Raw genomic sequence first — 55993 nt, 5'->3', positions numbered from 1 at the left:
GCTGGGCGCGCGCCCGGGGCGGCACAATGTTTCACGTGAATCATCAGCCGGGTGCCGAGATCCACCACACCGACCCGTTCGCCGTGCCCGCCGGGCAGAAGTCCCCGGCCCGTCGGCTGCGGGGCCGCCTCGCGGCTCCGGTGACGCTCTGGACCGCGCCCGGGCCGGCCGGCCTGACCGTGTCGTCCACGCTGGTCGCCGAGGGCGAGCCGGACCGGCTGCTCGGCCTGGTCGACCCGGAGTCGGACCTGTGGGCGGCGGTCGAGGAGGCGGGACGGTTCGCGGTCACGCCGCTGGGCCCGGCGCACCGGCAGCTGGCCGACCGGTTCGCCGGCCTGTTCCCGTCGCCGGGCGGCCTCTTCGCCACCGGCGGGTGGACCGACACGGAGTACGGCCCGGTCCCCGCCGACGCCGGCGGCTGGACCGGCTGCCGGCTCGACACCGCCCGCGAGTACGGCTGGGCGCTGCTGGTCGAGGCCACCATCGAGGCCGTCACCCTGGCCGAGGAGACCACCCCCCTCCTGCACTACCGGGGCCGGTACCACGAGCTGACCTGAGCGGTTGGACCAGGTCGGCGACGCGGGCGGGGGAGGCCGCCACCTCGCCGACGTGGGGACTCTCACCGGCCGCCGGTCACCGGAGTGACGTGGGTCACTCGGCGCAGACAGGCGACCGTTCGGCGCAGTGGTCGACCGCGGTCGATCCACGCCTTCCCGGCTGAGGGGCGCGGTTCCTACCGTGCGCGAAACTCCCCACGCCTGTGAAGGTGGTGATCCACAGATGTCCACGGACACACCCGCGCCGGAGACGGCGTCCGCTGCTCACCGGTACCTCGCCGTGCAGCGGTCGGACGAGTTCGCCGGCCTGCGTCGCGCGCTGCGCGGCTTCGTCTTCCCGATGACCGTCGCGTTCTTCCTCTGGTACGCGCTCTACGTGATCCTCTCCGCGTACGCGCGGGACTTCATGGGCACGCGGCTGTTCGGCAGCCACATCAACGTCGCCCTGGTCTTCGGCCTGCTCCAGTTCGTCTCCACGTTCCTCATCGCCTGGCTCTACTCCCGGTTCGCCGACCGGAAGATCGATCCGGTCGCCGACCGGATCCGCGCCGAGATCGGGGAGGTGCACCGTGAACACGGTCCTCGCGGCTGAGGCGGGCGGCGGCACCGCCCGCAACCTGACCATCACCCTGTTCCTGGTCTTCGTGGCGATCACCCTGGCCATCACCGTGTGGGCCAGCCGGCAGACCAAGACCGCCACCGACTTCTACGCGGGCGGCCGGTCCTTCTCCGGCTTCCAGAACGGCATGGCGATCGGCGGCGACTACATGTCGGCGGCGTCCTTCCTCGGCATCGCCGGCATCATCGCCCTCTACGGCTACGACGGCTTCCTCTACTCCATCGGCTTCCTGGTCGCCTGGCTGGTGGCGCTGCTGCTCGTCGCCGAACTGCTGCGCAACTCCGGCCGGTACACGATGGCGGACGTGCTGGCGTTCCGGATGCGCCAGCGCCCGGTCCGGACGGCGGCGGCGGTCTCCACCATCACCGTGTCGATCTTCTACCTGCTGGCCCAGATGGTCGGCGCGGGCGCGCTGGTGGCGCTGCTGCTCGGCATCCGGCCGGGCACGACGTTCCTCGGCATGGACGCCGACACCGCCAAGGTCGCCACGATCATCATGGTCGGCGCGCTGATGATCATCTACGTCACCGTGGGCGGCATGAAGGGCACCACGTACGTCCAGATCGTCAAGGCGTTCCTGCTGATGACCGGCGCGCTGGTGATGACGCTGCTGGTGCTGGCGAAGTACAAGTTCAACCTGTCGTCGCTGCTCGGCGACGCCGCCGCCTCCTCCGGCAAGGGCAGCGCCTTCCTGGAACCGGGCCTGCGGTACGGCGTCGAGGTGGCCGGCGACGCGACGCAGACGTTCTACAACAAGGTCGACCTGCTCTCGCTCGGCATCGCGCTGGTGCTCGGCACGGCCGGCCTGCCGCACATCCTGATCCGCTTCTACACCGTGCCGACGGCCAAGGCGGCCCGCAAGAGCGTGCTCTGGGCGATCGGCATCATCGGCGCGTTCTACCTGCTCACCCTGGCCCTGGGCTTCGGCGCGGCGGCGCTGGTCGGCGGCAAGGACATCGTCGCCCAGGACAAGGCCGGCAACACGGCCGCGCCACAGCTAGCCGAGGCCCTCGGCAGGGACTTCTTCGGCGGCGACCTCGGCGGCGCGACCCTGCTGGCGATCATCGCGGCGGTCGCCTTCGCCACCATCCTGGCGGTGGTCGCCGGACTGACCCTGGCCTCCTCGTCCAGCCTGGCGCACGACTTCTACGCCAACGTGATCAAGAAGGGGCAGGCGTCGGAACGCCAGGAGGTCCGGGTCGCCCGGCTCTCGGCCCTGGTCATCGGCGCGGTGTCGATCGCGCTGTCGATCTACGCGCAGAGCCTGAACGTGGCCTTCCTGGTGGCGCTCGCGTTCGCGGTGGCCGCCTCGGGCAACCTGCCGGCGATTCTCTACAGCCTGTTCTGGAGGCGGTTCAACACCTCCGGCGCGGTCTGGTCGATCTACGGCGGCCTGCTCGCCGCGGTGGTCCTGGTGTTCTTCTCGCCGGTGGTCTCCGGGGCACCGAACTCGATGTTCCCGGACCACGACTGGCAGTGGTTCCCGCTGTCCAACCCGGGCATCCTCTCCATCCCGTTCGGCTTCCTGTGCGGGTGGATCGGCACCATGATCTCGAATGAGCACGACGAGAAGAAGTACGCGGAACTGGAGGTGCGCGCGCTCACCGGCGCCGGCGCGCACTGAGTCGGACCCGCTCGGCACCGCACCGGCCGAGCTGTCGAGGGGCCCCCTGCCACGCCGAGGCGTTGGCAGGGGGCCCCTCCTCACCTCTGTAGGCTGGCCGCATGAAGGTCGCTCCGCGCTTCGGCTCCGGTCACCGTGTCCTCGTCACCGGCGGTGCCGGCTTCGTGCCGTCGCACCTGGTGGACTCCCTCGTCGCCCGCGGCTGCACGGTGGTGGTGCTGGACAACTTCGTCACCGGCTCCAAGGACAACGTCGCCCACCTGCTGGAGAAGCCGACCTTCACGCTGGTCGAGGCGGACATCTCCGACGGGCTGCCGACCCACCACCCGGCGCTGGCCGAGCGGTTCGACGCGATCCTGCACATGGCCTCGCCGGCCAGCCCCACGGACTTCGCCACCCTGCCGGTGGAGATCCTCCGGGTCGGCTCGGTGGGCACCCTGCACCTGCTGGACCGCGCGGTCGCCGACGGGGCCCGGTTCCTGATGGCCTCCACCTCCGAGGCGTACGGGGACCCGAAGGAGCACCCGCAGCGCGAGACGTACTGGGGCAACGTCAACCCGATCGGCGTGCGCAGCGTCTACGACGAGGCGAAGCGGTTCTCCGAGGCGGCCACGATGGCGTACCACCGGTACCGGGGGCTGGACGCCGCGATCGTGCGGATCTTCAACACGTACGGCCCGCGGATGCGGCCGGACGACGGCCGGGCCATCCCGACGTTCATCTCGCAGGCGCTGCGCGGCGAGCCGATCACGGTGCACGGCACGGGCAACCAGACCCGGTCGATCTGCTACGTCGAGGACCTGGTGCGCGGCATCCTGCTGCTGCTCGACTCGACCGAGACCGGCCCGGTCAACTGCGGCACCGAGCACGAGCTGACCATGCGGCAACTTGCCGAGTTGGTCGTGTCACTCTCCGGAAGCACCTCACAGGTGACGTACGTCACCCGGGCCGCCGACGACCCGGAGATGCGCCGACCGGACCTCACCCTCGCCCGTGAACTGCTCGGCTACGAGCCGTCGGTGGCGCCCGAAGACGGCCTCCGGCGCACCATCGAGTACTTCCGCGAGCGGCTAGGGTAGCCGCCCGGCGAAGGTCGCCCCGCCGGGCGACCTGCACTTCGCGGCGGCGCTCGACGGAGCTACGTACCCTCGGGTACATGTCAGCGACCACTCCCGCCGGCGTCCCGCTCCCGCACCTGCTTCGCAGCGCCGGACGCGCCTCGGTCCCCGGCCCCGGCCAGGGCTCCCCGGGACGCGCCCGCGTGCCCGACGCCCAGCGGTACCCCTCGCCCGGCGACCGGTCGCCGGGCGGTGGCTTCGGCGGGCCGGGCGGCCCCGGCGGCCCCACCGGTCCCCGCGGGCCGGGGCGGCCGGGCGGGCGCGGGCCGCGCCCGCAGTGGCGCCGGATCGGCCTGGTGGCCGGCGTGGCGGTGCTGGTGCTCGCGCTGCTCGGCGGGGCGGGCGCCTGGCTCTACACCCGCAACCTGAACAACGACCTGGCCCGCACCGACCCGTTCTCGGAGTTGACGGGCGGTCGCCCGGCCAAGGCGGTGGACGGCGCGCTGAACATCCTGCTGGTCGGCAGCGACTCGCGGGACCCGGACGCCCCGGTGGACCAGCAGAGCCAGTGGCGGGCGGACACGATCATCGTCATGCACATCCCGGCCGACCACAAGTCCGCCTACCTGGTCTCCATCCCCCGCGACCTGTACGTGCCGATCCCCGAGAACGCCCAGTCGGAGTGCGCCTCGGGCCAGCGGGCGAAGATCAATGCGGCGTTCGCGTTCGGTGGCCTGCCGCTGGCCGTGAAGACGGTGGAGTGCTTCACCGACGTGCGGATCGACCACGTGCTGGCGATCGACTTCGCCGGGTTCAAGCAGGTCACCGACGCCCTCGGCGGGGTCGACCTGAAGGTGGAGCGGTCGGTCACGTCGATCCACAAGCCGTTCCGGAAGTTCACCAAGGGCACCATGCACATGAACGGCGCCGAGGCGCTGGACTGGATCCGGCAGCGCAAGCAGTTCCCCGACGGCGACTTCGCGCGGATGCGCCACCAGCAGGAATTCCTGAAGGCGCTGATGGACAAGGCGGCCAGCACGGGGACGCTGACCAAACCGAAGAAGCTGAACGCCTTCCTCCAGTCGGTGACCGACGCGGTCACGGTGGACCAGGGATTCTCGCTGGTCGACATGGCATTGCAGTTCCGCAGCCTGCGCGGGGAGAACCTGATCTTCGTCACCAGCCCGAACTCGGGCAGCGAGACGATCAATGGGGAGTCGGTGGTGGTCTCCGACCGGGAGAAGGCCCTGACCATGTACCAGGCCATGTCGGCGGACACGATGGCCGACTGGGTGAAGGCCAACCAGCCGGCCGACGGCACGGGTAACGGGAACTGACACAGACACCCGTTACTTCGACGGACGTCATCGCCGGTCGGCGGTCGAACCCCCTTCACCGGGGGCCAAACCGCCGACCGGTTGCATCGACCTGGACGTTCGGGCAATTCCCACAAGAGACGGCCGGGAGAACGACAAATAACCGCGTGACGAACTCGCCATGACGGGAAGCGGTACGTACAGTGGTCCCGCCCCCGCCCCCCGAAAACGCGAGCTGGAGCACGCATGCCGGTTCAAGCCAGCCGTCGCCCCCCGTCGCTGGAGCCCGTCGGCGCAGCCGCACGGATCCCGTCGGTCGTCCCCTCGCAGCCCCGCCGCGGCGGCAAGCGCCCCGGTGGCGGCCCCGCGAAGAAGCGGACCCGCCGCAAGGATCCCCTGTGGGCGCGCCTCACCGTGGCCTTCGGCGCGGTGCTGATGATGACCAGCGGCATCGCCATCGTGGGCAGCAAGGCGCTCATCGGCCAGGCCACCGGCAACATCGCCCAGCGCAACCTGCTCGGCGACGCCGGCAAGTCCGACGCCGAGGGCGGCGCGAACCTGGAGGGCCCGATCGACATGCTGCTGCTCGGCGTGGACGCCCGGGAGCGCTGGGCCGCCGACGACGTCCGGGCGGACACCATCATCGTGCTGCACATCCCCGCCTCGCACGACCAGGCGTACCTGATCTCGATCCCACGCGACACCGAGGCGGAGATCCCGGGGCACGGCCTGGACAAGATCAACTCTGCGTTCCAGTTCGGCGCCCAGAACGGGGGCGGCTGGGAGGGTGGCGCGCAGCTCATGGCGAAGACGATCAAGAAGATGACCGGCATCAGCTTCGACGGTGCGTCGATCATCAACTTCGGCGGATTCAAGGGCGTCATCGACGCCCTGGGCACCGTACGGATCTGCGTGAGCCACGAGGTCAAGTCGCACCACATGTCGTACGTCGACGGCAAGCCGATGTGGAACGCCGACGCCAAGAAGACCGGCAGGACGATGACCCCGGTGGTGCACAAGAAGGGCTGCCGGGAGATGAAGGGCTGGGCCGCCCTCGACTACGCCCGGCAGCGCTACGGCCTGCCGAACAGCGACTACGATCGGCAGCAGAACCAGCAGCAGCTCATCAAGGCGATGGCGAAGAAGGCGACCGAGAACGGCACCCTGACCAACCCGGTGAAGCTCAACGGGCTGATCAAGGCGGCCGGCAAGGCGTTCGTCCTGGACACCGGCGGGGTACCCGTCATCGACCTCATCTACACGATGCGCGGTGTCACCGGCAACGACCTGACCATGCTGCGGACCAACGGCGGCACCTTCCACGCCAACGCTTCGGGCACCAAGGAGTCGCTGAGCCCGCAGACCATGGAGATGTTCCAGGCGATCAAGGAAGACAAGCTCGCCGAGTTCGTGTACGCCAACCCGGGCGTGCTGTCGACCCGCAAGTAGCCGTCCGACCTGAGCGAAAGTCACCCGCCGGCCAAGCCGCCCCCCGTAGCCTGATGTGAGCAAGTTTCACGTACGGCGACGGGGGGCGTCACGGTCAGGTCAGGGCGAACCGGACAGGGGCGGCGCGGGCCGACCCGCCGGGGCGTACCCCGGTGGAGCCGGGCCCTGCTCGGGGCCGGCCTGGCCCTGGCCCTGCTGGCCGCCGCCGCGGTGGCCGGGATCAAGATCCTGAGCCACCGGTACGAGCGCACGGTGACCCGGGAGCAGCTGCTCGACCCGACTGCCCGGCGGGACCGGACCCACCTCGACGACGCGCTGAACTACCTGCTGGTCGGCTCGGACCAGCGGCCCGGCGCCACCGGGGACGACCAGCGGTCGGACACCGTCCTCGTGGTGCACGTGCCGGCCGGCACGAAACGGGCGTACCTGATCTCCATTCCGCGCGACCTGCTGGTGGCCATCCCGCCCGCGCCGAACGGCTGGGCCGGCGGCAGCGACAAGATCAATTCCGCATACGAGCACGGGGGCGGCGGCGAGGCCGGGGTCCGGCTGCTCTCGGCCACCCTCGCCCGGCTCACCGGCCTGCGCTTCGACGGGGCCGCCCTGATCGACTTCGCCGGGCTGCGGCAGGTCGTCGACCTGCTCGGCGGGATCCGGATGTGCGTCGACACCGAGGTCCGCTCGATCCACACCAGGACCCTGTTCCCCGTCGGCTGCCAGCAGATGGACGGCGCCCGGGCGCTGGACTACGTCCGCCAGCGGTACGACCTGCCCGGCGGCGACTACGACCGGCAGCGCCACCAGCAGCAACTCCTGCGGGCGATGCTGGACCGGGCCGGCGAGACGAACCTGCGACGCGACCCGGTGCGGCTGGACCGGCTGATCCGGGCGGTCGGCGCGTCGCTGACCATCGACACCAACGGGGTGCCCCTGGAGGAGTTGGCGCTCGCCCTGCGCGACCTGCCCCCGGACGCGCTGACCGGCGTCCAGGTCCCCTCCCACCCGGAGACCATCGACGAGGTCTCCTACGTGGTGCTCGACGGCGGGGGGAACGACCTGTTCGACGCCGCCCGGCGGGAGCGGATGCCCGACTGGGCCCAGGCCAACCCCCGGTGGATCACCCGGCTCTGACCGCGCCACGGGCCGGGTCGCACGGCGCGCCGACCTCTTCCGCACGTCGCCCGCCGCTCCGGTCCGGTGAGGATCTAGGCTTGGTGACCGTGTTCGGACCCCAGGTTCCCACCGTGCCCGTGACCGAGATCACCGACGACACCTACCTGCTCGACGTCCGGGAGGACGACGAGTGGACCGCCGGGCACGCGCCCGGCGCCCACCACCTGCCGATGATGGAGCTGCCGGCCCGGCTGGCCGAGGTCCCGACCGATCGCGAGGTGGCGGTGATCTGCCGCTCCGGCGGCCGTTCGGCGCAGGTGGTGGCCTACCTGATGAACAACGGCTGGGACCAGGTGCGCAACGCCGACGGCGGAATGCGCCAGTGGGCCGCCGTCGGGCGACCTGTGGTCGATACGGGCGGGCGGCCGGGCCAGGTCATCTGAGAGCGACGGGCATGGGTCCCCTCGTCTTCGCCCACCGCGGCTCCTCGGCCGACCTGCCGGAGCACACCCTCGCCGCGTACCTGCGGGCCCTCGACGAGGGCGCCGACGGGCTGGAGTGCGATGTCCGGCTGACCCGGGACGGTCACCTGGTCTGCGTGCACGACCGGCGGCTGGACCGGACCAGCAACGGCACCGGCCTGGTCAGCGCCCGCACGCTCGCCGAGCTGGAGGCGCTGGACTTCGGCTCCTGGCACCCGGGCTGCGCCCCTCCGGACGGCGACGAGCCGCCCGACGAGTCGCACACCCGGCTGCTCACCCTGGAACGGCTGCTGGACGCCGTGCTGGCCGCCGGCCGGCCGGTCCGGCTGCTGGTCGAGACGAAGCACCCCTCCCGGTACGGCCGGGACGTCGAGCGCCGCCTGGTGGCCCTGCTGCGCCGGTACGGCCTGGCGGAGCCGGGGGCGGGCAGCCCGGTCGGGGTCACCGTGATGTCCTTCTCCCCGCTCGCCGTGCGCCGCGTCCACGACCTGGCGCCCGGCCTGCCCACGGTGCTGCTGCTGGACGTGCTGCCGCGCTGGCTGCCACCCGGGCGGCTGCCGCCCGGCACCCGGATCGCCGGGCCGGGGATCGGGCTGGTGCGGGCCCGACCGCGGCTGGTGCCCGCGCTACGCGCCGCCGGCAACCAGGTGTACGTCTGGACCGTCAACGAACCCGCCGACCTGGAGCTGGTGCTCGACGCCGGGGTCGACGGGATCATCACCGACCGGCCGGCCCACGCGCTGGCCCGGCTGGGCCGATGAGTCCCCGGGGCGGAATGACCCGCTGGCTCGGCGGCCCGGCCCGGGTGACCGAGCAGCCAGGGGTGTCGATGTACGGGTCAGCACGGCACACTCGGGACATGCCGGAGCGCACCGACCTCGCCGCTCTCATCGCCGGCCATGGCAGGGTGATCGAGATGATCAACTCTGGCGAGGCCGGGCTGCCGGTCCTGAACCGGCTGCTCCAGGTGGTGCAGCCGACCGTCGGGGCGGTCAGCACGGCGTTCGTGGAGTTCGCGCCCGCGGGCGGCCGGGTGATCGCCGCGACCGGGGGCGCCGAGTGGGCCGTCGGCCGCCCGGTGTCGCCCACCGACCCCGCCACCGTCTGCCTGCTCTCCGGTGCCCGCGTCCGCGACATCCGAGTGGACCGGATCCCCGGCCCGATCGGCGAGGAGCTGACCGACCGGGGGCTGCGTCGGATGGTGGTCGCGCGGGCCGAGATCGGCGGGCTCACCGTCGGCAGCCTGCACGCCTTCTACCTCGACCACGACGACTCGACGGCCGACCGGCAGCACGAGGTGATGGCGTACATCGCCGCCTGCATCGCGCACATGTACGGCGACCAGAGCGGCCTGCCAGTGCACGGCGACGGTCCGGTGGTGGCGGCGCTGGCCGACGGGCTGGCCGTGGTCGACCGGGGCGGCCACGTCCGGCTGTGGAACCCGGCCGCCGCCGAGGTGACCGGCCTCTCGGTCGCCGAGGCGCTGAACCGTCCGCTGCCGTTCCCGCTCCCCCCGTCCGGTCAGGTCCTCGATCACCGGCTGCCGGACGGCCGCTGGCTGAAGATCACCTCGGGTGAGCTGCCCGGCCCCGGCGCGCTGCGGGTGGTCACCTTCCGGGACATCACCGACCAGCAGCTACGCGACCAGGACCGGGACCTCTTCGTCGCGGTCACCAGCCACGAGCTGCGCACGCCGGTAACCGTCATCAAGGGGTACGCGGACACCCTCACCGACCACTGGGACTCGCTGACCGATGTCGACCGGCGGCAGGCCGCCCAGGTCATCGGGCAGCGGGCCAACGAGCTGGCCCGGCTGGTCGACCGGCTGCTCGCCTCCGCCACCGAGGGACGCCCCGGTGAGCCGCCGGCCCAGTTCGACCTCGGCGACGCGCTCCGGTCGGCGGTGGCGGACCTGCCCGCCGACCTGCGCCGCCGGATCGTGCTGAACGTGCCGGCCGGCCTGCCGAAGGCGGTCGGCGACCGGCAGAGCCTGACCACGGTGCTGACCGAGCTGGGCACCAACGCCGACAAGTACTCCCCGCCCGACTCCCCGATCGAGATCGCCGCCACCGGCAACGACCAGACCGTGTCGTTCCGGGTCAGCGACCGGGGCATCGGCATCCGGCCGGAGCACGTGGAGCGGGCCTTCGACCGGTTCTGGCAGGGCGAGTCCGGCGACCGCCGGGGCTACCCGGGTGCCGGGCTCGGCCTGTACCTGGTCCGCCGGATCGTCGAGCAGCAGAATGGATGGGTATCCCTCCGGCCGAGGGCAGGTGGCGGTACGGTCGCGGAGGTGCGGCTGCCGCGCGCGTGAGCGCGGCCGGGCCGCCACCCGGAAGGCGTGAAGGAGCGCGGTGACTTCAGGGCCGGTCGAGCGGTCGTGGTGCGTGGTGGTGCCGCACCACCCCACCGGCGCGCGCCTGGCCCGGCACCGGCTCGCCGACGAGCTGACCGGTCTCGTCCCCACGGTGCTCCTGGCCGACCTGGTAGCCGTCCTGGCCGAGCTGGTCGGCAACGCGATCCGGCACGCCGACCCGCTCCCCGGCAGGGTGGTGCGGGTGGCCTGGCGGCTGAGCCCGGTCCCCGGCGACGGGCACCTCGTCCAGCTCCGGGTCACCGACGGCGGGGCGGGCACCGGGCCCCGGATGCGGGCCGCCAGCCCGGACGCCGTCGACGGCCGGGGCCTGCACATCGTCTCCGGCCTGGCCACCCGGTGGGGCGTCGACCGGGACGGCCTCGGGCAGAGCGTCTGGGCCGAGTTCGACCCCGCCGGCACCCCCCGCCCGGACCTCGTCGCCGCCGGCTGACCCGGTCCCGCCCCGAGCGGGTCGGGGCGTTCCGCGAGGTGGGCCGGGTCCGCCGCCTCCGGCGGGGCCTCTAGGCTGGTTCGCCGTGAGCAAGCGTCGAAAGAGCCAGCGGCCCGCCGAAGCCACCCCCAAGCGGGAGAAGGTGCGGGACATCTTCGTCCCCCGACCGTTCGAGGGGCTGACCGACGAGCCGGAGTGGATCGCGCTGCGCGAGCTGGTCCCGGCCGCGTCCGCGCCGCTGCGGCTCGCCCCCGAGCTGGTCGAGGAGCACGGCGACCGGCCGGTCACCCTGGCCACCGTGCTGCCCATGGCGGCCCCGGCGATCGCTAAGTCCGACGGCCGGGTCCTCGTCGGTCTCCAGCGTCACCAGCAGTCCGGTGACGTCTCCCGGGACCTGGCCGAGGCGCTGCTCTGCGCGCTGCGCGCCGAGCCCGGCAAGCCGGTCGCGGTGCCGCCGCTGCCGGGACCCGGACCCCGGCTCCAGGACATCCTGGTCGACGGGCCGCTGGACGTCACCATGCACGAGGGCTTCGAGTTCTGGCTCGACCCGGGGGCGGCCGACGACCCCACCGTCCAGGCCTCGCTGGAGCGGGCCAACGCCGCGATCTACCCGACCGTGCGGCTCGCCGCGGCCCGGGCCGCGTACTGGTGCCAGGTGCCGGAGAAGGCGCACGTGCGCTGGGTGCTCCCCGACGACGAGGACGCCGCCCTGGACGCGCTGGCCCGGCTGAGCGCGGCGGGCACGCTGCCCCTCGGCGGGAACACGAAGTTCGCCGGCATGTTCCGCGCGCACGGCCGCCTCGTGCCCGTCTGGGACCTGCCCGAGGACGTCCCGGTCGCCGAGTGGGAGGAGCCGGTGACCGAGTTCGCCAAGCGCTACGCCGAGGCGCTGGAGACCGGGGAGCCGCTGGACGCGGCGGGCCGCCGGGCCCGGCACGGCCTGCTCGGCCGTCAGCTCACCCTCCGCTGAGCCGCCCGTCCCGGGCCGGCGGGCCCCTGCCGACGCCTGGCGTCGGCAGGGGCTTCCTCCCCCCTACCGGTTCAGGGGCTCGCGGACCAGGGGGCAGGACATGCACCTCGGGCCGCCCCGGCCGGAGCCCAGCTCGGAGCCGGCGATCGGGATGACCTCGATGCCGGCCCGTTCGAGCTGGGCGTTGGTGCCGGTGTTGCGTTCGTAGCCGACGCACAGCCGGGGGGCCAGGGCGAGGGTGTTGTTGCCGTCGTCCCACTGTTCCCGCTCGGCGGTGACCGGGTCGAGGCCGGTGTCGATGACCCGGAGCTGGTCGAGGTCCATCGCGTCGGCGGCGGCGCGCAGGAACGGCGCGGGCCCGTCCACCCGCAGCTCGCCGTCCGGCCCGGCCACCACCGTGTACGCGGCCAGGGTGCTCGCCACGTTCGCGTACATCAGCACGGCGTCGGCGTCGACCATCGTGCAGATCGTGTCCAGGTGCATGGTGGCCCGTTCCTGGGCGATCGGGACGACCAGGATGGTGTGCGCCAGCCCGGCGGCGAAGACCTGCCGGCCGAGCCGCTCCGCCCCGGCGGGCGTGGTCCGCTCGCCCACCCCGACCGCCAGCACCCCGGGGGCCAGCAGCAGCACGTCGCCGCCCTCCAGGTGCTCCAGCCCGGGGTGGTAGACGAACTCCGTGCCGACGAAGCGCGGGTGGTGCCGGTAGATCGCGTCGGTGATGGTGGTCTCCCGGCGCCGGGCCGGCATGGCCAGGCTGGTCACGCCGACCCGGTCCCCGATCCACAGTGAGGAGTCCCGGGTGAACAGCAGGTTGGGCAGCGGGTCGATGACGAAGTCGTGCCGGTCCATCAGGGCGTAGACCAGCCCGCCCGGCCGCTCCTGGCTGATCCGCAGCTCCTCGTGGGCGAGCCCGGCGATGAGCACGTCGGCGAGGGCGGCCGGGTCGAGGTATGCGAGGTGGTCGGCGACCCGGCGGCGCAGGGTGTCGCCGAGCCGGGGCGAGCTGAGCACCTGCTCGGTCAGCTCGGCGCGGGCCTCGCCGACGGCCAGCGTCTCGGCCAGTAGGCTGGCGAGGTGGAGCACCTCCACCCCGCGCTCGCGCAGCGCGGCGGCGAACCCGTCGTGCTCCTCCTGCGCCCTTCCCACCCATGGGATAGCGTCGAAGAGGAGCGAGTCGTTGTTGCGCGGGGTGAGTCGGGCCAGTTCCGGGCCGGGTCGGTGCAGCAGCACCGTGCCGAGGCGGCCGACTTCGCTGTCCACGTAGTGGGTCACTCGGCCTAGGGTAGGGCAGGGTTTGGCGGCATCCGGTAAAACGTCTGTGGATGAATATGGCATTCATCCACACTCACTCCGGCGCTCCGACTTGCCGGGTACCCGGTACGACGACGTAGGGTAGTGAGGACATAACTTCGAGGGACCTTTTGCCGGAGGTCGCGATGACTGTCTTTCCCGCACGTCGAGCCGCACCCACCTCGCGGGCACTGCCGCCCGTCTCGGTGCCGCACCCCCGCGCCGAGGCGTCGGGGGCGCTCGAGCCGGTCCGTCCGAGCCCCCTGGAGTGGGCTCGCCGCCGGCGCGCCGAGCGCGGCGCCCGCCGGTTGGAGGCGGCCGGGGCACGCGCCCTCGGCCGGCTCGACCACCTCGGGCCGGCCTGGCACGTCATCGAGTGGCCCCGCACGGACACATCGGACCTCCTCCTCGACCAGGGGCAGGACGACCGGGCCGGCTTCCTCGCGATCGGCCCGAGCGGCCTGTTCGCGGTGACCATCGCCGACCACGGCCGGGCCCGGGTGCTGGTGGCGGGGGATGTCGTCCAGATCAACGGCAAGCGTCCGCCCTACGTGGCCGAGACCCGTCGGGACGCCAAGCGGGCGAGCAAGGCGCTCTCCGAGGCGGTGGGGCTGCCGATCCCGGTGACGCCGGTGCTGACCTTCGTCGGTTCCGGCGTCATCAGCGTGTACGGCCTGCCGAAGGACTGCCTGATGGCCACCCACCGCGAGCTGGACCGCCTGCTCGTGGCCGGGGGCAACCGGATCAGCCCCGCCACCGCCGACAAGCTGGCCCGGGTCGCGCAGCACCCCGGCACCTGGATGAACGGCACGTACCGTCCCGCCGCCGACTACCGGTGGTATGACGACGGCCGAACGGCGGCTGACAAGCCGGCCAACCGCCGGTAACGTCTCCGGCGACGCCACGCGGTCCGGTCACCACCCGGAGCACCGGCCGCGCCGTCGTCGGCCGCCCGAGTCGGAACAACTGATCACCAGCGGCCCGGTGGCTAAAGCGCGGTCGGCGGTCCCGCGACGACCGGTTAGCGTGGACAGACCGTCGGTGTACATAGGAGGCGCGGTGGCCCACGTCGAACTCTCGCTCTCGGAAGCGTTTGTGCCCGTCGCCGGGACGCCGCTGGAGCAGGAGTCCGACAATTTCGGCCAGTGGTCCGCCACCGTGTCCCACGCCTCCGAGCCCTGCCTGCTGATCGATGCCGACACCCGCGTCGTCGCGGTCTCCACGGCCGGCTGCGAGTTGCTCTGCCTGGGCCGCCCCGAGGATGTGATCGGCCTCCCGCTGCTCGACGGGTGCCTGCGCCTGCTCGACTTCACCGCCAACCGGGGCGAGCTGACCGAGCAGGAGACCGACAAGATCCCACCGCTGCTCGCCGTGCACTCCGGGCGCCTCGCCCGGGGGCTGCTCCGGGTCCAGGCCTCGGCGGCGGGCCGGTCGGACGCCACGGTGGACGCCATCTCCACGCCGGTGCTGACCCACGGCAAGGTGGCCGGCTCTCTCACGTTCTTCTCCGAGATCTGATCCGCCCATCTCCGGCCTGAACTGCGCGAATGTGGCGCTCGCCGCACCCTTTGGCGCTGGGTCGGGCCCGCCTCCAGGCCGTAGGGTGCCCTCATGCTCGATGTCGTTCTGCTGCCGGGGGAGTACGCAGTGTGCCGGCTGGCCGCCGGTTCCGCCCTGCGGCCCGCCCTCTGGAGCGACCTGGGCGACGGCGAGGTGGTCAGCGTGAGCTGGTCCGCCGACGGGGTCTCGGTCATCTGCCCCGCGTCCCGCGCCCCGGCCGAGGTCGAGACCGACTGGCGGTGTCTGCGGATCGTCGGTCCCCTCGGCCAGCCGGTGACCGGCACCCTGACCGCGCTGGTCGCCCCGCTGGCCGAGGCGCGGGTCAACGTGGTGGCGTTCTCCACCTATGACACGGACCACGTGCTGGTCCCGGCCGTTCGGCTGGACGAGGCGACCGCCACGTTGCGCCGGGCCGGCCACCGCATCCTCGACTGAGGATCCGTTTGCCGGCCTTCACCGGGGCGTCGGTGGCTCCTACGATGGGCTCGGCCACCCGGCCGTCACGACGTCCTCCGATGCAAGGATCGGCTCGTGCCGCCCACCGCACCGCACCGCGCCGCAGCCCGCCGGCCGCCCCGCCCGGCCGTGCTGCTCGCCGTCGCGTCCCTCGCCCTCGCGTCCGCCGGCTGCGGCACGCCGCCGGAGCTGCGCCGACCGGTCCCGGTGCCGACCACCTCCGCCGGCCCGACCGCGACCGCCACCCCGACCGTCCCACCGGCCCCGGTCTCCCCGCCGCCGGCTGTCCCGTCGCCCACCGCCGGCTCCGACCTGGTCGCCACCACCTGCCGCGAGGGCCCGTCCGGGGACCGGGTGATCACGCTGCTGCGGGGCTCGGCCGACGTGCTGCCCCGGTCGGTCGGGGTGCGGGTGCGCACCGGCCCGCTCTGCGCCGGGGAGTGGCAGTACACCGTGCTCCGGGTGACCGGGCACGAGGAGCTCCAGGTGGTCACCCGGAACCGGTCGGGCGCGCTGGAGCTGGTCACCGCCGGCACCGACGTCTGCACCATCGAGGTACGGGTGGCCGGGCCGACCGGCATCCGGACACTCGCCTGCGACGCCGTCCCGGGGGGCGTACCGGGTGCGTAGGCTGGGCGACATGCCCGGAACACCGCCCACCCGCTTCGTCTACCTCGGCCCCGAGGGCACCTTCGCCGAGCAGGCGCTGCGCACCGTGCCCGCCGCCGAACGCGGCACCCGCACGCCCGCCCGCAGCGTCGGTGAGGCGCTGGAGAGCGTCCGGGCGGGGGACGCCGACGCGGCCCTGGTGCCGCTGGAGAACTCGATCGGCGGCGCGGTCGGGGTGACCCTGGACGAGCTGGCCGAGGGCGAGCCCCTGGTGATCACGCGGGAGGTGATCCTGCCGGTCGAGTTCGTGCTCGGCGCCCGCCAGGGGACGTCCCTGGCCTCGGTGCGGTCGGTGGCCGCCCACCCACAGGCGTCCACCCAGTGCCGGGGGTGGCTGCGCACGTACCTGCCGGACGCCGTCGTGGTCGACGTGCTCTCCAACGGGGCCGCCGCGGCCGGCGCTGCGGGTGGCGAGTACGACGCGGCGATCTGCGCCCCGATCGGGGCCGTCCGGCACCGGCTCGCCGTGCTGGCCGACAAGATCGCCGACCACGCCGACGCGGTGACCCGGTTCGCCCTGCTGTCCCGCCCCGGCCCGCCGCCGCCCCCCACCGGGGACGACGTGACGTCGTTGGCCGTCTACATCGCCCACGACCGGGTGGGCGCCCTGCTGTCGGTGCTGATGGAACTGGCGGTGCGCGGGGTCAACCTGACCCGGATCGAGTCCCGCCCGACCGGCGAGGCGCTGGGCCGGTACGTCTTCTTCCTCGACTGCACCGGTCACGTGGCCGACGTCCGGCTCGGGGAGGCGTTGCGGGGGCTGCGCCGGGTCTGCGCGGACGTCCGCTTCCTCGGGTCGTACCCCCGGCACCGCTGGGTCGACGGGGCGGGCGAGCGGCCGGTCCCCGCGCCGGCCGGCCTCTCGGACGCCGACTACGCCGACGCGGCGGCCTGGCTGGCCCGGCTGCGCGCCGGCGAACTGAGCTGAGACCGGGGCAGCCGGTTGCCCGGACACCCCGCCCCGGACCTCCCGCCCCCGGTCAGCTCAGCAGGCCGCCGAGCAGGCCGCCCTGCTGCTCCTGGGCGCCGCTGCCGGCGACCGGCGGCTCCTCGGAGGGCTGCACCACCACGAAGCCCTGCCCGGCGAAGCTCATCGTGAACGCCTCGCCGGTGGTGCGACCCAGCAGCGAGCCCAGGCCGAACTGCTCGGCCCGGTGGTAGCCGGTCTGGAGGTTGGCCGACCAGCAGACGGCGGCCTGCGGGTCGACGTACGTCGGGGCGTCGACGTTGAGCACCACCGGGGTGCCCTTCGTGGTGATCGCGATCCGGCCGTGGCCGGTGAAGACACAGTTGAACAGGCCGGACGAGGAGGCCATCCCGGCACCGCCCACCATCCGGATGTCGTACTGGAGGGTGGAGTCGAAGGCCAGCACGCTGGAGCCGTTGATGGACAGGGAGTCGCCCGGCTCCAGGTCGATGATGTGCACGTCCTTGGCCAGCTCGGCGAGGAAGACGTCACCCCGGCCGCTGAGCTTCATCAGCGGGACGCCCTCGCCGGTGAGCTTCTGCTTGAGGAACTTGCCCAGGCCGCCGGAGCCGAGCGCCTGGAACTGCACCTGCCCCTGGTAGGCGACCATCGACCCGACCCGGGCCATCGCCTCGCCGTTGAGCTCGATCTTCAACATCTTGGAGTTCTGCAGCCGCATGCCGGGCTGGGCGGACTCCTTCTCCAGGTTCTCTGCAGAGAACAGCGCGCTGCGCATGGAAGTGCCTCCTGATTCGGGGTGCCTGCCCGGAGGGTAGGTGGCCGGCGCAACGGGCGGCGGCCGGGCGGGACCGCCAGGCGATGGGCCAGCCGGGTGACGTTCGACCCGGTGCAGGCGCGTCTCAGCCCCAGCCGAGGTCGTGCAGCCGGTCGTCGTCGATGCCGAAGTGGTGGGCGATCTCGTGCACCACGGTCACCGCCACCTCGTCGACGACGTCCTCCTCGCTGTCGCAGATCCGCAGGATGGGCCGGCGGTAGATGAGGATCCGGTCCGGCAGGACGCCGGAGTAGTCCCAGCCCCGGTCGGTGAGCGCGTGCCCCTCGTAGAGGCCGAGCAGGTCACCGTCGCCCGGGGGCGAGTCGTCCTCGACCAGGATCACCACGTTGCTCATCAGCCCGAGCAGTTCCTCGGGCACCTCGTCGAGGGCGTCGCCAACCAGCTCCTCGAAGCGCTCCCGACTCATCTCCACCGCCACGCCCCCATTCTTCCCGAGCCGCCCCGCCCGCCGAACCCAAGATCCGGCCCGGGCGCGGAGGCCCCATCGGGTCGGACCTTCGCGTCCGGGCGGGCGCGGTGCGCCGGGGTCAGGAGGCGAGGCGGGCGGTGAGGCTGATCTGGGCCCCCGGGGAGAGCAGTCGCGAGATGGGGCAGTTCTCCTTGGCGGTCTCGGCCAGCTTGGTGAACTGGGCCTCGTCGAGGCCCGGCGCCTGGCCGACCGTCTCCAGGTCGATCCGGGTGACGGTCATCCCCGCGTCGGTCTTGTCGAAGTGCACCTTGGCGGTGGTCTCCACCGAGGTGCCGGTGACGCCGGCGTCGGCGAGCTGCTTGGAGAGGGCCATCGAGAAGCAGGAGGCGTGGGCGGCGCCGATCAGCTCCTCGGGGTTGGTCCCCTCGCCCTCCTCGAAGCGCGACTTGAAGGAGTAGTTCCCCTGGAGACCGCCCTTGCCGGTGCGGACCGTGCCGGAACCCTCGGTGAGATCGCCCTGCCAACGTGCGGATGCGGTACGGATAGGCATGCACCGACGCTAACCGAAAGCCGGGCGGCGGGCGAGCGACTGCGTCCGATCGGACCCGGTCCCGGGCGACCCCGCGCCCTGGCGGGCCTCGGCGTGGCACCGACCGCCGGTCGTCCCGCCACGGGACCGGGCGGATCCGGTTCCCGGGCGCGCGGTGTCGGCTGTGTCATGATTCGGCTCTGGCCCGCGAACGGCGGAGAGGTGGCCGATGTCCCAGGATCTCCCCATCCCCCGGCAGGACACCCGGTCCGACGGCGTCGCCGTCGTGGAGTGGGGTGGGCCCGAACCCACGCCTCCCGGGCGGGCCGGCCGGTCGCTGGCGGGGCTGGGGCGGGACCGGCGGCTGCCGCTGCTGCCGGCCGGCCTCGGCGTGGCGGCGGCCTTCGCCTCCCTGGTCGGTGAGTGGCTGGTGATGACCGTGCCCAACGGCGGCCCCGAGGGCAACGCCACGCTGCGGGTGCCGGGCGGGGTGTCCGACGTCGGCGGGTTCGGGGTGGGTTACCTGGTGGGACTCTTCGCGCTGGCCGCGGCGGTGGCCCTGGCCCTGCGGGGCACACCCGCCGTACGGCACAACGCGCGGGTGGCCGGCCTCGCCCTGGCGGCGGCCCTGCTCGGCGTCCTGGTCGCCACGGCGTTCTCGCTCGACGACTCCGGTCAGCGCACCTTCTTCTACTCCCCCGAGGACGGCTTCCGGATCGAGTACGGCCGGGGCCTGGTGATGGCCTTCGTGGCCTGCGCGCTGCTGGCGGCGGCGCTGCACCTCGCCGGCCGGGTGCCGGTCCCGGGCCCGACCGGCCGGGAGAGCGCCCCGGTCGACGGGGCCGGGCCGGCGGACCCGGGGGCCGAGCCGGAGCCGGGCCACTGGGGCTGGCGGGGCGGCCCGCCCCGGTCGGGCCGCGACGCCGACCTGCCGGCCGCGCCGGCGGACCTCACCGTCCAACCCACGGTGCCGTTCGCCCGCCCCGAACCACCCGCCTGACGGCCGTCCCAGCGCCCCCGCCAGCCCCGCCCGGCACGGCTGCACCACGCCGCTCACGGCCGGCTGGTCGGACACCGGGTGGCCGCCCGTCGTTGCCGGCCGGTTCGTCGGGAAGCAATGGCTGCGACCTGCTCGGCGAGGTACGGTTGCTGCCCGCCGTCACTCCCGGTCGAGGCACCGACGACCCAACGAACGGGCCGGCGCGACGGCGGCGGGCGAAGGAGGAACGATGACCCGCCCGGGACTGCCCAAGCTGGTCGCCACCGACCTCGACGGAACCCTGGTCCGCAGCGACGAGACGGTCTCCGCGTACACGCACGAGGTGCTCGACCGGGTGCGGGCCGCCGGCATCCCCGTGGTCGGCGCGACCGGCCGCGGGCCACGACTGACCGAGCTGACCCGCAACGACATCCGCGCCGCCGACTTCCTGGTGATGGCCGGCGGGGGCCGGGTGGTCGACCAGAGCGACCCGGCCGGCCCGCTGGTGCTGCGCGACGAGCGGCTTCCCGGCGAGGTGCTGGCCCGACTGGTCGCCGACCTGGAGACCGCGGTCGGCCCGCTCACGGTGATGGTCGAGGCGTCCGACGAGCACGACGCCCCGCTCTGGGGCGACTACCACCCGAGCTGGCCGTACCCGGACCGGTTCGAGGCCCGGACCCGGGACGAGTGCCTCTCCGGCGACGTGATCAAGGCGTTCGCCCGGACCGCCGACCACCACGTGGACACGCTGCTGGAGGCCGCCCGCCGGATCGTCCCGGCGGAGGTCGCCTCGCTGACCCAGGCCGGGCTCGGCTTCATCGAGATCTGCCCGCCCGGGGTGGACAAGGCGTCCGGGCTGACCGTGGTGGCGCAGCGGCTCGGGGTGGACCCGGCCGAGGTGCTGGTCTTCGGCGACATGCCCAACGACCTGCCGATGTTCGCGTGGGCCGGGTGGGCCCGGGTGGCCGTCTCCAACGCCCACCCGACGGTCCGCACCGCGGCCGACGAGGTGACCCTGCGCAACGACGACGACGGAGTCGCGGTCTACCTGGACCGACTACTCTCCCGGTGATGGGAGAGACACCTCGGCTGGTCGCCACCGACATCGACGGCACGCTGCTCGGCGACGACCGCGCGATCAGCCCGCGTACCCGGGACGTGCTGGCCCGGATGTCCGCGCGGGGCACGCCGGTCGTGCTGGTCACCGGCCGTCCGATCCGCTGGCTCTCCCTGGTGTACGAGCAGCTCGCCGAGCCGCTGCCGGCGATCTGCGCCAACGGCGCCGTGGTGTACGACCCGGTGACCGACGAGGTGCTCCGGGCCGACCCGCTCGCCCCGGACTTGCTCGCCGAGGTGGCCCGCCGGCTGCGCGCCGAGGTGCCCGGGGTGAGCTTCGCCGTGGAGATCGTCGACAGCCGCGAGATGCGGCACGAGGCGGGTTACCCGCTGCGCTGGGACGCCGACGCCGAGGCGATCCGGGCGGTCACCTCGCCCGAGGAGCTGCACTCGGTGCCGGCGGTGAAGCTGCTGGCCCGGGCCGGTGAGCAGGACCCGGACGTGTTCGTCCAGGTGGTCGCCGGGGCGCTGCGCGGGCTGGCCGAGGCGACCCACTCGTCGTACACCGGGCTGGTGGAGGTCTCGGCGGCCGGGGTGACCAAGGCCGCCGGCCTGGCCTGGTACTGCGCCCGCTCGGGCATCGACCAGCGGGACGTGCTGGCCTTCGGCGACATGCCCAACGACGTGCCGATGCTGACCTGGGCGGGCCGGGGGGTGGCGGTCGCCAACGCGCACCCCGCCGTCCTGGAGATCGCCGACGAGGTCACCTCGGCGAACTCGGAGGACGGCGTGGCCGCGTACCTGGAGAAGGTGTTCGGGGTGGGGTGAGCCGCGCCGGGCCGCGGACGGCCCGGCGCGCGGCGGTCAGAGGTACTGGCCGGTGCTGTGCCCCTCGCCGCCCTGCGGCTGGCCCATGCCCGGCATGCCCGGCACCAGCCCGGCCGGGCCGCTGGGCAGCGCCTGCCGGCCGGAGCGCATCTGCTCCAACTGCACCCGGGCGGCCATCTGCTGGGCCACCAGGGCCGCCTGGATGCCGTGGAAGAGCCCTTCCAGCCAGCCGACGAGCTGGGCATGGGCGATCCGCAGCTCGCCCTCGCTGGGCGCCTTGTCCTCGGCGAAGGGCAGCGAGATCCGCTCCAGCTCCTCGCGCAGCTCGGGGGCCAGGCCCTCCTTCAACTCGACGATCGAGCGCTCGTGGATCTCCCGCATCCGGTGCCGGCTCGCGTCGTCGAGGGGGGCGGCCTTGACCTCCTCCAACAGCTGCTTGATCATGCTGCCGATCCGCATCACCTTGGCCGGCTGCTCCACCAGTCGCGTCGGGTCCTCCCCGGCGGCCTCGTCGGTCTGCACGGTGCCGACCGGCCGGCCGTCCGGGCCGACCACCACCACCGTGCCGGCGCCCCCGGCGCCCTCGTGATCCGGCTCGTCGTTCTGTTCAGTGGAGTGCGCTTCGGTCATGCGTCCCATCTTCACCCAGCCGACGGGGGGCACGCTCGCCGGGACCGATCCCGGCCGGCGGTTTCCGCGCTACCGTCGCCGGCATGCCCGCCGACCCCCGTGCCGTGCTCGACCGCCCCGCCCCCGCCCCGGACGCCACCGTCGCCTACGGCGGACATCCGGACCAGGTCGCCGACCTGCGCCGCCCGGCGGGGAACGGCCCGCCCCGGCCGCTGGTCGTCGTGGTGCACGGCGGCTTCTGGCGGGCGGAGTACGACCGGGCCCACACCGGTCCGCTGGCGGCGGCCCTGGCCGGGCTCGGTCACCCCGTGGCCCAGCTGGAGTACCGGCGGACCGGGCAGCCGGGGGGCGGCTGGCCGGGCACCCTGACCGACGTGCTGGCCGGGGTGGCGGCGCTGCCGGGGCTGGCCGGGCCGGTGCTGGGCGAGCGGCTGAGCCCCGGTCCGCCGCTGCTGGTCGGCCACTCGGCCGGCGGCCACCTCGCGCTGCACGCCGCCGCGTCCGCCCCGCACACGGTGGCCGGGGTGCTGGCGCTGGCGCCGGTGGCCGACCTCGCCGAGGCGTACCGGCTGGACCTGGACTCGGGCGCGGTGGCGGCGCTGCTCGGCGGCGGCCCGGCGGAGCGCCCCGAGCGGTACGCGGACGCCGACCCGGCGGTTCGGGTACCACCACCGACACCGACCGTAGTCGTGCACGGCGCGCTGGATCAGCAGGTGCCGGTGGCGATGAGCCGGTCCTACGTCGCCGCCGCGCGGGCGGCGGGAGGCCGGGTCCGACTGATCGAGCTTTCCGAATGCGAGCATTTCGGGCTCATCGATCCGGAGTCGCCCGCCTGGCCGGAAGTGGCCCGTGCGCTGCGTTCCTTGCAGGTTGATTACTGATCATTGACGCAGCGTCGCGGAGGGGGTAGAACGCCGAGGGGGCGGTATCGGCCCTGCTCAGCTCCCGGAAGGAACTCGGTGTCCCAGATGAACCGTAGGCGGGCGCTCCAACTGTTGGCCGCTCTCGGTACCACCGGCCTCACCGCCGCCTGCGCCACGGAGGACGAGGACTCCTCGGCCCCCACCGGCGCCCCCGTCAAGATCGGCCTCATCGCGCCACAGTCCGGCGGCCTCAAGGCCATCGGCGACGAGGTCGTCAACGGCTTCCAGCTCTACCTCACCCTGCACGACCAGCTACTCGGCGGCCATCCGGTGACCCTGCTGACCGCCGACGAGGGCGACAGCGCCAAGACCGGAAATGCGGCCGTTGACAACCTGCTCAAGCAGGGTGCGCTGGCGCTGACCGGGGTGGTCAACTCGACGGTCATGGCCGGCATCCGGGACACCGTGGAGAAGGCCCGGGTCCCGCTGATCGGTTCCAACGCCTCCCCGAAGAGCCTGCAGAGCGTCGTCTACATCTGGCGCACCTCGTACGTGCTGGACGAGCCGGGCCGGGCGCTCGGTCCGTACATGGCGCAGCGGCTGCCCGCCGGCAGCCGGGTCGCCCTGATCGCACCGGACAACCTGGGCTCCCGGGACGTGATCCAGGGCCTCCAGGCCCAGTTCAGCACGGCCGGGTCGGCGGACCCGCGGATCTCCGACCCGGTGATCTGGACCGACCCCACCAGCACCCCGGGGAGCACCACGTACGCCGCCGACATCCGCCGGGCGCTGGGCCGCGACCCGGACGCGGTCTTCTGCCACTTCGCCGGACCGTCTGCCGTGCAGTTCATCAAGCAGCTCCACCGGGAGGGGTACACCGGCCCGATCTACGCCCCCGGCTTCCTCACCGAGGGCACGGTGCTCAGCGAGGTGCAGGAGGTGGAGTCGCGCAACATCGTGACCGCGCTGAACTACTCCGCCGACCTCAACAACACCGCGAACCGCACCTTCGCCTCGGCGTACCGCAAGACGCACGGCGCGTCGCCCACCACCTACGCGATGGCCTCGTACGACGCGGCGCAGGTGCTGGACAAGGCGATCCGGCAGGCCGGGCCGAACCCGACCTCGCAGCAGGTCAACCTGGCGCTGGGCAAGATCGGCCAGATCGACAGCCCGCGTGGGGCGTGGCAGTTCAACCAGCCGCGTACCCCGCAGCAGAAGTGGTACCTGCGCAAGGTCCAACGGGACGGCCGGCTGCTGTCCAACGTGCTGATCAACGAGCTGGCCACGCTCGGCTGAGCGGGCCGCGCCGCCGCCGACAGGTGGCGAGCGGCGCGGCGCACGCGTGACGGGCCGGTCTCCCCCAGGTGAGACCGGCCCGGGTCGTCGGTAACGCCCGTGCGGTGCTGCGGCCGTCGGGCGCCGCCGCGGTCAGTGGCGCAGCTCGGCGACGCAGCACTTCACGCTGCCGCCACCCTTCTTCAGCTCGGACAGCTCGACCGGAACCGGCGTGTAGCCGGCGGCCTTGAGCCGGCCGGCGAGCCGGGTCGCGTCCCCGTTGAGCACGACGTTCGCGCCGTCGCTGACCAGGTTCAGCCCGAAGGCCAGGGTGTCGGCGTCGTCGGCGAGCACCGCGTCCGGGAAGAGCTGGGCGAGGACCTTCTGGCTGGCTGCCGAGAAGGCGCCCGGGTAGTAGGCGATGTTGCCGTCGTCGATCGAGGCCAGCGCCACGTCCAGGTGGTAGAAGCGCGGGTCGACCAGGTGCAGCGACACCACCGGACGGCCGAGTGCCTCCTGCGCCTCGGCGTGCGCGGGCAGCTCGGTGCGGAAGCCGTGGCCGGCGAGGATCAGCCCGCCGTACGCGTCCGGCAGGTACGCGAAGTCGCCCTCACCCTCGTTGGTCTCGCCGGGGGCGATGAACCGCCAGCCCTGGGACTCGTAGAAGGCCCGGTGCAGGGCGGCCTCGGCGGCCCGCTGCTCGTGCTTGAACCGGGCGCCGTACACCGTCCCGTCGACCACGAACGCGCCGTTGGCGGCGAACACCATGTCGGGCAGGCCGGGCTCGGGAGTGAGCAGGTGCACCTCGTGGCCGAGGGCGACCAGGGTCTCCCGCAGGCGGCCCCACTGCTTGACCGCCAGTTCCACGTCGACGGGGGTGGTGACGTCCATCCACGGGTTGATCGCGTACTCGACGGCGAAGCGCTCGGGCGAGCACAAGAGGTATGTCCGCTTTCGCGGGACTCGCTGCTGGTTCACGGTGACCAAGAGTAGGTACCGTACAACTTTGGTAACAGCCACAACCATTGCTTCCCGAAGGCGGAACGTTGCAGATAGACGCCGTGGACCAGCGAATCATTGCGTTACTGGTGGCAGACGCCCGCGCGTCGTACGCCGACATCGGCACCCGGGTGTCACTATCCGCCCCCGCCGTCAAGCGCCGGGTCGACCGGATGCGGGCCGCCGGGGTGATCAGGGGGTTCACGGCCGTCGTCGACCCGGCCGCCGTCGGCTGGACGACGGAGGCGTTCGTCGAGCTGTTCTGCGCCGGGCGGACCACCCCCGCCCAGATCGGCGTGGCCGTCCGCCGACACCCCGAGGTGGTCGGCGCGTACACCGTCTCCGGGGAGGCGGACGCGCTGGTGCACCTGCGCGCCGCGGACATCGGCCACCTGGAGGAGGCCCTGGAGCGGCTGCGCGCCGAGTCCTTCGTCACCTCGACCCGGAGCACCATCGTGCTGTCCCGCCTGGTCGAGTCCCCCGGCGTCGGGCCCTCCGCGTAGCGGCCCGGGGCCTTCAGGGTGGCTAACCCACGACGGGGCCGGGAACCGGAGCCGGACATGCGGCGTCGAAGCGGGCATGACTCGGGGACACCTCACCGCCGCGGCCGGCACGCTGGTCGCGCTGGCCCTGCTGGCCGGGAGCGCCGCCGCCCTCCCACACCGCGAACCGGAACCGTCGCCGGGCCCGCTCCGGCTGGTCTCCTTCGACACCTGCGCCGAGGCGCTGACCCGCCTGCGCGCCGCGGCCTCCGCCTCGGTCGGGCCGTGGGGCTTCCAGCCCGGCTGGCGCAGCGGCATGGCGCCGGGCGGGCTCGCCGAGCCGGCGATGGTGCCCAAGACGGCGGACGGCGCGCGGGCGGCCGGCGCGGCGGCGGAACACTCCGGCACCAACAACCACGAGCCGGGCGCCGACGAGCCGGACCTGGTGAAGACCGACGGCCGGCGGATCGTCACGGTCACCGGGGGCGTGCTGCGGGTGGTGGACCCGGCGACCCGGCGGGCCACCGGGCAACTCGACCTGACCGGCGGCGGCCGGTTCGGCTGGTCGCCGGACAGCCTGCTGCTGCACGGGGACCGGGCGCTGGTCCTCGCGCGGTCGGCGGCGGTCCGCCCGACCCCCGGCCTGCCGGGTGTCCGGCGCCCGGCCACCGCGCCTCCGGCCGACATGCCGGCCGGGCCCCGGCTGCTCCTGGTGGACCTGGCCGGGCGGCCCACGCTGACCGGGACGTACCGGGTCGACGGGAGCCTGCTCGACGCTCGGCTCACCGGCCCGACGGCCCGGGTGGTGGTCCGCTCGCAGCCCCGGCTGGACTTCCCCGTCCTCGGCGAGGACGCCACCGACGCGCAGCGGCTGGCGGCGAACCGGGCGGTCATCGCCCGCGCCGGCCTGGACGCCTGGCTACCGACGTACGACTGGACCGAGGGTGGCCGAAGCGGCGACGGCCAGGTCGGCTGCGACCGGCTGAGCGCGACGGCCGACAGCACCGGCACCGTCGTGCTCACCGTGCTGAGCTTCGACCTGGCCGCGGGCCGGCTCGGGGACGGGGACCCGGTGAGCGTGGCCGGCGACGCGGACACCGTCTACGGCACCGCCGGCAGCCTCTACCTCGCCGGACAGCGGCAGCGGCCGGGCCAACTCCGGCCGCGGGGCTGGCTCGGGTCCGGCGACCCGACCACCGTGATCCACCATTTCGACACCGGCGCCCCGGGCCGGCCCCGCTACCTGGCCAGCGGCGCGGTGCCGGGCACGCTGATCAACCAGTACGCCCTGTCGGAGTGGCAGGGCCACCTGCGGGTGGCCACCACCAGCGGCGACGAGCGCGGGGCGCGGCCGGCGACCGAGTCCGCCGTGTACGTGCTGACCCGCCGGGACGGCACCCTGACCCGCATCGGGGCGGTCAGCGGGCTCGGCCGGGGCGAGCGGATCCACTCGGTGCGCTACCTCGGCCCCACCGGGTACGTGGTGACCTTCCGACGCACCGACCCGCTCTACTCGCTCGACCTGACCGACCCGGCGGCCCCCCGGGTCACCGGCGAGCTGAAGATCACCGGGTACTCGGCGTACCTGCACCCGGCCGGCGAGGGGCGGCTGATCGGAGTGGGGCAGGAGGCCGACACCAACGGACGGGTGCAGGGCCTCCAGGTCTCCCTGTTCGACGTGGCCGACCCGGCCCGGCCCACCCGGCTGGCCCAGTACCACCTGCCGAGGGCCGGCGCGGCGGCGGAGTTCGACCCGCACGCCTTCCTCTACGACCCCCGGACCGGCCTGGTGGCGCTCCCCGTCCACGACGGCTCCGTACTGCTGCTGCGGGTCACCGACGGGACCGTCACGCGGGCCGGCGCGATCGCCCACCCGGGCCGCGCCCCGGTCGCCCGGTCGGTGCTGGTCGGCAGCACCCTCTGGACCGTCTCCCACGCCGGCCTGCGGGCCAGCGAACCGTCCGGCGGCACCACACTGGCCTGGCTGCCGGCGACCTGAGCCGCCTCCCCGCACCGACGGGTGGGGCCCGGCACCTGGGCCGCCCGGGTCCCACCCGCCCCTGACCTCATCCTCGGTTGCGGCGGCCCGCCCGCCGTCAGAGGTACATGCCGGTGCGGTGCTCGTCCTGCTCCCGCCGGCCGGGCTTGTCGCCCTCGCCGAAGAAGCGCTTCCCGCCGAACTCGCCGTGCAGCCGGTCGTCCAGTTCGTCGGCGAGACCGGTCATCACCTGCACGGCGAGCATCAGGTGGGTGGCCTGGAAGTTGCGGCCGAAGACCGGGATGGACGCCCACACCGTGTCGTCGGCGCAGTAGAGCCGCCCGATCGGCATCCGGTTGGTCAGCTCGGAGAGCTTCACGTAGAGCCGCTCGGTCGGCTCGACCTCGGTGAGCACCGGCGAGAAGACGTCGACCAGGGGCGGGTTGTCGCGGACCCGGACGAAGACCATCGCCGAACCGGCCCGGATGTTGATGTCCCCGTCCGAGTCGACCTGCAACTGGTCGGAGTTGGACTTGAGCATGGTGGAGACGACGGTGCGGACCCGCTCCGCCAGGTCCAGCACGTCACCCTCGGCCGCCTGAGCGCTGGCGGCGGCCAACGCCTCGTCCAGGTCGGCCTCGACGTCCTGGTCCGGGCCGAACTCGCTACGCGCGGTGCCCAGCGGGTCCACCGGCACGGGCTCGCCCCCGGCGTCGTGCACCAGGTAGACCAGGAACGCCGGGTGCGGCGCGCCGTAGACGTCCCGCAGGGTACGGGAGAGCAGCGCGGCAAGCCGGGTCGCCTCCGCGGTGTCGCCCTCCAGGCCGAAGTGCTCGCCGGAGCCCGGGACCACCCCGGGTGGGGACCAGCCGAGCGCGACCATGTCGGCGACGGCGGACCGGTCCAGCCGGTAGCCCTGTGGGAGGGTCGCGTTGCCGACGGCCCGCGCCGAGAGCCGGCCCTCGGCGGTGAGGTCCGCGCTGATCGAGTAGACGGCGTCCCCGGTGCCGGAGGCGGTGGGGTCGAGGGTCAGCTCGACGTGCGTCCCGACGGGCAGCTCGCGCAGCCGTTCGGCCAGGGCCCGGGCGAACTCACGCCATGCCTCGGTCACCTTCGCCCGCAGGTCAGCCGTGGTCGGCTCGTCGAGCAGGATCGACTCGTGCTGCTCGGGCGTGCCGCCGGGCGGTTCTCCGGCCGAGGGGTGGCCTACCGTCATGATCGCCTCCGTCCGTCACGGTCACCCTACCCAGGACGGGCCGGGGGCGAATCAGGCCGACCAGGATCGGACACCGGCCGTGGCCGACGCCGGACAGCGGCCACGCCCGATGGTGGGCGGGGAGCGGGCCGGGAAGGCTCAGGCGGGAGGCTGGTCGCCCAGCTCCACCGGCCAGGTGCCGGCGAGCGCGCTCAGCCGGCCGGCCGTCGCGGCCGGGTCGGCCCCGCGCCCCACGGCCAGGCCGAGCAGGTACGCGCTGACCGGCGCGCCCGGGCGCAGCACCTGGTGGGCGACGTCCTTCGCCAGGTCGAGCACGACCGGCACGGGCACCTGGTCCGGATCGAGGCCCAGCTCCGCGCAGGCCGCCGTGACCCAGTCGTCCAGCACCGTCATCGCGTCCACTCCTCCGCCCGGCGTACGTCCTCGTCAGTGTCGCAGTCGAACCAGGGCGGCGGGCCCGTCCCCGACCAGGGCAGGTCGCGCACGACCAGGCCGGCGAGCAGCGCCCGCACGGCCGCGCCGTCGAGCGTCCCGCCCCGGGCGGCGGCGAGCCGGTCGAGGGCGGCCCGCAGCGGCGCGACCCGCCACACCCCGCACAGCGGCTGCCGCCGGCCGTCGGGGTCGGCGAGGCACGCGCCGTCCACCGTCGGGTCGGCGAGCTGGTCGCGCAGCACCCGCACCGCCGCCCGGGTGAGCAGCGGCAGATCGGCGGCGAGCAGGGCGACGGTCGGCGTACCGGCGGGCAGCAGGGACAGGCCCGCGGCCGTGGCGGCGACCGGACCACCGCCCGGCGGGCTCTCCCGGGTCAGCCGGACCCCCGGCGGCACCGGGCCGGCCGGGCCGACCAGGACCCGGACGTCGGCGTCGGCCACGGCGGCCAGCACCCGGTCGCGCATCGGCCGGCCGCCGACCAGCCGGGCTGGCTTGTCCACGCCACCCATCCGGCGCGCCGATCCACCCGCCAACACGACCGCCGCCCAGCCCGCCACGCGGTCACCGTACCGCCCGCCCGCGCCCGGAGGCGCATGTCGCGGAGTCGACAGCCAGGGCGGGTGCGGACTCCTCCGGACGGGTCTGTAAATCTTGTTAATTCCTTCATAGGGTGACGACTCAGGAACGCTCCGTCCGAAGCCTCGTGGCGCCCGTGGCCGAGCCGGTCCGCAGCGCTTCGGGGCCGGGGCGCCACGCTCTTCGACGTTGGACGGAGGGACAGGTGCACATGCCAGCAGGAGAGCGTCCGGAACTGCCCACCCTGGTCGGCCGGGACCGGGAACGCGTCCTCCTGCACGAGGCGCTGGCCCAGGCCCGGCGGGGCTGCGGCGGCACGATCTTCCTGGTCGGCGGCGACGGCATGGGCAAGTCCCGGTTGACGTTGGAGGCGACCCACCAGGGCCGGCGGTCCGGGATGGGCGTGCTGCTCGGCCGGGCGGGCTCGACCTTCCGGGCGGTGGCCCTGCGCCCCCTGACCGAGGCGCTGGCCCTGCTGTTCCGCACCGAACCGATCCTGGAGCACGCCAGCCTGCGGCCCTACCGGTCCGCCCTCGGCGATCTCATCCCGGAGTACCGGTCGGCGGAGACCGCGGCGACCGCGCCGCCCCCCGTGCTGCTCGCCGAGGCGGTGCTGCGGCTGCTCTCGGTAACCGGCACCGGCCGGGGCTGCCTGCTCGCGCTGGAGGACCTGCACGACACCGACCCGGCGACGCTGGCGGTGGTCGAGTACCTGGCCGACAACATCGCCGACCAGGGCACCCTGCTGCTGGCCACCCTCCGGCCCGAGCCCGGGCCGGCGTGGGACCTGGCGCAGGCGCTAGGCCGGCGGTGCAGCGGCACCATCCTGCGGCTGGAGCCACTGGGCCGCCGGGCCGTGCACCTGCTGGCGGCGTCCCGGCTGGGCCTGGAACCGGAGCGGATACCGGAGCCGGTCCTGGACCGGCTCTGCCGCGACAGCGCCGGCAACCCCTTCCTGGCCACGGAGCTGCTGCGCGCCATGCGCGACAGCGGCACGCTGGTGGTGGAGTCCGGCGGGTGCCGCCTGGTCGACGAGGTGCACACCGAGATTCCGCCGACCGTGCGGCACAGCGTCACCGACCAGGCCGACCGGCTCGGTCCCGCCGGCCGGCACCTGCTCACCGCCGCGGCCGTGATCGGCGAGCGGTTCCCGATCTCCGTGCTCGGCCGGGCGCTGCGGATGGAACAGGACGACCTGCTCGGGCACCTGCGCGCCGCCGTCGCCGCCGGCCTGCTCGCCGCCGAGGGGCACGACCACGACTGGTACGCCTTCCGCACCATGACGACAGCCGTCGCGCTGCTCGGCCAGCTCACCCCCACCGACCAGGCCGCGCTCGCCTACCAGTCGGTCGACGCGGTGAACGAGCTGCACCCGGGCCTGCCCGGGGAGTGGTGCCGGTTCACCGCCCGGCTCACCCAGCTCGCCGGTGACGTGCGGGGCGCCGTACGGCTGCTCGCCCTGGCCGGGCGCCGGGACCTCAACGCCGGGCGGCTCCGGGCGGCGACCGAGACCCTCGACCGGGCGTGGCGGCTGGCGCAGGCGTCGGCCGACAGCCCGCTCCGCGCCGATGTGCTGCACGAGCTGCTCTGCGCACTGGTGGAGAGCGGCGAGGCCCGGCGCGGGTTACGGCTGCTCGACAACCTCGACGACCTCTGCCATCCGGCCGTCCCGCCCGAGCGGCTGGCGGCGGTGCACGTCCTGTTCGCCCGGCTCGCTCTCCTCGCCGGCCGCCGCGCCGACGCCGCCACGCAGCTCGACGCCGCCCGTACGGTGCTCGGCCCCGGCGCCCACGAGCGGCAGACCGCGGCCGTCGACGCCGTCGCCGCCGCCCACCTCTGCCCGGACGCGCCGGAGCGGGCCGCCCGGCTCGCCGCGCACGCCGTGCAGAAGGCCGAGCGCGCCGGGCTGCCGGGCGTCGCCTGCCTCGGCTGGCAGGTGCGCGGGGTGCTGGCCCGCAGGCAGGGCGCGGACGAGGCCCAGTCCTGCTTCGCCCGGATGAACCGGCTCGCCGAGCGGCACCACCTGCCGCTGTGGCGCAACCGGGCCGCGGTGCTGCTCGCCGAGCAGCGGTGGCTGCTCACCGGGGACACCGACGCGCTGCTGCGCGCCACCGAGCGGGCCCGACGGACGGGCGCCTCGGCCGTGCGGCACGCGGTCGACGTCCGGCTCGCCTGGGACCACGCGCTGCGGGCCGAGTACACCGAGGCCGAGCGGCTCGTCCAGGAGAGCGCGGCCGAGGCGCACCGGCTCGGGCTGGGCGACAGCGCGCCGCTGCTGGCGCTGGTCCGCGCGGTGTGCGCCGGACACCGGGGGCGGCGGCACGAGCTGGACGCGGTACTGGCCGGCCTCGCGGACGACGGAGAGGGCCAGCCGTTCGCCGCCCTCGCCCACGGCATGGCCGCCGCGGTGTGCGCCCTGCTGGAGGAGGACCCGGGGCGGGCCCGCCGGGAGCTGGACCGGGCGGCGGCGTACGACGCCGAGCGACCGGCGCCCTACCCGCTCACCGGCCACCAGGGACTCGGCCTGCTGCTCGGGGTGCTGGACGGCGACGCCGACTGGCGCCGGTGCTGCGAGGTCGGGGCGGCGCCGGCCGGGCGGCTGCACTGGAACCGGCAGTTCGTGCTGCTGGCGAAGGCGGTGCTGCTCGGTCGGCAGGGCGAGCGGGAGGCGGCCGGGGCGACGGTGACGGCGGTGCGGCGGGCCCAGGCCCACCCGGTGGCGGTCCACCTCGGCCTGCGACTCGTCGCGCCGGCGGCCCACGCGGACCGGTGGGGGGACCCGGTCGACTGGCTGCGCGGCGCCGAGGAGTACTTCTGCCGGGCGGGGCTGCCGGCCCCGGCCCGCGCCTGCCGGGCCCACCTGCGCCGCCTCGGCGTGGTGGTGCCGTACCGCCGCACCACGAGCCGGGTGCCGCAGCCGCTGCGGTTGATCGGGGTCACCGAGCGGGAGTACGAGGTGCTCCAACTCATGGCGGACTGGTCCGACAACCGCAGCATCGCCAGCGAGCTGTTCATCTCGCCGCGTACCGTCGAGAAGCACGTGGCGAGCCTGATCGCCAAGACCGAGCAGGCGAACCGGGCGGCGCTCAGCCGTTACGCCGCCCGGGTCCGGGACGAGGTCACGCCGGACTGACCGTCCAGTAGCGGCCACCGAGGAAGAGGGCCGGGTCCGCGTCGTCCCCGGCCTCGCACCAGTACGGGGAGCCGAGCACCAGCATGTGGTCGGCGGCGCCGATGAACTGGGTCACCGCGCACACCGCCACCGCCATGGCCCCGTCGAGCAGGGGCAGCCCGTCGACCGTGCGGTGCGCCACCCCGGCGAAGCGGTCCCCGGTGGCGGTCGCGAACCGGTCGGCCAGGTCCCGCTGCCGGCGGTCCAGCAGGTTCACCGCGAAGCCTCCCTCGGCGGTGATCGCGGTCAACGTCCGGCTCGTACGGGCCAGCGAGACGAGCAGCAGCGGCGGGCGCAGCGAGACCGAGGTGAACGCGTTCACCGTGCAGCCGACCGGCCGCCCGGCCAGCCGGCTGGTGACCACCGCCACGCCGGTGGCCCAGTTGCGCATGAACTCCCGCAGCTCGGGGCCACTGACCGGGGCCGCCCGCGCCGGCTCGGGGCGGCCGGCCGGGGCGGAGCGGGTCGGCCCTGAGCCGCCGGAGGGGGCGCTCCGGGCCGGCTCGGCCCCGGGGGACGGCGGCGCGGCCGGGGCGGGGTCCCCCGGTGGGACCCGGACGGCCCCCGCCCCGGCGCGCCGGGAGGCCGTGGTGGTCATCGCGCGCCGGCCAGGTTCGGCTGCCCAGCACCGGCCGCCCGGTCGGCCAGGTTCGGCTGCCCGGCGCCGGCCGCCCGGTCGGCCTGGGAGGCCTCGGCGTCGCCGAGTTCGGCGTGGCAGCGGGCGCGCCGGCTGAACAGTTCCTCCCGGTCCGCGCCGGGCACCTCCAACGCCCGGCTGTAGTCCGCGACCGCCTCGGCCCACCGGCCCGCCGCCTCGTGGACGAACCCGCGGTTGTACAGCAGGTCCGGGTTGTCCGCGTCCACGGCGAGGGCGGCCGTCAGGTCGGCCACGGCCCGCTCGTGGTCCCCGCCGTCGAAGGCCAGGGCGGCCCGGCTGGCCAGCGCGGCGACCAGTTCCGGGTCGGCCGCCAACGCCTCGTCGAGGTACCGCCGGGCGTCCGCCTCCGCGCCGTCCGTCACCGCCAGCACGCCGCGCAGGTGCAGCAGCCGGGCGTCGCCGGGGTGGCGGAGCAGTCCCTCCTCGACGTGCGGCCGGGCGGCGTCGACCGATCCCTCGTCGAGCAGCAGGCTGATCAGGTTCACCCGGGCGTCGAGCTGGTCGGGTTCCAGCTCGACCACGTAGCCGAAGTCGGCGATCGCCCCGGCCAGGTCGCCCAGCTCGGCCTTGAGGTCGGCCCGGTTGTAGTACAGCTCGAAGAAGGGCGGCGACAGGCTGATCGCCGTGTCGCAGTCGGCGACCGCGCCGGTCAGGTCGCCCAGCCGCCGCCGTACGTCGGCCCGGTCGAAGTAGTAGTCGGCGTAGTTCGGGTCCAGCTCGATGACGTTGGTCAGGTCCGTCAGCGCCTCGTCCAGCCGGCCCAGGGCGAGGTACGCCTTGCCCCGGTTGTGCACCAGCACCGAGCGGTGCAGCCGGTGCTTGTCGCCGGGCAGTTCCCGGTCGAGCCGGTTGAGCCCGTCGTCGACCAGGCGCAGCGCCGCCGGCAGCCGGCCCAGCCGCATCTCGATCAGCGCCAGGCCGTTGTTCTGGAACACGGAGTGGAAGGCGCGTTTCTGCGGGTCGGGCAGCAGCGAGGCGATCGCGATGGAGTTGTTGATGTAGCCCCGGGCCAGGTGGTGGTCCCTCAGCTCCGCCGGGTGGAAGCGGGTGTAGAGCATGGCCAGCGCGTAGCCGGTGGACATCTGCAGCTCCGGCTCCGCGTACCGGCTGCGCAGGTCGAGGTAGGTCGGCTCCGCCTCGACGGTGCGGCCGAGCACCACCATCGCCGAACTCGCCCGCGTGCTGAGCAGCCAGAACCGCTCCATCTGCGTGTCGGGATCGACGATGGCCCGGCCACGGGTCCCGTAGTCGATCACCGCGTGGTAGTACCCCAGCGCACCGCAGTGCCGCGCCGCCTCGTACAGCGCCTCCGCGCCGGCCCCGGCGGGATCGCTGCCGCGTTCCAGGTGCCAGGGGATCGCGCCGAGCTCCAGGCTCCACTCGCCCCGCCCGCGCAACAGCGCGGCGCGGGCGTCGTGCAGCGCCACCCGCGCCTGCGGGTCGGCCTGCCGGTACGCGGCCAGCTCGGCCGGGTCCGTGGAGGTGCCGTCCGCGTCGACGTACGCCCGGAGCAGTTCCGCCGGGCCGCGTCCGGGCCGGCCGGCGACCCGGGTCAGCTCCGGCAGCCGCCCCGCGTACCGGTCGAGGGCCGCGGTCAGCTCGGGCTCCAGCGCACCGCCGTCGGTGCCGATCAGCACCCGCACCACGTCCGGCCGCACCCGGCGCAGGAAGATGGCGAGGAACTCCTGGTCGGTGGGGTCCGCCTGGTCCACCCGGTCGAACGCGAGCCGCAGCGGGAGGCGGCCGGCGCGGGCGGCGTACCCGGCGAGGAACTCCGTCGCGCCGTGCGCCAGGCGGCGGGTGCGGTTGGCGGGGTAGATCCGGGTCCGCTCCTCGGGCACCGCCAGGGAGGTGAGCGTCTCGGGCGCCGCGTCGATCGCCCCGCGCAGCTCCGGGGCGGCGGACAGGATCTCGGTCAGGTGCCGCTGGACGAGGTCCGGCCAGCGTCCGTTTGCCTCGGGTACGACCAGCCGCAGCAGGCTGCCCAGACCGGTGTAGGGACCGCGCAGCCCCCGGTGACAGTCGACCGCGATATCGACCTGCTCGCCGTCGACCGGCGCCGGCCCGATCCGCCATTGGTGTGCAGTCATGCCTTGCTCCTCCGTTGGGATGGACCTTGCGTCGCGGTGGGTGTCGGGGGTGGCCGGGCGGGGCGCCGTCAGCCCGCCGGCGCCGGGTCCGGTGCGGGGGCGGCCCGCCGCCGGGAGCGGCCGGCGAGCAGCGGCAGCAGCACGATCTCGAAGGCGACCAGCAGCAGCGACCCGATCGAGTCCCAGAAGCCGGGGCCGGTGGGGGAGCCGTTCACCAGGGCGGAGACGACCCGGGAGGCGAACTCCAGCACCAGCGGAGCGGTCCACAGCGTGACGGTCACCAGCAGCGCCACGACCCCGCCGCAGGTGATCAGCGCGAACCAGGGCGCGAGCTGCCGGTCGCGCGGGGACCAGTCGTCCGGGGGCTCGTCGGACGGGCGCACCCAGGGCAGCCAGGCGAACCGGTCGCGCAGCCAGGCCCGGCTCACCTCGTGCAGGTTGGTGCAGCCCAGTGCCGTGGTCGCCACGTAGTACAGGTCGGTGCGCAGGAAGACGTAGAACTGCCAGGACATCCGCAGCAGGACGGTGTACGCCACCGCCAGCGCCAGCCGTCCCGGCCAGGACAGGCCGTCGGACAGGCCGGCCCAGGCGACGAGCACCAGCGCGCCGAAGAGCACCGCGTCGGCCAGCAGCCCGGCCAGCATCGGCAGGTAGCGCTGCCGGGCGGGAACGGTGAGCAGGGCGTCCAGCTCGGTCTCCACCACCGCGTAGTAGAGCCGGCGGCCGACCCGCATCCGGGTGGGCAGGCCGAGCCTGCGGGCGGCGAGCAGGTGGTACCACTCGTGCCACAGGATGCCCGGCGACTGGCACAGGGCCAGCCCGAGCTGCACGGCGAGCAGTGACGGGACGAAGAAGACGTTCCGGGCGTGCGGACGCAGCTCCGGCCGGCTCACCATGGCCACGGCGGCGGCGGTCACGATCAGCGCGTACGCCGCCCAGGCCAGCGGGGAGAAGGCCGCGCGGCCGAGCCGCCGGAAGCGGACCTCGGGCGGCCGGGCTGGTGGTTCCCCGTCGGCCCGGATGAAGCCGAGTTCGCGCAGCGTGTCGACGAAGTCGGCCATGTCGACGGGCTCCCCGAAGGTGCGCCGGTACCACTGCTCCGCCTCGCCGACCGGCATCCCGTCGGCGAGGCGGCGCAGCAGCGCGACCCCGTCCTCGGGCAGCACGGCGAAGGACGCGGCGTCGATCCGGCCGACCGTGACCCCGTCCCGCTCCGTCACGTAGGTGAGCGGATGGAACTCCAGGCGGGTGGTTGACATGGTTCCTCCAGGGCGTGGGCCCGGCGACGGCCGTCCCGGCACGCAGACGCGCCGGGACGGCCGGACCGGTCAGCAGCAGTCCGTGCAGTACAGCGGCGCCGACGTGGTGAGCTTGATGGAGCCCGTCTTGCGGATCGTGATCTTCTTCATGCCGTTCACCTCCTCGGCCGGCGGGTCGTGGGGGCGGCCGGCTGAGGACGAACCTGCCAGCCGGACGCCCCGGGCGGCATGGGGAACAGCCCCCAAACTCCCGCCCCGGAGGCGCGGCGAAGATGGGGTCGTTCCCCCATGTCCGCGGCGTCCCGCCGCCGGAACGCTGTCCGCATGCGAGACGACGCGCTTTCGGTCATCATCTGCGGCTCCAGCGCCGCGATGGCGGCCTCCGGGTACCTGTCCTGGCTGCGCCAGGAGATCGATCTGCCGCTACGGGTGCTGCTCACCGCCAGCGCCGAGCGGTTCGTGCAGCCCCAGGTGGCCGCGTGGTACGCGGACGAGGTGTTCGCCAGCGGCGATCCCGCGCTGAACCCCACCGAGTTCGCCAAGCGCTCGCTCGGCATCGTCGTGCTGCCGGCGACCGCCGGCACGATCGCCGCGGCGGCGCTCGGCCTGGCCGGCACCCCCGCGCAGACCGTCCTGCTGGCCAGCGAGCGGCCGGCGATCTTCTTCCCGAGCATGAACAAGTCGATGTGGACGAAGCGGATCACCCAACGCCACGTGGAGACGCTGCGCGACGAGGGCCACACCGTCGTCGAGCCGCAGGAGCGGGTGATCTTCGAACTGTGGCAGCGCGAGAACGCCGTCGGCATCGCCATGCCCCCGCCCGACGCGGTCACGGAACTCGTGGTGAGCTGGCTGGAGAGCAGCCTGTCCGGCGAGGCCGAGGAGCCCGCCGGCCCGGCCGCCACCTCCTGACCCGCCTGACCCGCCTGACCGGCCGACGCCTGCCGACCCGTCCGGCCGACGCCACGGGTGGACACGTGGTCCCGTCCGGGCCGTTGCGGCAGGATGGCGGGATGGGACGGGCCACTGACCGGCGCAGCGTGCTGCGGATCGACCTCGAAGCGGCCGACCCGGCCCGGGGTGCGGTACGCCGGCCGGACAGCCTCTCCGTGGAGGAGCCGCTGGAGATCCGGGTCGGGCCGGGCGGCCCCGGCCGGCGGCGACCGCTGGCGGTGACCATGCGCACCCCTGGCGACGACCTGGACCTGGCGATCGGGTTCCTGCTGACCGAGGGACTGATCCGGTCCGCCGCCGACGTGCACACCGCCCAGCTCTGCGCGGGCGCGGACACGCCGAACACGTACAACGTGGTGGACGTGGTGCTCGCCCCCGGCGTGCCGGAACCGGCCGCCGACCAGACCCGCAACTTCTACACCACCAGCTCCTGCGGGGTGTGCGGGAAGGCCAGCATCGACGCCGTGCGGACCCGCTCCCGGTTCGCTGTCGCGGACGACCCGCTGAGCGTCCCGGCCGGGCTGTTGGCCGAGCTGCCGGACCGGCTGCGGGCGGCGCAGCGCAACTTCGACCGCACCGGTGGCCTGCACGCGGCCGGGCTGTTCACCGGCGCCGGGGAGCTGGTGGTGCTGCGCGAGGACGTCGGCCGGCACAACGCCGTCGACAAGGTGGTCGGCTGGGCGGTGCGGGAGCGCCGCCTGCCCCTGGCCGGGCACCTGCTGCTGGTCTCCGGCCGGGCCAGCTTCGAACTGACGCAGAAGGCGTGGATGGCCGGGCTGCCGCTGCTCGCGGCGGTCTCCGCCCCCAGCACCCTGGCCGCCGACCTGGCCGAGGAGGCGGGGATGACCCTGGTCGGCTTCCTGCGCGGCCGGACCATGAACGTCTACACGGGGCCACACCGGATCGACCACTGACAACGTCGGTCGCCGCAGGTCTTGCCGCTCGACGACGGACGGTCACGGCGTGAGGTGGTCCGGGCGGATCGGGTTCCGGGCCGCCCCGGTGACATCCTCGACGAGCACCAGCCGGCCGTCAGGCTCTCGTTCGATGACGGCGAACGCCTGCGGCCCGCTGCGGATGTGACCGAGACACACGATCTCCGTGGGCCCGATGGCCCCCCGGTGCCGGTCGTGCATGTGCCCGCAGAAGTGCCACCGCGGCCGGAGGCGTTCGCACAACGTACGCAGCTCGGCCCGGCCGACCGGGCCGTTCCGGCGCGGCCCGGTGAGCCCGGCCGGCCAGTCGTGGGTGAGCAGGACGTCGACCGCGCCCGCACGACGGGCCGCCCGACTCACCTGGTGCACCTCCTCGGCCGTGTAGTAGGTGCGCTCCCTGGCGGTGTCCCGCCGCGCCCTGGGGACGTCGGTGATGCGGGGCGAGTGGATGCCGGACAGGAACGCCACCCGCAGGCCGGCGACCTCGGTTACCCCCGCGCGGCCCAGGAAGTGGACGCCCTCGCTCCACCGGCCGGGGCCGGCCGCGTCCAACGCGGGCCAGGGCTCGTGGTTGCCGCCGATGAAGTGCAGCGGGGCACCCAGGTCGAGCAGCCCCTCCACGAGCAGCGGGAAGTCGCCGACCCTGCGGTACTTCGCCGGCCCGTGCACCCCTGCCGCGTCGGTCTCGTCGCGGTTGGGCTCGACGTCGCCGACGGCGAGAATGGCGTCGAGCGGGCCGAGCGCCTCACCGACAGCCGCCGACCACCCGGCAAGCAGCTCGAACTCGCCGTGGACATCGCCGACCACGAGGACCCGGGCTCGCCCCGCGTCCGCCGGACGTCCGCGTGCCACGATCCACCTCCTTCCTGTCCTGCCGCTCCGGACGACGTCATACCACCCAGACGACGCGTCCACCTCCGCCGTTGTCGACCACCCGGCCAGCCGTCAGTTCGAAGTCGGTGGCCTCGACGGGATCACGCATGCGCCCCGTTCGCTGACGGGTCGGGCAACGGCAGGTCGACGCGTCGTCCCAGGCCCATCTCTTCGGCATCGTCTCTGGTGACCATGGCGAAGGCGCCGGTAGGCACACCGTCGAGCGCAGCCACCCGGGAGGCCGCCGCGAGCAGTACGTCCTCGTCCGCTCCGGCAATGAAGAAGACGTAGTTGTCGTCGTACTGCTCGCCGTCGTCCGGCACCTCGACCTGTCCCTCCTCATCAAGGCCAACCAGGAAGTCCTCGATCCGCTCGATCCAGGGGAATGGATAGGCGTCCACCGGCAGACCCGGGGTCGGCACCAGCGGTACGTGGATCTCGACGACATCTGCCACGCCGACATGATCTATCAGCTGCACACTGCACACGGGTGAATATCGGGAGCGGCCGACGCCGAGGGCATTGCATCCATCCTCAGCCCCACACACACGCTCGCTGCGCATGATCGTTTGTCGATAACGGACACTCCGCACGGCGTGTCGTCTCCCTCAAGTGCAGACGATCAATGAGGTTGTGCGGCTCGCCCCAGAGTTGCCGCCAGTTGCAGCGGATGCGGCCCCGGTCAAGAGGCGCTGTCCGCGAGCACGTGCCCAGTAAATGAAGCGATCGGTCAGGTCGGTCGGTGGCGTGCCGGGCGTCAACTGCGCGAGCTGTGTCGCCGCCTCCTCCTTCAGCGTGGCCAGGTAGATCAGCAGGGCGGTCCGGTTGCCCTGGTACTCGACCAGCAGCGACAGCCGTGCCTCGCCGCACGGCCACGGGTGGCCGCAGACGCGGCACAGCCAGATCGGGCGGACCGGCAGGTGCGGGCGGGCGGCGCGGGACATCAGCGCACCCGCGGCGCGATCGCCCGCGCCTCGTCGTCGGTCAGCGGCACGAACCACAGGAAGCGCCGGACGATCTCCGGGGCGTCGGGCTGTCCGGTCGGCCGCGAAGGTCGCGGACGGCCTGCTGCACCATCCGCAGGAACCCCTGCAACAGCAGCGCGGTCCGGAGCCGGTTGTCCAGCGGGAACCCGGTCCAGGTCGGGCAGGGGTACGGCCGCCCGCAACGCCTGCAGGTCCACGCCGGCCCGAGGGGGAAGTGGTCCGCCAGGGCCGGTGAGCCGGCACGCCCCGGGCGGGGTGCTCGTGGGTTCCGATGCCTCACCGCCGGCCCTCGTTCTCCCGCCTGAGCTGCGCCGGGGTACGCAGCTCGCCGGCCAGGCCCCGGGTGACCCGCGTCGACACGTCGTTGCGTGGTCCCCGGTACGGCGGGATCATCCGGCCGACCAGCGGCGGGTCGTACGGAACCGGATCCCGGGGCGGCGGGGCCGGCCTCGGCGCTGGCCTCGGATCGGCCGGCGCGGGATCGGGCTTCGGCTTCGCCGCGCGGTACGCCCGGCAGACCTGACAGGCACAGTGCCAGCCCCGCCGGGACCGGTGCCGCCCACCTCGGTGCGACATGGCTTCCCCTCTCCGTCGAGATTGGAGAGGGGGCCGCCCGCTCGTCACGCGCAGGGAAGGACCGGGGCGGCCCCCTCGACGAACGCGACCGCCGGATACCCCTCCACCCGGCCACGCCGTCCCACACGGAACGCTCTCAACAACTCACGGACGGTTGAACCGCCGACGTGCGACCATCAGGGGACGTCTAGGAAAGGTCCCTGGTGATGCCAAGGAACGAAGCCCTGCGCGAGGCGCTCATCGTGGCAGGTCTGACCGTTGGCGATCTCGCCGCCAAGTGCGATGTGGACGCGAAGACCGTGGAACGGTGGATCAGCCGAGGCCGCATTCCTCATCCACGTTCCCGGGTGCGTGTCGCCCAGGTGCTGGGTAAAGATGTTGGCGTGCTGTGGCCTGAAGTTGTGCGTCGCGCGGTCAAGGTTGGATCCGACCGTGAGCTAGTCGGCGTCTACGCCCGCCGGTCCGACCTACCGCGCACCCTCTTCCGCGAGTTGATCGAACATGCAGAATCACGATTGTGGTTCGGGGGCTACACGAGCTACTTCGTGTGGCTTGAGGTGCCCAAAGCCGCCGCCATGCTGGGCACAAAGGCCCGCGATGGCGCGGACGTACGGTTCCTGCTCGGCGATCCAGCAAGTCCTGTCACCACCGGGCGCGAGCGTGTCGAGGCGACGCCGCTGACCCTCGCGACGCGAATCGCGATGTCGCAGGCGGAGATCGCGAAGTCGCCGACCGTTCTGCCAGTGCGAATGTCTGACCGGCACATCGCCATGTCGGTCTGGGTGTTCGACGACGAAGCCATCGTCGCGACCCATATTGGTGCAGGGCTGGGCCAGGATTCGGTGACGCTGCACCTTCGCCGCCGCGAAGCTGGCGGCCCGTTCGACCGTTACGTAGAGCACTTTGAGGCGCTTTGGGCAGACGCCCAACCAGCACAACCTGAGCAAGCCTGACCTACCGCATGTGAACGCGGGGAGCAGCCATTCTGACCTGCGGTACTAGAAATCGACTTTCGATTTTCCTTCACTTTACAGTGCAAGATCGGCTCCGGAGTGACGGCTGCTGGGCGGTTCGCAGGTCTGGCAGAACGTAAGGCGGAGGCGGAGCCGAAGGGGAGATCCGGAAGCGCCACGCCCGCCCTCCCCCGGCCAACCGGCTCGTCAGTCGCGGCGTCGGCGGGGGCGGAGCACGCCGGGCGCGCCGGTCGTCGGCCAGCCGTCGAGCTGGGACGGGGGAACCCCGCGGCGCAGCAGGTCGTCGAGGAGCAGGGCGAGCGAGTAGTCCGGGTGCGCCTCCAGCACCCGTTCCAGTGCCACCGCCGCGAGCGCCCCCTGCCCGGCCCGCCAGGCGGCGAAGGCCAGCAGGGAACCCGGCGCGGCGATCAGGTCCCGCTCGGCGCGGCGCAGGACGTCGGTCCAGAGGGCGAGGTCCCGCTCCCGCCCGTCGGTGCGTTCCCAGGCGTGGTCGCGGACCGGCAGGTGGGTGAGGAGCAGGGTCAGCCAGGCCACCTCGTCGTCGGTGAGTCGCTCGCCCCGCCGGCGCCGGCGCAGGGCGGCGCGGACGGCGTCCACGCCGGCCCGGCGCAGTGCCCGACCGCCGAGCAGGTCGGCCTCGGACGCCCCGACCAGCAGAGCCGCCAGCCGGCGTTCGGCACGGTCGACCGCCCGGCGCATCGCCACCCGGGCCGGGCCACCGAACGGGGCCACCTGCGCGGTCAGGGCCGCCCGGTCGGGCAGGGCCACCTGACCGGCGAAGACCGCCGCCGCGCTGACCTCGCTGGCCCCGGTGTCGTACGGGGTGCCCTCGGGCGGGCAGCAGGTCGGCTCGTCGCACAGGTAGGACCAGTAGCGGTCGTCGGTGACCCGCAGGGCGTCCAGCACGGTCAGCCCGGCGGCGGCCAGCGACCCGCGTACCGCGTCGACGGCCGGGGTGACCCGGGAGGCGTCCCCGTAGCCGAGCACGGTGGCGGACTCCGCGCCCTGCCGGGCGATGACGCCGGCCAGGTGGGCGGCCGGGTCGAGCGGGTCGTCACCCGGGCCCGGCAGGTCCGCCCGGGCGGCGAAGACGATCCGCCGGCCCCGCATCGCGACCACCACCACGCTGTCGGCGGGATGGAACCCGAGCAGGTACGGCACGGCCGCGATGAGGTCGGCGGGCGAGCGGACGGTGAGCCGGGGGCGGTCGGTGCGGGTCATGGAGGGAGCCTCGGCCGCGTCCGGGCGCCTCGGCGGGTCCTGTGGACGACACGCGGGTTGTCCACAGCCACGGAGAGTATCGGCGCAGCTCAGCCCCGGTCCCCCTGCTGGGGCCGCTGACCGTGCGTCGACCGGACGCCCGGGCATCGAACCGCTTCTCCACCCGGCCGGTGGGGGACCGGCGCCGGAACGGGCCGGCGCGTCCCGCTGACGCCGGACCACGCCGGAGACCCCCACGGGAAGCGCCCCGAGCGGCTACCTTGCGCTCATGGACCTGGCGTACCTCCGGGCGCATCCGGAACACCTGCCGACCTTCCTCACCCACCAGCGGATCCGGGAGACGCCGGTCGCCGGCGGGGACGTCTGCGCGGCGTCCCGACTGACCCTGGACGACGGGCACTCCGTCTTCGCCAAGACCTGGCCGGAGGAGCGGGCCGGGCGGCCGGCGCCGGAGGGCTTCTTCGCCGCCGAGGCGGCCGGGCTGCGCTGGCTGCGGGAGGCCGGCGGGGCCCTCGTACCGGAGGTGGTGGTGGCGCTGCCCGGGTTGCTGGCGCTCGACTGGGTCGACTCCGGCGAGCCGACGCCCGAGGCCGCCGAGCGGTTCGGCCGCGACCTGGCCGCGACGCACCGGGCCGGGGCCGCCGCCTTCGGCGCGGACTGGCACGGCTTCATCGCCGCGCTCCCCCAGGACAACACGCCGGACCCGGGCCCGTGGCCGGACTGGTTCGCGCGCCGGCGGCTCGCCCCGTACCTGCGGACGTCGGTCGACGGCGGCGCGCTCACCAGCGTCGAGGCCGCGCTGGTGGAGGCGGTCCTCGACCGGATCGGCGAGTTCGGCGGGGACGAGCCGCCGGCCCGGGTGCACGGCGACCTGTGGCCGGGCAACGTGCTCTGGGGGACCGACGGGCGGGCCTGGCTGATCGACCCGGCGGCGCACGGCGGGCACCGGGAGACCGACCTGGCCCAGTTGGCGCTGTTCGGCGGGCCGCCGCACCACGACCGGATCATGGGCGCCTACCGGGAGGCGTGGCCGCTGACCGACGGGTGGCCCGAGCGGATACCGCTGCACCAGCTCCACCTGCTGCTGGTGCACGCCGCCCTGTTCGGCGGGGCGTACCGCGAGGCGGTCGGCGAGGCCGCCCGCGCCGCGTTGCGCGGGGCCGGGCGCGCTACGGTCGAGGGGTGACCGCCGCCCCACCGACCGACGGCGTCCTCGTCGACCGGTACGGCCGCGTCGCCCGGGACCTGCGCGTCTCGCTGACCGACAAGTGCAACCTGCGCTGCACGTACTGCATGCCGGCCGAGGGACTGCCCTGGCTGGCCGGTCCGCAGTTGCTGACCGACGACGAGATCGTCCGGCTGGTCCGGCTGGCCGTGCGGCACCTCGGGGTGACCGAGGTGCGGTTCACCGGCGGGGAGCCGCTGATCCGCCCCGGCCTGGTCGGCATCGTCGCGGCGGTGGCCGCGCTGGAGCCCCGGCCCCGGATCTCGCTGACCACGAACGGCCTCGGGCTGGACCGGCTGGCCCCCGCCCTGCGGGCCGCCGGGCTGGACCGGGTGAACGTGTCGCTGGACACCCTCGACGCCGCCCGGTTCGCTCGGCTGACCCGGCGGGACCGGCTCGCGGACGTCCTCGCCGGGCTGGCCGGGGCGGTCGCCGCCGGGCTCAGCCCGGTCAAGATCAATACCGTGCTGATGCGCGGGGTCAACGACGACGAGGCCCCCGCGCTGCTCCGCTTCGCCCTGGCCCACGGCTACGAGCTGCGGTTCATCGAGCAGATGCCGCTGGACGCCCAGCACGGCTGGGACCGGTCGACCATGGTCACCGCCGCCGAGATCCTCGCCGCGCTGCGTACCGGCTTTGACCTGTCCCCGGACCCGGCCCGGCGGGGCGCCGCCCCGGCCGAGACCTGGCTGGTCGACGGCGGCCCGGCCCTGGTCGGGGTGATCGGAAGCGTGACCCGGCCGTTCTGCGGCGACTGCGACCGCACCCGGCTCACCGCGGACGGCCAGGTCCGCGCCTGCCTGTTCGCCACCGAGGAGTCCGACCTGCGCGGGGCGCTGCGCGCCGGGGCGGACGACGAGGAGTTGGCCCGGCGCTGGCGCACCGCGATGTGGGGCAAGCGGGCCGGGCACGGCATCGACGACCCGGCCTTCCTCCAGCCGGCCCGGCCGATGTCCGCGATCGGCGGGTGACCGGTGCGTCCGGACACGCCCGACCGCCCGACCGGGCGGCTGACCGTCCGCTACTTCGCCGGGGCGCGGGCCGCCGCCGGCACCGCCGAGGAGACCGCGTCCGCCGGGCGGTCCCTGGACGAACTCGCCGGCGAGCTGGCCGAGCGGCACGGCGAGCGGCTGGCCGCCGTGCTGACCGTGGCGAGTTTTCTGGTCGACGGGGTGACCTGTCATGATCGTCGGGCACCGCTGCCGGCCGGGGTGACGATCGACGTGCTGCCCCCGTTCGCGGGCGGCTGAGGAGGCTCCGTGTTGGCGACCCTGACGTTCGTGGGCTTCGCGGCGCTCGTCGTCGGCCTGCTCCACTTCTACCTGTGGAAGCGGCTCGTCAAGGACACCACCGGACCGGGGCGGTGGCGGCGGACCGGGGCCGTCGCCGCGCTGGTGCTGGCGCTGCTCGTCCCGGCCACGATGATCGGCACCCGGGCCGGCCTGTTCTGGCTGGCCTGGCCGGGCTATCTGTGGCTCGCGGTGATGTTCTACCTGCTGGTGGCGCTGCTCGTGCTGGAGGTGCCGATGCTGGTCGCCCGGCTGGTGCTGCGCCGCCGGGTGGTCGCCGCCGAACCGACCGCCGCCGCTCCCGAGCCGGTGCTGGTGGGCGCGTCCGGCGGTGCGGACCCGCCGGCCGCCGCAGCCGTCGACCAGCCCGACCACGACCCGGCCCGCCGGCTGCTGCTGGCCCGGGGCGCGGCGATCTTCGCGGGCCTCACGGCCACCGGGGTCACCGGCTACGGGGTACGCAACGCGATGGGTCCACCGCGCCTGGACCGGGTGCGGATCCCGCTGGCCAAGCTGCCGCGCGGCATGGACGGGCTGCGCATCGCCACCGTCTCGGACATCCACCTCGGGCCGCTGCGCGGCCGGGCGCACACCGAGCGGATCGTGGCGATGATCAACCGGCTGGACGCCGACCTGGTCGCGGTCGTCGGCGACCTGGTCGACGGCTCGGTCGCCGAGCTGGGCGAGGCGGCGGCGCCGCTGCGCGGCCTGCGCTCCCGGTACGGCAGCTTCTTCGTCACCGGCAACCACGAGTACTACTCCGGAGTGGAGGAGTGGGTGCCGGAGGTGGACCGGCTCGGCCTGCGGGTGCTCCAGAACACCCGGCAGGAGATCCGGACCCCGGGCGGGGTGCTGGACCTGGCCGGGGTGAACGACGTCAGCGCCGCCGGGACCGGGCTGGCCGCGCCCGCCGACTACGCCGCCGCGCTCGGCGACCGGGACCCGGGCCGCCCGGTGGTGCTGCTCGCCCACCAGCCGGTGGCGGCCGTCGAGGCGGCGAAGTTCGGCGTCGACCTGCAACTGTCCGGGCACACCCACGGCGGCCAGATCGTGCCGTTCAACCTGCTGGTGAACCTCGAACAGCCGGTGGTCTCCGGCCTGGGCGAGGTCGACGGCACGAAGGTGTACGTCACCAACGGCGCGGGCTTCTGGGGCCCGCCGGTCCGCGTCGGCGCGGACCCCCAGATCACCCTGGTGGAACTCCGCACCCCCTGATCCGAGGTGGACGCGGACGCCTAGCGCGCGGCGGGCGGGGTGTCCAGGGAAGGATGCTCAGGTCACGCGTACGCGTGGCGGGGAGCGGCCGTCGGGGCGGGCGTGACAGGATGCGGCGTGCCTCCGTTCAGCGCCGCACCCTCCGGTGGCCCCTCGCCGTTCGTCGCGGACCTGCACATCCACTCGAAGTACTCGCGGGCGTGCAGCCAAAACCTGACCCTGCCGAACCTCGGCTGGTGGGCCCGACGCAAGGGCATCAGCGTGCTCGGCACCGGCGACTTCACCCACCCCGCCTGGTCCGACCATCTGCGCGAGACGCTGCACCCGGCCGAGCCCGGGCTGTACCGGCTCAGCCCCGAGGCGGAGCGGGACATCGCCCGCCGGCTGCCGCCCCGGCTGGCCAGCGAGGCGGAGGCGGACCCGGTCCGGTTCATGCTCAGTGTGGAGATCTCCACGATCTACAAGCGGGACGACCGGACCCGCAAGGTGCACCACCTGATCTACCTGCCCGACCTGGACGCCGTGCAGCGGTTCAACACCACTCTCGGCCGGATCGGCAACATCGCCTCGGACGGCCGGCCGATCCTCGGCCTGGACTCCCGGGACCTGCTGGAGATCACCCTGGAGGCCAGTCCGGACGGCTACCTCGTCCCGGCGCACATCTGGACGCCGTGGTTCTCGGCGCTGGGCTCGAAGTCCGGCTTCGATGCGATCGCCGACTGCTACGCCGACCTGGCCGGGCACGTCTTCGCCGTGGAGACCGGGCTGTCGTCCGACCCGGAGATGAACTGGCGGGTCGGCAGCCTGGACCGCTACCGGCTGGTGTCCAACTCGGACGCCCACTCCCTGCCCGCCCTGGGCCGGGAGGCCACGGTGTTCGCCTCCGGCCGGGACTACTTCGCCATCCGGGAGGCGCTGCGCACCGGCGACGGCCTCGCCGGCACCATCGAGTTCTTCCCCGAGGAGGGCAAGTACCACGCCGACGGGCACCGGGTGTGCGGGGTCACCTGGTCCCCGGAGCGGACCCGGGCCGCCGGCGGGCTCTGCCCGGAGTGCGGCAGGCCGCTCACCATCGGGGTGCTCAGCCGCATCGAGGAGCTGGCCGATCGCCCCGAGGGGCACCGTCCCGACCACGCCCGGGACGTCACCCACCTGGTGCCGCTGGCCGAGATCCTCGGCGAGCTGAACGGCGTGGGCCCGAAGTCCAAGAAGGTCGAGGGGAAGCTCAACAAGCTGGTCGCCGCGCTCGGCCCGGAGCTGGAGATCCTGACCCGCGCCCCGCTCGACGAGATCGGCCGGGTCGGCGGGGAGCTGCTCGCCGAGGGGATCGGCCGGCTGCGCCGGGGCGACGTGCACCGGGTGCCCGGCTACGACGGCGACTACGGGGTGATCACCCTGTTCGACCCGGCTGAGCTGGGCGGGAAGGCGACGGGGGCGCAGGCGGAGACGCTGTTCGACGTACCGGTGCCCGCGCAGCGGATGCCCGCGGAACCGGCGGCGAAGGCGAGGGCGAAGAAGCCGGCGACGGCGAAGGCCGAGCCGAAGCGGAGGCCGGCCACGCCGCCCCCGCCCCCGCCGATTCCGCCGCAGCCCTCCCCGCACGAGCCGTTCGAGCCGATGCTCGCCGGCATGGAGGAGGTCGGCACCGGCCTGCTGGACCGGCTGGACGCGATGCAGCGGGTGGCCGCCTCCGCGCCGGGCGGGCCGCTGCTGATCGTGGCCGGCCCCGGCACGGGCAAGACCCGGACGCTGACCCACCGGATCGCGTACCTCTGTGCCGAGCTGAACGTGTTCCCGGAGCGCTGCCTCGCGATCACCTTCACCCGGCGGGCCGCCGAGGAGCTGCGGCACCGCCTGGACGGGCTGCTCGGGCCGGTGGCCGAGGACGTCACCGTCGGCACGTTCCACTCGCTGGGGCTGTCCATCCTGCGGGAGAACGCCGGTGCCGCCGGGCTCCCGGGCGACTTCCGGATCGCCGACGACGCCGACCGGACGGCGGCGAGGGCGGAGGCCGGCGAGGACCTGGCGGCGTACACCGCGCTGCTGCGCAAGCGGGACCTGGTCGACCTGGACGAGCTGCTCACCCTGCCGGTGGAGCTGCTTCGTGCCGAGAAGAAGCTGGTGCAGCGGTACCGGGACCGCTGGCAGTGGATCTTCGTGGACGAGTACCAGGACGTCGACGCGGTGCAGTACGAGCTGCTGCGGCTGCTCAGCCCGGCCGACGGCAACCTGTGCGCGATCGGCGACCCGGACCAGGCGATCTACTCGTTCCGGGGCGCGGACGTCGGCTACTTCCTGCGCTTCTCGCAGGACTTCACCGACGCCCGGCTGGTCCGGCTGAACCGCAACTACCGCTCGTCGGCGCCGATCCTGGCCGCCGCCGTGCAGGCCATCGCGCCGTCGTCGCTGGTCCGGGGCCGCCGGCTCGACCCGGCCCGGCTCGACCCGGAGGCCCCGCTGGTCGGCCGGTACGCCGCCGCGTCCGTCGCCGACGAGGCCGACTTCGTGGTACGCACCGTCGACGACCTGGTCGGCGGCCTGTCCCACCGGTCGCTGGACTCGGGCCGGATCGACGGCCGGTCGACGAACCTGTCGTTCTCCGACATCGCCGTGCTGTACCGGACCGACGCGCAGGCCGCGCCGATCGTGGACGCCCTGGTCCGGGCGAACGTCCCGGTGCAGAAGCGCTCGCACGACCGGCTACGGGACCGTCCCGGGGTGAACGCGATCGCCCGGGAGCTGCGGCACGCCGACGGCCTGGCCGGCGGCCTGCCGGCCCGGGTCCGGCTCGCCGGGCAGATGGTCGCCGACCGCTTCGCCGCCCCCACCCTCGACGGGTCCGGCGCGGCCCGCCCCGAGGAGGTCCGCGCGGCGGTGGACCTGCTCACCCCACTGGCCCGGCGATGCGGCGACGATCTGGACCTGTTCCTGTCCCAGCTCGCCGGCGGCGTCGAGGTGGACGCCCTCGACCCGCGCGCCGAGGCGGTCACGCTGCTCACCCTGCACGCCGCGAAGGGCCTGGAGTTCCCCGTGGTCTTCCTGGTCGGCTGCGAGGACGGCCTGCTCCCGCTGCGCTGGCCCGGCTCCACCCCGGACGAGGACGCGGTCGCCGAGGAGCGGCGGCTGTTCTTCGTCGGCCTGACCCGGGCCCAGGACCGCCTCTACGTCAGCCACGCCGCCCGGCGCGCCCGGCACGGATCGGAGCGGGACTGCCGCCCGTCGCCGTTCCTCGACGTGATCGACCCGGGCCTGTTCGAGCGCCTCGGCGAGGCCGAGCCCCGCCGCCCCAAGGACCGCCAGCTCCGCCTGCTGTGAGGGTAGGTGTCCTGCTCGTGGCAGGGCTCCTGCGCACCGGCGCTGGCGTGGCGCCGGGTTCAGGTGAACAGAACGGCGAGCCACGCGCCGGCGAGCAGGGCCGGCCCGAGCGGCAGCAGGGTGTCCCGGCGGACCCGGCGGGCGGCCAGCAGGCCGAGCACGGCCAGCCCGTGCAGCACGTGCGGCAGGACCAGCCCGGCCAGCAGCGTCGGCCAGCCCAGCCAGCCGAGCGGCAGCCCCAGCACGGCGGCGAGCTTGACGTCGCCGAAGCCGAGCCGGGAGCCGGGCAGCAGGGCCAGCAGCGCGTACCCGGTGAACGCCAGCGCGGCACCGGCCAGCGGGCCGAGCAGCCGGCCCGGCCGGCCCTCGACCGCCGCCGCCGCGACCAGCCCGGCGACCGCGCCGAACGCCGCCGCGCCGACCAGCGGGTCGGGCAGCCGCAGGCAGGCCAGGTCGACCACGGCGAGCAGCAGCCCCACCGTGGCCACCGCGAGGAACGCCGGCAGCGCCGGCCCGACGCCCGGGGCGACGCCGAGCCCGCCGAAGACGACCGCCCCGACCATCGCGCCGGTCGTCGCCCGCCACCGGGCGGACTGGAGCAGGCGGGGCGACCCCACGCCCGACCCGGCCGCACCCCCGACACCCGGTCCGGCGGCTACGGGGCTGCCCGCCGGGCGCGCGGTGGTGAAGCGGCCGGCCAGCCAGGGTACGGCGGCGCCGGTCGCCGCGCCGAGGGCCGCGAGGACGGTCGGCGGGGCGGCGGACACCGGCCGGACGTTACCGCCGGGTCGCCCGGTCCGCCGCCCCGGTCCGCCGTCCGGGGCGTTCCGTGCTCACCACCAACGCCACCCCGGCGACGATCACCGCGCCGCCGAGCAGCACCGGGGCGGTGACCGGCTCGGCGGCCAGCAGCGCGCCGAGCGCGACCGCGACGACGGGGTTCACGTACGCGTACGTGGACACCAGCGAGATCGGCGCGTGGTGCAGCAGCCAGACGTACGCGGTGAAGGCGACCAGCGAGCCGGCGACCATCAGGTACGCCAGGGCGAGCCAGGACCTGCCGGTGACCCGCCCGGGGTCGAAGTCGCGCAGTTCGCCCCGGGCGGCGGCGAGCACGGCCAGCGCCACGGCACCGGCGAGCATCTCGTACACCGTGGCGACGAACGGGTCGGCCGGCATCGTCAAGCGGCCCGACAGGAACGAGCCGACCGACCAGCAGGTGGCCGCCGCGACCACGGTCAGCGCCCCGGCCAGCGGCACCGCCGCCGACTCGCCGGTCGGCAGCACCAGCAGGACCAGGCCGAGGAAGCCGAGGCTCACCCCGACGAAGGTCCAGAACCGGGGCCGGTCCCCGGTCGTCGTCCGGAGCAGGACGACCAGCAGCGGGACGGTGGCGACCAGCAGGGCGGCCACCCCGGAGGGCACGGCCGCCCCGGGCGGGCCGGATTCGGCGAGCACCACCAGGCCGTTGCCGGCGGCCAGCAGCAGCACCCCGACCAGCGCGGCCGAGCCGAGCTGACGCCGGTTGACGCGCAGGGCGCCGGCTCCCCGGCGTACCCGCAGGACGAGCGCGAGCACGGCGGCGGCTGCGGCGAACCGGAGGCCGGCCGAGGTGAGCGCCGGCAGCGACTCCACCGCGACCCGGATCCCGAGGTAGGTGGAGCCCCACAGGACGTAGACGACGAGCAGCGCCGTCCAGATCAGGGCCGGTCGGGCCGGCGGCGCGGCGGAACCGCCGGGCGGGGCGGGCCCGGTCGGGCCGGCGGGCACGGGTGATCCGGTCGGAGCTGCGGCACGTGGAGGAGGTGTTGTCATCGGTTGGCCACGCTACGGTGACCAACGACGTCGGTGCCCTGGTGGGTGGCCGGCCTCACCGCTCGGGTAGGAGGGTGCGCATGTCGAACTACGGACCACCGGGTGAGGACCCCAGCGGGCCGTGGCCCGGACGACGACCGGGCGACGGGTACGGCACGCCGGACGAGCGGTGGGCGGGCGACGGGTACGGCACGCCGGACGAGCCGTGGGCGGGCGGCGGGCGGCGGGAGCCGGACCGGCCGTGGCCACCCCGCCAGCCGGGGCACCCGGAGCCGGTCCACCGCCCCGACCAGGCGCCCTGGCCCGGCGAGCCGGCCCGGTACGCGCCCCCGTCCCGCGAGCCGCAGCCCGGCCCGTGGGGCCCGCCCGACCCCTGGGCGCCCGACCCCGGCCACCCGGAGGTGTACCGGCCGGGCGGGGCGGGGCCGGCGTACCCGGCGGCTCGGCAGCCCGCCGACCCGTACGCCGCCGGGCCGTACCCGGGTCCCGGGCCGGGCCAGCCCACGTACACCCGGCAGCCGGCACCGGCACCGGGCCGGGGGCGCGGCCGGGGCCCGCTGATCGCCGTGCTGGCCACCCTCGTGGTGCTGCTGCTCGGCGGCGGCTCGCTGGTGTGGTACCTGCTCGACCGGGACGAGCCGCCGCCCGCCGCCGACCCGACCCGGTCGACCGCCGAGCCGGCCCCGGAGGAACCGGCTTCCCCCACGCCGCCCGCCCCGACCGCACCCGCCCCCGAGTCGTCGGCCGACCCCCGCTTCGTCAAGGCCGGGCAGTGCGTCCGCAACGTGGGGCCGGCAGGCGGCAAGCCCAAGCTGCTGATCGCCCCGTGCGGCCCGAAGACGTACGAGGTGCTGCGCCGCTTCGACGGGCAGACCAGCGGCGAGAAGGACGCCGAGACGAAGTGCGCCAAGGTGGCCGACTACACCAACTGGTACTTCTTCGACAGTCAGCTGGACACCCTCGACTTCGTGCTCTGCCTGAAGGCCCGCTGACCCGGCTCCCCCGACCAGTCCATCCTTCGCTCCCGACCAGCCCCGCCGCCAGCGCGTCGACCAGCGGCTGACGGCGTCGCCCGACGATCCGCCCGGTCGGCGGTCCGCCCCTTGCGGACGCGCTGCCGACCGCCACACCCCTGGGGAAGAGATGTCATCCTTCGGACCACCCGGCTCCGGTTCACCCGACGACCCGTACGCCCGGCCGCCCGGCGACCCGACCCCGCCCCAGTGGGGACCACCGCCCGGCGGCGACGCGGAGTCGCCGACCACCCCGCTGTGGAACCAGCCGCCGGGCGGCGGGTACCCACCGCCCCCCGCTCCCGGCGGCGGCCAGGCCGGCGGGTACCCGCCGCCCGGGCCCGGGGCCGGCCAGCCCGGCGGGTACCCGCCGCCGGGGCCCTACCCCCCGCCGCCCGGTCACCCACCTGCGGCCGGCCAGCCCCCGACGGTCCCGTCGCCCGGCGGGTACCCGCCCCCGGGTCAGCCGGCCGGCTCGTTCCCGCCCGCCGGGCAGCCCGGGCCGTGGGGCCAGCCGGCCCCGGAGTACGGGCCCGGGCCCGTCGGTCCGCCGCCCAAGCGCGGCGGCCGGACGGTCGGCCTGATCATCGCCCTGGTGGTCGTGCTGCTGCTCTGTCCCTGCCTCGGCCTGGCCGGCTGGGGGATCTGGAAGACGGCCGACGAGGGCGGCGACGTGACGCCTACGGTGACCACCTCCGCAGCGCCGACCGACGGGCCCAGCGAGGAGCCGACCGCGGCCCCGACGACCGCCGAGCCGAGCCCCTCCGACGACGAGCCGGAATTCACCAAGGGCGACTGCGTGGTCAACGACGGCACCAACGCCAACGCCGACCTGCGGGAGGTGCCCTGCGGGCCGAACACGTACGAGATCCTGCTGCGCATCCCGGGCACCTCGGACGGCGGCCGGTGCAAGACCCTGGCCCCGAGGTCGACCGCGAACTACGTCAACGACAACCCGCTGGACTCCCTCGACTACGTGCTCTGCCTGAGGAAGCGCACGAGCTGAGGCCGGTAGCCGAAACTAGGGCTGTCTAGCGTGGACGCTAGACAGCCCTAGTTTTGTCTCGACGGCCGGCGACACGCCGGTAGCCTCCTCTACGGATGTCTAGGCTCCCAGCTAGACGGCCCGATACTGTGCGATTCGTGGATCCGGTCCGCAACCCGTACGCCCCGGGCGCCGGCCAGCGCCCGCCCGAGTTGGCCGGGCGGGGGCGGGAGCTGGACGTCTTCGACGTGGTGCTGGAGCGCATCGCGCGGGGCCGCCCCGAGCGCAGCCTGATGCTCACCGGCCTGCGCGGCGTCGGCAAGACCGTGCTGCTCAACACCCTCCGCTCGCAGGCCATCAACCACCTCTGGGGCAGCGGCAAGATCGAGGCCCGGCCGGACCAGTCGCTGCGCCGCCCGGTCGCCGCCGCCCTGCACATGGCGGTCCGGGAGCTCGCGCCCCGGCACCGCGCCCCGGACCGGATCGACGCGTTCCTCGGGGTGCTCAAGGCGTTCGCCCAGCGCTCCGCGCCCGCCGCCGGCCGGGGCGGCGCGGCACCGAGGCTGCGCGACCGCTGGCAGCCCGGCATCGACGTGCCCGCGGCCACCGGACGGGCCGACTCCGGAGACATCGAGATCGACCTGGTCGAGCTGCTCAGCGACGCCGCCGCGGTGGCCGCCGACGTCGGCACCGGCATCGCGATCTTCATCGACGAGATGCAGGACGTCGGCGCCGATGACGTCTCCGCGCTCTGCGCCGCCTGCCACGAGCTGTCCCAGCTCGGCGCACCGCTGATCGTGGTCGGTGCCGGGCTGCCGCACCTGCCGGCCGTGCTCAGCGCAGCCAAGTCGTACTCGGAGCGGCTGTTCCGCTACCAGCGCATCGACCGGCTCGACCGGATCGCCGCCGACCAGGCGCTCTGCGCGCCGGCCGAGCGCGAGGACGTCGAGTACGAGCCGAAGGCCCTCGACCTGCTCTACGAGAAGTCCGGCGGCTACCCGTACTTCGTCCAGGCGTACGGCAAGGCCACCTGGGACCATGCGCCGCGCTCGCCGATCACGGCGGCGGACGTCCGGGTGGCCGCGCCCGAGGCGGAGGCCGAGCTGGCCGTCGGCTTCTTCGGCTCCCGGTTCGAGCGGGCCACCCCGGCCGAGCGCGAGTACATGCGGGCGATGGCGACGCTGTCCCTGGTCGAGAGCGACGCCGGCGGCCGGGACGACATGGACGCGGCGGTGCCGACCGCCGAGATCGCCCGCGCGCTGGGACGCAAGCCGGCCAGCCTCTCCCCGGCCCGGGACGCGCTGATCAAGAAGGGGCTGATCTACTCCGGGGAGCGCGGCACGGTGGCGTTCACCGTGCCGCACTTCGGCCGCTACCTGCGCACCCAGCCCGCCTGACCGCCGGCGGGGCGACGGCGAGGCGGGGCGGGGGCGGCGGTCAGACCCTGGAC

55 protein-coding genes and 1 pseudogene (2 of these 56 running past the window's edge) are annotated in these 55993 nt (G+C 74.3%); 36 read left to right on the top strand and 20 right to left on the bottom strand.

Going from position 1 to position 55993, the window contains the following annotated elements; genetic code table 11:
• From OOK41_RS03040 to OOK41_RS02985, 12 genes are all read left to right on the top strand, one after another.
• Window positions 1-557, top strand: partial view of a flavin reductase family protein gene (locus tag OOK41_RS03040; protein ID WP_266262887.1) — the 3' portion only. Its footprint begins 127 nt before the window's first position; the window shows 557 of its 684 coding nt (coding positions 128-684); the start codon falls outside the window, past its left edge; it ends in the stop codon at window positions 555-557.
• Window positions 558-780: 223 nt separating this feature from the next.
• Window positions 781-1149: a DUF485 domain-containing protein gene (locus OOK41_RS03035; RefSeq protein WP_266262886.1), complete on the top strand. Its 369-nt coding sequence runs from the start codon at window positions 781-783 to the stop codon at window positions 1147-1149.
• On the top strand, window positions 1127-2800 hold the full coding sequence (locus OOK41_RS03030) for a cation acetate symporter (protein ID WP_266262885.1): 1674 nt from the start codon (window positions 1127-1129) through the stop codon (window positions 2798-2800). The genes OOK41_RS03035 and OOK41_RS03030 overlap by 23 nt, the downstream gene beginning before the upstream one ends.
• Window positions 2801-2901: 101 nt before the next feature.
• On the top strand, window positions 2902-3879 hold the full coding sequence (locus OOK41_RS03025) for an NAD-dependent epimerase/dehydratase family protein (protein WP_266262884.1): 978 nt from the start codon (window positions 2902-2904) through the stop codon (window positions 3877-3879).
• 77 nt (window positions 3880-3956) lie between these two features.
• Window positions 3957-5195, top strand: a complete 1239-nt coding sequence (locus OOK41_RS03020; RefSeq protein ID WP_266262883.1) for an LCP family protein — start codon at window positions 3957-3959, stop codon at window positions 5193-5195.
• Between the two features lie 225 nt (window positions 5196-5420).
• A complete protein-coding gene (locus OOK41_RS03015; RefSeq protein ID WP_266262882.1) occupies window positions 5421-6623 on the top strand; it encodes an LCP family protein in 1203 nt (400 codons plus the stop codon).
• A gap of 192 nt (window positions 6624-6815) precedes the next feature.
• On the top strand, window positions 6816-7754 hold the full coding sequence (locus OOK41_RS03010) for an LCP family protein (protein ID WP_266267718.1): 939 nt from the start codon (window positions 6816-6818) through the stop codon (window positions 7752-7754).
• Between the two features lie 89 nt (window positions 7755-7843).
• On the top strand, window positions 7844-8179 hold the full coding sequence (locus OOK41_RS03005) for a rhodanese-like domain-containing protein (RefSeq protein ID WP_117668291.1): 336 nt from the start codon (window positions 7844-7846) through the stop codon (window positions 8177-8179).
• A gap of 11 nt (window positions 8180-8190) precedes the next feature.
• Complete coding sequence (locus tag OOK41_RS03000; protein WP_117668206.1) at window positions 8191-8979, top strand: glycerophosphodiester phosphodiesterase family protein; 789 nt, start codon at window positions 8191-8193, stop codon at window positions 8977-8979.
• Window positions 8980-9077: 98 nt separating this feature from the next.
• A complete protein-coding gene (locus OOK41_RS02995; protein ID WP_117668290.1) occupies window positions 9078-10532 on the top strand; it encodes a PAS domain-containing sensor histidine kinase in 1455 nt (484 codons plus the stop codon).
• Between the two features lie 40 nt (window positions 10533-10572).
• Window positions 10573-11025, top strand: coding sequence for an ATP-binding protein (locus tag OOK41_RS02990; protein ID WP_266262881.1), 453 nt, complete (start codon window positions 10573-10575; stop codon window positions 11023-11025).
• 85 nt (window positions 11026-11110) lie between these two features.
• The gene (locus OOK41_RS02985; protein WP_266262880.1) at window positions 11111-11995 is read left to right on the top strand and encodes a DUF5926 family protein; all 885 of its coding nucleotides are present in this window, start codon (window positions 11111-11113) and stop codon (window positions 11993-11995) included.
• Window positions 11996-12058: 63 nt separating this feature from the next.
• Here the strand turns inward: OOK41_RS02985 and OOK41_RS02980 are convergent, their stop codons facing one another.
• Window positions 12059-13267: an arginine deiminase gene (locus tag OOK41_RS02980; RefSeq protein WP_117668203.1), complete on the bottom strand. Its 1209-nt coding sequence runs from the start codon at window positions 13265-13267 to the stop codon at window positions 12059-12061.
• Between the two features lie 164 nt (window positions 13268-13431).
• Here OOK41_RS02980 and OOK41_RS02975 point away from each other — a divergent pair, with 164 nt between their 5' ends.
• The 5 genes from OOK41_RS02975 (at window position 13432) to pheA (ending at window position 16898) form a co-directional block, all read left to right on the top strand.
• A complete protein-coding gene (locus tag OOK41_RS02975; protein WP_117668202.1) occupies window positions 13432-14172 on the top strand; it encodes a hypothetical protein in 741 nt (246 codons plus the stop codon).
• Window positions 14173-14344: 172 nt separating this feature from the next.
• The gene (locus OOK41_RS02970) at window positions 14345-14803 is read left to right on the top strand and encodes a PAS domain-containing protein (RefSeq protein ID WP_117668201.1); all 459 of its coding nucleotides are present in this window, start codon (window positions 14345-14347) and stop codon (window positions 14801-14803) included.
• A 93-nt stretch (window positions 14804-14896) separates the two neighbouring features.
• Window positions 14897-15280, top strand: coding sequence for an ACT domain-containing protein (locus tag OOK41_RS02965; RefSeq protein ID WP_266262879.1), 384 nt, complete (start codon window positions 14897-14899; stop codon window positions 15278-15280).
• Between the two features lie 150 nt (window positions 15281-15430).
• Window positions 15431-15931 carry a hypothetical protein gene (locus OOK41_RS02960; protein ID WP_266267717.1) on the top strand — a complete coding sequence of 167 codons (501 nt, stop codon included), beginning with the start codon at window positions 15431-15433 and terminating at the stop codon, window positions 15929-15931.
• 10 nt (window positions 15932-15941) lie between these two features.
• A complete protein-coding gene (gene pheA, locus OOK41_RS02955; RefSeq protein WP_117668199.1) occupies window positions 15942-16898 on the top strand; it encodes a prephenate dehydratase in 957 nt (318 codons plus the stop codon).
• 52 nt (window positions 16899-16950) lie between these two features.
• Here pheA and OOK41_RS02950 read toward each other — a convergent pair whose 3' ends face one another.
• The 3 genes from OOK41_RS02950 to OOK41_RS02940 form a co-directional block, all read right to left on the bottom strand.
• Entirely contained in the window at window positions 16951-17673 is a 723-nt protein-coding gene (locus OOK41_RS02950) for an AIM24 family protein (RefSeq protein WP_117668198.1), read from the bottom strand.
• 124 nt (window positions 17674-17797) lie between these two features.
• Window positions 17798-18145 carry a metallopeptidase family protein gene (locus OOK41_RS02945; RefSeq protein ID WP_266267716.1) on the bottom strand — a complete coding sequence of 116 codons (348 nt, stop codon included), beginning with the start codon at window positions 18143-18145 and terminating at the stop codon, window positions 17798-17800.
• 115 nt (window positions 18146-18260) lie between these two features.
• A complete protein-coding gene (locus tag OOK41_RS02940; RefSeq protein WP_266262878.1) occupies window positions 18261-18692 on the bottom strand; it encodes an OsmC family protein in 432 nt (143 codons plus the stop codon).
• A 208-nt stretch (window positions 18693-18900) separates the two neighbouring features.
• Here OOK41_RS02940 and OOK41_RS02935 point away from each other — a divergent pair, with 208 nt between their 5' ends.
• The 3 genes from OOK41_RS02935 (at window position 18901) to OOK41_RS02925 (ending at window position 21534) form a co-directional block, all read left to right on the top strand.
• Window positions 18901-19671 carry a hypothetical protein gene (locus OOK41_RS02935; RefSeq protein ID WP_266262877.1) on the top strand — a complete coding sequence of 257 codons (771 nt, stop codon included), beginning with the start codon at window positions 18901-18903 and terminating at the stop codon, window positions 19669-19671.
• Window positions 19672-19900: 229 nt separating this feature from the next.
• A complete protein-coding gene (locus OOK41_RS02930; RefSeq protein WP_117668195.1) occupies window positions 19901-20722 on the top strand; it encodes an HAD family hydrolase in 822 nt (273 codons plus the stop codon).
• Window positions 20722-21534 (top strand): HAD family hydrolase, encoded by an 813-nt coding sequence (locus OOK41_RS02925; protein ID WP_266262876.1) that lies wholly within the window; start codon window positions 20722-20724, stop codon window positions 21532-21534. Before OOK41_RS02930 ends, OOK41_RS02925 begins: the two co-directional genes overlap by 1 nt.
• A 36-nt stretch (window positions 21535-21570) precedes the next feature.
• Here the strand turns inward: OOK41_RS02925 and OOK41_RS02920 are convergent, their stop codons facing one another.
• Window positions 21571-22173 carry a bacterial proteasome activator family protein gene (locus OOK41_RS02920; protein ID WP_117668287.1) on the bottom strand — a complete coding sequence of 201 codons (603 nt, stop codon included), beginning with the start codon at window positions 22171-22173 and terminating at the stop codon, window positions 21571-21573.
• Window positions 22174-22247: 74 nt separating this feature from the next.
• Here OOK41_RS02920 and OOK41_RS02915 point away from each other — a divergent pair, with 74 nt between their 5' ends.
• On the top strand, window positions 22248-23045 hold the full coding sequence (locus OOK41_RS02915) for a S9 family peptidase (RefSeq protein ID WP_266262875.1): 798 nt from the start codon (window positions 22248-22250) through the stop codon (window positions 23043-23045).
• Between the two features lie 78 nt (window positions 23046-23123).
• Window positions 23124-24326: an ABC transporter substrate-binding protein gene (locus tag OOK41_RS02910; RefSeq protein WP_117668192.1), complete on the top strand. Its 1203-nt coding sequence runs from the start codon at window positions 23124-23126 to the stop codon at window positions 24324-24326.
• 132 nt (window positions 24327-24458) lie between these two features.
• Here the strand turns inward: OOK41_RS02910 and ddaH are convergent, their stop codons facing one another.
• Window positions 24459-25292, bottom strand: coding sequence for a dimethylargininase (gene ddaH, locus OOK41_RS02905; RefSeq protein ID WP_207892705.1), 834 nt, complete (start codon window positions 25290-25292; stop codon window positions 24459-24461).
• 59 nt (window positions 25293-25351) lie between these two features.
• On the opposite strand from ddaH, the gene OOK41_RS02900 reads away from it, so the two are divergent.
• A complete protein-coding gene (locus tag OOK41_RS02900; RefSeq protein WP_117668190.1) occupies window positions 25352-25807 on the top strand; it encodes an Lrp/AsnC family transcriptional regulator in 456 nt (151 codons plus the stop codon).
• Between the two features lie 76 nt (window positions 25808-25883).
• On the top strand, window positions 25884-27785 hold the full coding sequence (locus OOK41_RS02895; RefSeq protein WP_266262874.1) for a beta-propeller domain-containing protein: 1902 nt from the start codon (window positions 25884-25886) through the stop codon (window positions 27783-27785).
• 97 nt (window positions 27786-27882) lie between these two features.
• On the opposite strand, the gene OOK41_RS02890 is transcribed toward OOK41_RS02895, so the two are convergent.
• From OOK41_RS02890 to OOK41_RS02880, 3 genes are all read right to left on the bottom strand, one after another.
• A complete protein-coding gene (locus OOK41_RS02890) occupies window positions 27883-28980 on the bottom strand; it encodes a hypothetical protein (RefSeq protein WP_117668188.1) in 1098 nt (365 codons plus the stop codon).
• Between the two features lie 138 nt (window positions 28981-29118).
• Complete coding sequence (locus OOK41_RS02885) at window positions 29119-29373, bottom strand: DUF6457 domain-containing protein (protein WP_128763561.1); 255 nt, start codon at window positions 29371-29373, stop codon at window positions 29119-29121.
• Entirely contained in the window at window positions 29370-30023 is a 654-nt protein-coding gene (locus OOK41_RS02880; RefSeq protein ID WP_243639502.1) for a molybdenum cofactor guanylyltransferase, read from the bottom strand. The genes OOK41_RS02885 and OOK41_RS02880 overlap by 4 nt, the downstream gene beginning before the upstream one ends.
• 176 nt (window positions 30024-30199) lie before the next feature.
• On the opposite strand from OOK41_RS02880, the gene OOK41_RS02875 reads away from it, so the two are divergent.
• The gene (locus OOK41_RS02875) at window positions 30200-33121 is read left to right on the top strand and encodes an AAA family ATPase (RefSeq protein WP_266262873.1); all 2922 of its coding nucleotides are present in this window, start codon (window positions 30200-30202) and stop codon (window positions 33119-33121) included.
• Here the strand turns inward: OOK41_RS02875 and OOK41_RS02870 are convergent.
• The 3 genes from OOK41_RS02870 to OOK41_RS02860 form a co-directional block, all read right to left on the bottom strand.
• Window positions 33108-33758 (bottom strand): flavin reductase family protein, encoded by a 651-nt coding sequence (locus tag OOK41_RS02870; RefSeq protein WP_266262872.1) that lies wholly within the window; start codon window positions 33756-33758, stop codon window positions 33108-33110. The two genes, OOK41_RS02875 and OOK41_RS02870, sit on opposite strands and share 14 nt — an antisense overlap.
• Window positions 33755-35908, bottom strand: a complete 2154-nt coding sequence (locus tag OOK41_RS02865; RefSeq protein WP_266262871.1) for a lipopolysaccharide assembly protein LapB — start codon at window positions 35906-35908, stop codon at window positions 33755-33757. Before OOK41_RS02865 ends, OOK41_RS02870 begins: the two co-directional genes overlap by 4 nt.
• 68 nt (window positions 35909-35976) lie before the next feature.
• Window positions 35977-37167 carry a hypothetical protein gene (locus OOK41_RS02860; RefSeq protein WP_266262870.1) on the bottom strand — a complete coding sequence of 397 codons (1191 nt, stop codon included), beginning with the start codon at window positions 37165-37167 and terminating at the stop codon, window positions 35977-35979.
• A gap of 324 nt (window positions 37168-37491) precedes the next feature.
• Between OOK41_RS02860 and OOK41_RS02855 the strand changes: the two genes are divergently transcribed.
• A complete protein-coding gene (locus tag OOK41_RS02855) occupies window positions 37492-38079 on the top strand; it encodes a flavoprotein (RefSeq protein WP_117668181.1) in 588 nt (195 codons plus the stop codon).
• 101 nt (window positions 38080-38180) lie between these two features.
• Window positions 38181-39035 carry a formate dehydrogenase accessory sulfurtransferase FdhD gene (gene fdhD / locus OOK41_RS02850; protein WP_266262869.1) on the top strand — a complete coding sequence of 285 codons (855 nt, stop codon included), beginning with the start codon at window positions 38181-38183 and terminating at the stop codon, window positions 39033-39035.
• Window positions 39036-39077: 42 nt separating this feature from the next.
• Here the strand turns inward: fdhD and OOK41_RS02845 are convergent, their stop codons facing one another.
• From OOK41_RS02845 to OOK41_RS02830, 4 genes are all read right to left on the bottom strand, one after another.
• Window positions 39078-39908 (bottom strand): metallophosphoesterase, encoded by an 831-nt coding sequence (locus OOK41_RS02845; protein ID WP_266262868.1) that lies wholly within the window; start codon window positions 39906-39908, stop codon window positions 39078-39080.
• A gap of 122 nt (window positions 39909-40030) precedes the next feature.
• Window positions 40031-40384 carry a hypothetical protein gene (locus OOK41_RS02840; protein ID WP_266262867.1) on the bottom strand — a complete coding sequence of 118 codons (354 nt, stop codon included), beginning with the start codon at window positions 40382-40384 and terminating at the stop codon, window positions 40031-40033.
• 153 nt (window positions 40385-40537) lie between these two features.
• Complete coding sequence (locus tag OOK41_RS02835; RefSeq protein ID WP_266262866.1) at window positions 40538-40873, bottom strand: flavin reductase; 336 nt, start codon at window positions 40871-40873, stop codon at window positions 40538-40540.
• A gap of 318 nt (window positions 40874-41191) precedes the next feature.
• Entirely contained in the window at window positions 41192-41491 is a 300-nt protein-coding gene (locus OOK41_RS02830) for a hypothetical protein (protein WP_266262865.1), read from the bottom strand.
• A 206-nt stretch (window positions 41492-41697) separates the two neighbouring features.
• On the opposite strand from OOK41_RS02830, the gene OOK41_RS02825 reads away from it, so the two are divergent.
• A complete protein-coding gene (locus OOK41_RS02825) occupies window positions 41698-42444 on the top strand; it encodes a helix-turn-helix transcriptional regulator (protein ID WP_266262864.1) in 747 nt (248 codons plus the stop codon).
• A gap of 207 nt (window positions 42445-42651) precedes the next feature.
• Here OOK41_RS02825 and OOK41_RS02820 read toward each other — a convergent pair whose 3' ends face one another.
• A complete protein-coding gene (locus tag OOK41_RS02820) occupies window positions 42652-43686 on the bottom strand; it encodes a DUF4192 domain-containing protein (protein ID WP_117668178.1) in 1035 nt (344 codons plus the stop codon).
• 268 nt (window positions 43687-43954) lie between these two features.
• Here OOK41_RS02820 and OOK41_RS02815 point away from each other — a divergent pair, with 268 nt between their 5' ends.
• The 5 genes from OOK41_RS02815 (at window position 43955) to OOK41_RS02795 (ending at window position 50730) form a co-directional block, all read left to right on the top strand.
• On the top strand, window positions 43955-44872 hold the full coding sequence (locus OOK41_RS02815) for a fructosamine kinase family protein (RefSeq protein WP_266262863.1): 918 nt from the start codon (window positions 43955-43957) through the stop codon (window positions 44870-44872).
• Window positions 44869-45882 (top strand): GTP 3',8-cyclase MoaA, encoded by a 1014-nt coding sequence (moaA, locus tag OOK41_RS02810; RefSeq protein WP_117668176.1) that lies wholly within the window; start codon window positions 44869-44871, stop codon window positions 45880-45882. The genes OOK41_RS02815 and moaA overlap by 4 nt, the downstream gene beginning before the upstream one ends.
• A gap of 3 nt (window positions 45883-45885) precedes the next feature.
• Window positions 45886-46161: a MoaD/ThiS family protein gene (locus tag OOK41_RS02805; protein ID WP_266262862.1), complete on the top strand. Its 276-nt coding sequence runs from the start codon at window positions 45886-45888 to the stop codon at window positions 46159-46161.
• Window positions 46162-46170: 9 nt separating this feature from the next.
• Window positions 46171-47415 (top strand): metallophosphoesterase, encoded by a 1245-nt coding sequence (locus OOK41_RS02800; protein ID WP_165878083.1) that lies wholly within the window; start codon window positions 46171-46173, stop codon window positions 47413-47415.
• Window positions 47416-47532: 117 nt separating this feature from the next.
• The gene (locus OOK41_RS02795; protein ID WP_266262861.1) at window positions 47533-50730 is read left to right on the top strand and encodes a UvrD-helicase domain-containing protein; all 3198 of its coding nucleotides are present in this window, start codon (window positions 47533-47535) and stop codon (window positions 50728-50730) included.
• Window positions 50731-50789: 59 nt separating this feature from the next.
• On the opposite strand, the gene OOK41_RS02790 is transcribed toward OOK41_RS02795, so the two are convergent.
• The gene (locus tag OOK41_RS02790) at window positions 50790-51497 is read right to left on the bottom strand and encodes a prepilin peptidase (RefSeq protein ID WP_243639470.1); all 708 of its coding nucleotides are present in this window, start codon (window positions 51495-51497) and stop codon (window positions 50790-50792) included.
• Window positions 51498-51507: 10 nt separating this feature from the next.
• The gene (locus tag OOK41_RS02785; protein WP_266262860.1) at window positions 51508-52500 is read right to left on the bottom strand and encodes an EamA family transporter; all 993 of its coding nucleotides are present in this window, start codon (window positions 52498-52500) and stop codon (window positions 51508-51510) included.
• A gap of 587 nt (window positions 52501-53087) precedes the next feature.
• Between OOK41_RS02785 and OOK41_RS31845 the strand changes: the two are divergent.
• The 3 genes and pseudogenes from OOK41_RS31845 to OOK41_RS02770 form a co-directional block, all read left to right on the top strand.
• Window positions 53088-53537 (top strand): annotated as a pseudogene (locus OOK41_RS31845) (flagellar basal body protein FliL); the annotation flags it as partial.
• A gap of 601 nt (window positions 53538-54138) precedes the next feature.
• The gene (locus tag OOK41_RS31840) at window positions 54139-54564 is read left to right on the top strand and encodes a hypothetical protein (RefSeq protein WP_323136253.1); all 426 of its coding nucleotides are present in this window, start codon (window positions 54139-54141) and stop codon (window positions 54562-54564) included.
• Window positions 54565-54701: 137 nt separating this feature from the next.
• Window positions 54702-55940 (top strand): ATP-binding protein, encoded by a 1239-nt coding sequence (locus OOK41_RS02770; protein ID WP_117668282.1) that lies wholly within the window; start codon window positions 54702-54704, stop codon window positions 55938-55940.
• Window positions 55941-55980: 40 nt separating this feature from the next.
• Here OOK41_RS02770 and OOK41_RS02765 read toward each other — a convergent pair whose 3' ends face one another.
• A protein-coding gene (locus OOK41_RS02765) for a GNAT family N-acetyltransferase (RefSeq protein WP_266267715.1) crosses the window boundary here: on the bottom strand, window positions 55981-55993 show its end. Its footprint extends 533 nt past the window's final position; the window shows 13 of its 546 coding nt (coding positions 534-546); the start codon falls outside the window, past its right edge; the stop codon is at window positions 55981-55983.

Source organism: Micromonospora sp. NBC_01655, from assembly GCF_026339755.1.
In the GTDB taxonomy this organism is placed as follows: Bacteria; Actinomycetota; Actinomycetes; order Mycobacteriales; family Micromonosporaceae; genus Micromonospora.
Note: the sequence above shows the minus strand (reverse complement) of the source record. Positions and strands in the feature narration are given on the sequence as shown.

Bases quoted from the DNA above. Each gene is read 5' to 3' on its own strand.
- OOK41_RS03035 (WP_266262886.1), top strand. From the start codon at position 781: ATGTCCACGGACACACCCGCGCCGGAGACGGCGTCCGCTGCTCACCGG.
- OOK41_RS03025 (WP_266262884.1), top strand. From the start codon at position 2,902: ATGAAGGTCGCTCCGCGCTTCGGCTCCGGTCACCGTGTCCTCGTCACC.
- OOK41_RS03020 (WP_266262883.1), top strand. From the start codon at position 3,957: ATGTCAGCGACCACTCCCGCCGGCGTCCCGCTCCCGCACCTGCTTCGC.
- OOK41_RS03015 (WP_266262882.1), top strand. From the start codon at position 5,421: ATGCCGGTTCAAGCCAGCCGTCGCCCCCCGTCGCTGGAGCCCGTCGGC.
- OOK41_RS03000 (WP_117668206.1), top strand. From the start codon at position 8,191: ATGGGTCCCCTCGTCTTCGCCCACCGCGGCTCCTCGGCCGACCTGCCG.
- OOK41_RS02995 (WP_117668290.1), top strand. From the start codon at position 9,078: ATGCCGGAGCGCACCGACCTCGCCGCTCTCATCGCCGGCCATGGCAGG.
- OOK41_RS02975 (WP_117668202.1), top strand. From the start codon at position 13,432: ATGACTGTCTTTCCCGCACGTCGAGCCGCACCCACCTCGCGGGCACTG.
- OOK41_RS02965 (WP_266262879.1), top strand. From the start codon at position 14,897: ATGCTCGATGTCGTTCTGCTGCCGGGGGAGTACGCAGTGTGCCGGCTG.
- pheA (WP_117668199.1), top strand. From the start codon at position 15,942: ATGCCCGGAACACCGCCCACCCGCTTCGTCTACCTCGGCCCCGAGGGC.
- OOK41_RS02950 (WP_117668198.1), bottom strand. From the start codon at position 17,673: ATGCGCAGCGCGCTGTTCTCTGCAGAGAACCTGGAGAAGGAGTCCGCC.
- OOK41_RS02940 (WP_266262878.1), bottom strand. From the start codon at position 18,692: ATGCCTATCCGTACCGCATCCGCACGTTGGCAGGGCGATCTCACCGAG.
- OOK41_RS02935 (WP_266262877.1), top strand. From the start codon at position 18,901: ATGTCCCAGGATCTCCCCATCCCCCGGCAGGACACCCGGTCCGACGGC.
- OOK41_RS02930 (WP_117668195.1), top strand. From the start codon at position 19,901: ATGACCCGCCCGGGACTGCCCAAGCTGGTCGCCACCGACCTCGACGGA.
- OOK41_RS02925 (WP_266262876.1), top strand. From the start codon at position 20,722: ATGGGAGAGACACCTCGGCTGGTCGCCACCGACATCGACGGCACGCTG.
- OOK41_RS02920 (WP_117668287.1), bottom strand. From the start codon at position 22,173: ATGGGACGCATGACCGAAGCGCACTCCACTGAACAGAACGACGAGCCG.
- OOK41_RS02915 (WP_266262875.1), top strand. From the start codon at position 22,248: ATGCCCGCCGACCCCCGTGCCGTGCTCGACCGCCCCGCCCCCGCCCCG.
- OOK41_RS02895 (WP_266262874.1), top strand. From the start codon at position 25,884: ATGACTCGGGGACACCTCACCGCCGCGGCCGGCACGCTGGTCGCGCTG.
- OOK41_RS02890 (WP_117668188.1), bottom strand. From the start codon at position 28,980: ATGACGGTAGGCCACCCCTCGGCCGGAGAACCGCCCGGCGGCACGCCC.
- OOK41_RS02885 (WP_128763561.1), bottom strand. From the start codon at position 29,373: ATGACGGTGCTGGACGACTGGGTCACGGCGGCCTGCGCGGAGCTGGGC.
- OOK41_RS02875 (WP_266262873.1), top strand. From the start codon at position 30,200: ATGCCAGCAGGAGAGCGTCCGGAACTGCCCACCCTGGTCGGCCGGGAC.
- OOK41_RS02870 (WP_266262872.1), bottom strand. From the start codon at position 33,758: ATGACCACCACGGCCTCCCGGCGCGCCGGGGCGGGGGCCGTCCGGGTC.
- OOK41_RS02865 (WP_266262871.1), bottom strand. From the start codon at position 35,908: ATGACTGCACACCAATGGCGGATCGGGCCGGCGCCGGTCGACGGCGAG.
- OOK41_RS02860 (WP_266262870.1), bottom strand. From the start codon at position 37,167: ATGTCAACCACCCGCCTGGAGTTCCATCCGCTCACCTACGTGACGGAG.
- OOK41_RS02855 (WP_117668181.1), top strand. From the start codon at position 37,492: ATGCGAGACGACGCGCTTTCGGTCATCATCTGCGGCTCCAGCGCCGCG.
- fdhD (WP_266262869.1), top strand. From the start codon at position 38,181: ATGGGACGGGCCACTGACCGGCGCAGCGTGCTGCGGATCGACCTCGAA.
- OOK41_RS02835 (WP_266262866.1), bottom strand. From the start codon at position 40,873: ATGTCCCGCGCCGCCCGCCCGCACCTGCCGGTCCGCCCGATCTGGCTG.
- OOK41_RS02830 (WP_266262865.1), bottom strand. From the start codon at position 41,491: ATGTCGCACCGAGGTGGGCGGCACCGGTCCCGGCGGGGCTGGCACTGT.
- OOK41_RS02825 (WP_266262864.1), top strand. From the start codon at position 41,698: ATGCCAAGGAACGAAGCCCTGCGCGAGGCGCTCATCGTGGCAGGTCTG.
- OOK41_RS02820 (WP_117668178.1), bottom strand. From the start codon at position 43,686: ATGACCCGCACCGACCGCCCCCGGCTCACCGTCCGCTCGCCCGCCGAC.
- OOK41_RS02815 (WP_266262863.1), top strand. From the start codon at position 43,955: ATGGACCTGGCGTACCTCCGGGCGCATCCGGAACACCTGCCGACCTTC.